At 42.6% G+C, this 48,694-nt stretch carries 42 protein-coding genes (1 of these 42 only partly in view); 27 read left to right on the top strand and 15 right to left on the bottom strand.

The window, feature by feature from the left end; all coding sequences use genetic code 11:
• The 3 genes from HKI82_RS06885 to HKI82_RS06875 form a co-directional block, all read right to left on the bottom strand.
• On the bottom strand, positions 1–370 hold a 370-nt coding region (locus tag HKI82_RS06885; protein ID WP_171137569.1), incomplete at its 3' end, for a transposase.
• 678 nt (positions 371–1,048) lie between these two features.
• Entirely contained in the window at positions 1,049–1,846 is a 798-nt protein-coding gene (locus tag HKI82_RS06880; protein ID WP_171137568.1) for a CPBP family intramembrane glutamic endopeptidase, read from the bottom strand.
• Positions 1,847–1,850: 4 nt separating this feature from the next.
• Complete coding sequence (locus HKI82_RS06875; protein WP_171137567.1) at positions 1,851–2,099, bottom strand: hypothetical protein; 249 nt, start codon at positions 2,097–2,099, stop codon at positions 1,851–1,853.
• Positions 2,100–2,319: 220 nt separating this feature from the next.
• Here HKI82_RS06875 and HKI82_RS06870 point away from each other — a divergent pair, with 220 nt between their 5' ends.
• Complete coding sequence (locus HKI82_RS06870; RefSeq protein ID WP_171137566.1) at positions 2,320–3,555, top strand: HlyD family secretion protein; 1,236 nt, start codon at positions 2,320–2,322, stop codon at positions 3,553–3,555.
• Between the two features lie 3 nt (positions 3,556–3,558).
• Positions 3,559–5,739: a peptidase domain-containing ABC transporter gene (locus HKI82_RS06865; RefSeq protein WP_171137565.1), complete on the top strand. Its 2,181-nt coding sequence runs from the start codon at positions 3,559–3,561 to the stop codon at positions 5,737–5,739.
• Between the two features lie 385 nt (positions 5,740–6,124).
• Here HKI82_RS06865 and HKI82_RS06860 read toward each other — a convergent pair whose 3' ends face one another.
• Together HKI82_RS06860 and HKI82_RS06855 are read right to left on the bottom strand one after the other, a co-directional pair.
• Entirely contained in the window at positions 6,125–7,465 is a 1,341-nt protein-coding gene (locus HKI82_RS06860; protein ID WP_171137564.1) for a sigma-54-dependent transcriptional regulator, read from the bottom strand.
• A 14-nt stretch (positions 7,466–7,479) separates the two neighbouring features.
• Entirely contained in the window at positions 7,480–9,273 is a 1,794-nt protein-coding gene (locus HKI82_RS06855; RefSeq protein ID WP_171137581.1) for a sensor histidine kinase, read from the bottom strand.
• A 524-nt stretch (positions 9,274–9,797) separates the two neighbouring features.
• Between HKI82_RS06855 and tig the strand changes: the two genes are divergently transcribed.
• From tig to pyrF, 13 genes are all read left to right on the top strand, one after another.
• Positions 9,798–11,102, top strand: coding sequence for a trigger factor (gene tig, locus HKI82_RS06850; protein ID WP_171137563.1), 1,305 nt, complete (start codon positions 9,798–9,800; stop codon positions 11,100–11,102).
• 107 nt (positions 11,103–11,209) lie between these two features.
• A complete protein-coding gene (gene clpP / locus HKI82_RS06845; RefSeq protein WP_102940688.1) occupies positions 11,210–11,836 on the top strand; it encodes an ATP-dependent Clp endopeptidase proteolytic subunit ClpP in 627 nt (208 codons plus the stop codon).
• Between the two features lie 83 nt (positions 11,837–11,919).
• Positions 11,920–13,200 carry an ATP-dependent protease ATP-binding subunit ClpX gene (gene clpX / locus HKI82_RS06840; protein WP_042486817.1) on the top strand — a complete coding sequence of 427 codons (1,281 nt, stop codon included), beginning with the start codon at positions 11,920–11,922 and terminating at the stop codon, positions 13,198–13,200.
• Between the two features lie 151 nt (positions 13,201–13,351).
• Complete coding sequence (gene lon, locus HKI82_RS06835; protein ID WP_102953872.1) at positions 13,352–15,706, top strand: endopeptidase La; 2,355 nt, start codon at positions 13,352–13,354, stop codon at positions 15,704–15,706.
• 192 nt (positions 15,707–15,898) lie between these two features.
• On the top strand, positions 15,899–16,171 hold the full coding sequence (locus HKI82_RS06830) for an HU family DNA-binding protein (RefSeq protein WP_042486811.1): 273 nt from the start codon (positions 15,899–15,901) through the stop codon (positions 16,169–16,171).
• Between the two features lie 154 nt (positions 16,172–16,325).
• Positions 16,326–18,185, top strand: coding sequence for a peptidylprolyl isomerase (ppiD, locus tag HKI82_RS06825; RefSeq protein WP_171137562.1), 1,860 nt, complete (start codon positions 16,326–16,328; stop codon positions 18,183–18,185).
• Positions 18,186–18,387: 202 nt separating this feature from the next.
• On the top strand, positions 18,388–18,645 hold the full coding sequence (locus HKI82_RS06820) for a ComEA family DNA-binding protein (protein WP_240956669.1): 258 nt from the start codon (positions 18,388–18,390) through the stop codon (positions 18,643–18,645).
• A gap of 242 nt (positions 18,646–18,887) precedes the next feature.
• Entirely contained in the window at positions 18,888–19,568 is a 681-nt protein-coding gene (cmk, locus tag HKI82_RS06815; protein ID WP_042486803.1) for a (d)CMP kinase, read from the top strand.
• Between the two features lie 105 nt (positions 19,569–19,673).
• Positions 19,674–21,344 (top strand): 30S ribosomal protein S1, encoded by a 1,671-nt coding sequence (rpsA, locus tag HKI82_RS06810; RefSeq protein ID WP_102940685.1) that lies wholly within the window; start codon positions 19,674–19,676, stop codon positions 21,342–21,344.
• Between the two features lie 308 nt (positions 21,345–21,652).
• Positions 21,653–21,931 (top strand): integration host factor subunit beta, encoded by a 279-nt coding sequence (ihfB, locus tag HKI82_RS06805; protein ID WP_042486798.1) that lies wholly within the window; start codon positions 21,653–21,655, stop codon positions 21,929–21,931.
• Positions 21,932–22,060: 129 nt separating this feature from the next.
• A complete protein-coding gene (locus HKI82_RS06800) occupies positions 22,061–22,348 on the top strand; it encodes a LapA family protein (protein WP_042486796.1) in 288 nt (95 codons plus the stop codon).
• A 12-nt stretch (positions 22,349–22,360) separates the two neighbouring features.
• Complete coding sequence (gene lapB / locus HKI82_RS06795; protein WP_171137560.1) at positions 22,361–23,530, top strand: lipopolysaccharide assembly protein LapB; 1,170 nt, start codon at positions 22,361–22,363, stop codon at positions 23,528–23,530.
• 103 nt (positions 23,531–23,633) lie between these two features.
• Positions 23,634–24,329: an orotidine-5'-phosphate decarboxylase gene (pyrF, locus tag HKI82_RS06790; protein ID WP_171137559.1), complete on the top strand. Its 696-nt coding sequence runs from the start codon at positions 23,634–23,636 to the stop codon at positions 24,327–24,329.
• A gap of 44 nt (positions 24,330–24,373) precedes the next feature.
• Here pyrF and miaE read toward each other — a convergent pair whose 3' ends face one another.
• Together miaE and HKI82_RS06780 are read right to left on the bottom strand one after the other, a co-directional pair.
• Positions 24,374–25,144 (bottom strand): tRNA isopentenyl-2-thiomethyl-A-37 hydroxylase MiaE, encoded by a 771-nt coding sequence (gene miaE, locus HKI82_RS06785; RefSeq protein WP_171137580.1) that lies wholly within the window; start codon positions 25,142–25,144, stop codon positions 24,374–24,376.
• 71 nt (positions 25,145–25,215) lie between these two features.
• A complete protein-coding gene (locus HKI82_RS06780) occupies positions 25,216–25,980 on the bottom strand; it encodes a DNA repair protein (protein WP_102940681.1) in 765 nt (254 codons plus the stop codon).
• Between the two features lie 310 nt (positions 25,981–26,290).
• On the opposite strand from HKI82_RS06780, the gene cysB reads away from it, so the two are divergent.
• Together cysB and HKI82_RS06770 are read left to right on the top strand one after the other, a co-directional pair.
• The gene (gene cysB / locus HKI82_RS06775) at positions 26,291–27,265 is read left to right on the top strand and encodes an HTH-type transcriptional regulator CysB (protein ID WP_102940680.1); all 975 of its coding nucleotides are present in this window, start codon (positions 26,291–26,293) and stop codon (positions 27,263–27,265) included.
• Between the two features lie 54 nt (positions 27,266–27,319).
• Positions 27,320–28,522, top strand: coding sequence for a methyltransferase (locus HKI82_RS06770; RefSeq protein WP_171137558.1), 1,203 nt, complete (start codon positions 27,320–27,322; stop codon positions 28,520–28,522).
• Positions 28,523–28,565: 43 nt separating this feature from the next.
• Here HKI82_RS06770 and ald read toward each other — a convergent pair whose 3' ends face one another.
• Positions 28,566–29,690, bottom strand: coding sequence for an alanine dehydrogenase (gene ald / locus HKI82_RS06765; RefSeq protein ID WP_171137557.1), 1,125 nt, complete (start codon positions 29,688–29,690; stop codon positions 28,566–28,568).
• A gap of 156 nt (positions 29,691–29,846) precedes the next feature.
• On the opposite strand from ald, the gene lrp reads away from it, so the two are divergent.
• Both lrp and HKI82_RS06755 read left to right on the top strand, forming a co-directional pair.
• Positions 29,847–30,341: a leucine-responsive transcriptional regulator Lrp gene (gene lrp, locus HKI82_RS06760; RefSeq protein ID WP_004726475.1), complete on the top strand. Its 495-nt coding sequence runs from the start codon at positions 29,847–29,849 to the stop codon at positions 30,339–30,341.
• A gap of 188 nt (positions 30,342–30,529) precedes the next feature.
• Entirely contained in the window at positions 30,530–33,433 is a 2,904-nt protein-coding gene (locus HKI82_RS06755; RefSeq protein WP_171137556.1) for a DNA translocase FtsK, read from the top strand.
• Between the two features lie 70 nt (positions 33,434–33,503).
• Here HKI82_RS06755 and dsbB read toward each other — a convergent pair whose 3' ends face one another.
• Together dsbB and nhaB are read right to left on the bottom strand one after the other, a co-directional pair.
• Positions 33,504–34,037, bottom strand: coding sequence for a disulfide bond formation protein DsbB (gene dsbB, locus HKI82_RS06750; RefSeq protein ID WP_102940676.1), 534 nt, complete (start codon positions 34,035–34,037; stop codon positions 33,504–33,506).
• An 84-nt stretch (positions 34,038–34,121) separates the two neighbouring features.
• Positions 34,122–35,714 (bottom strand): Na(+)/H(+) antiporter NhaB, encoded by a 1,593-nt coding sequence (gene nhaB / locus HKI82_RS06745; protein WP_102940675.1) that lies wholly within the window; start codon positions 35,712–35,714, stop codon positions 34,122–34,124.
• A gap of 642 nt (positions 35,715–36,356) precedes the next feature.
• Between nhaB and fadR the strand changes: the two genes are divergently transcribed.
• Positions 36,357–37,196: a fatty acid metabolism transcriptional regulator FadR gene (fadR, locus tag HKI82_RS06740; protein ID WP_102940674.1), complete on the top strand. Its 840-nt coding sequence runs from the start codon at positions 36,357–36,359 to the stop codon at positions 37,194–37,196.
• A 44-nt stretch (positions 37,197–37,240) separates the two neighbouring features.
• Here the strand turns inward: fadR and HKI82_RS06735 are convergent, their stop codons facing one another.
• Both HKI82_RS06735 and HKI82_RS06730 read right to left on the bottom strand, forming a co-directional pair.
• Positions 37,241–38,401: a DUF1887 family protein gene (locus HKI82_RS06735; protein WP_102940673.1), complete on the bottom strand. Its 1,161-nt coding sequence runs from the start codon at positions 38,399–38,401 to the stop codon at positions 37,241–37,243.
• 177 nt (positions 38,402–38,578) lie between these two features.
• A complete protein-coding gene (locus HKI82_RS06730) occupies positions 38,579–40,570 on the bottom strand; it encodes a methyl-accepting chemotaxis protein (RefSeq protein WP_102940672.1) in 1,992 nt (663 codons plus the stop codon).
• Between the two features lie 265 nt (positions 40,571–40,835).
• On the opposite strand from HKI82_RS06730, the gene hinT reads away from it, so the two are divergent.
• The 7 genes from hinT (at position 40,836) to HKI82_RS06695 (ending at position 46,805) form a co-directional block, all read left to right on the top strand.
• The gene (gene hinT / locus HKI82_RS06725) at positions 40,836–41,186 is read left to right on the top strand and encodes a purine nucleoside phosphoramidase (protein WP_042486751.1); all 351 of its coding nucleotides are present in this window, start codon (positions 40,836–40,838) and stop codon (positions 41,184–41,186) included.
• Positions 41,187–41,195: 9 nt separating this feature from the next.
• Positions 41,196–42,644: a COG3014 family protein gene (locus tag HKI82_RS06720; RefSeq protein ID WP_171137555.1), complete on the top strand. Its 1,449-nt coding sequence runs from the start codon at positions 41,196–41,198 to the stop codon at positions 42,642–42,644.
• Positions 42,644–43,033, top strand: a complete 390-nt coding sequence (locus HKI82_RS06715) for a YcfL family putative periplasmic lipoprotein (protein ID WP_171137554.1) — start codon at positions 42,644–42,646, stop codon at positions 43,031–43,033. The genes HKI82_RS06720 and HKI82_RS06715 overlap by 1 nt, the downstream gene beginning before the upstream one ends.
• Before the next feature lie 20 nt (positions 43,034–43,053).
• Positions 43,054–43,644 (top strand): penicillin-binding protein activator LpoB, encoded by a 591-nt coding sequence (lpoB, locus tag HKI82_RS06710; RefSeq protein ID WP_102962697.1) that lies wholly within the window; start codon positions 43,054–43,056, stop codon positions 43,642–43,644.
• 35 nt (positions 43,645–43,679) lie between these two features.
• Complete coding sequence (locus HKI82_RS06705) at positions 43,680–44,534, top strand: phosphotransferase (RefSeq protein WP_171137553.1); 855 nt, start codon at positions 43,680–43,682, stop codon at positions 44,532–44,534.
• A gap of 100 nt (positions 44,535–44,634) precedes the next feature.
• Positions 44,635–45,174 carry an alpha/beta hydrolase YcfP gene (gene ycfP, locus HKI82_RS06700; protein WP_102940667.1) on the top strand — a complete coding sequence of 180 codons (540 nt, stop codon included), beginning with the start codon at positions 44,635–44,637 and terminating at the stop codon, positions 45,172–45,174.
• 341 nt (positions 45,175–45,515) lie between these two features.
• Positions 45,516–46,805 carry an NAD(P)/FAD-dependent oxidoreductase gene (locus HKI82_RS06695; RefSeq protein ID WP_102940666.1) on the top strand — a complete coding sequence of 430 codons (1,290 nt, stop codon included), beginning with the start codon at positions 45,516–45,518 and terminating at the stop codon, positions 46,803–46,805.
• 105 nt (positions 46,806–46,910) lie between these two features.
• Here the strand turns inward: HKI82_RS06695 and HKI82_RS06690 are convergent, their stop codons facing one another.
• The 3 genes from HKI82_RS06690 to mfd all read right to left on the bottom strand — a co-directional run.
• Entirely contained in the window at positions 46,911–47,450 is a 540-nt protein-coding gene (locus HKI82_RS06690; RefSeq protein ID WP_171137552.1) for a GNAT family N-acetyltransferase, read from the bottom strand.
• A 68-nt stretch (positions 47,451–47,518) separates the two neighbouring features.
• Positions 47,519–48,292 (bottom strand): peptidoglycan binding protein CsiV, encoded by a 774-nt coding sequence (locus HKI82_RS06685; RefSeq protein WP_171137551.1) that lies wholly within the window; start codon positions 48,290–48,292, stop codon positions 47,519–47,521.
• 69 nt (positions 48,293–48,361) lie between these two features.
• Positions 48,362–48,694 carry the final stretch of a transcription-repair coupling factor gene (gene mfd, locus HKI82_RS06680; protein WP_171137550.1) on the bottom strand. It continues 3,129 nt past the right edge of the window, so 333 of the gene's 3,462 nt are visible here — the last part of the coding sequence; its start codon lies beyond the right edge, outside the window; it ends in the stop codon at positions 48,362–48,364.

The raw sequence follows: 48,694 nt of genomic DNA, 5'->3' as shown, positions 1-48,694 counted from the left end.
TCAGCCCTGTTGCATCAATGGCTAAATGCTGGATTGTTCCTTTAGTCTTTGTGTTGAATGCGACGTTAACCATTTTAGCTCGCTTGCTAATGCATGAATAATGATGGCATGACAACGGTAGTTGAGCGAGCTTAAAAATAGAGTTAATGAACCCTTGAAGACCTCTCAACGGTATTGAAAATACCCGCTTAACCATAAGAGCCGTCGTAATGGCTAAATCACTAAATAAACGAGGCCTTCCATTGCCTTGCTTGATTTGTTTCCATAACTGGATAGCTTCTTCATCAATCCAAAATGTCAGTGAACCGCGATTGATTAAAGCTTGGTTATAGTGTTTCCAATTGGTTGTTTTGTAGCGAGGCTTGGCCATTAGTCTAAGTATTTGGATGAACTTAGCTGATCAGATCGTAGATTGATGATTTAGTTCCATGATTTAGGAAACAAAGCCATGTAAATGCCCCAAAGCGTGCCAACCTAAGAGCTAGGACACATTTCTTTTGTCATTAATTGACCTATTTTAACTAATGATTAATTATGCAATTGGTTGACTTGTAGTTTTAGAGGCTAGAACATATCTGGCTTCAGTGTGTTAAATATTTGTAAGCAAAAATTGAAAGAATGTATTTCTTCCTCTTTGCATGATCCTTAATTGACAGCCTTATAATTAGTCATTGTACAATTGCCATAAAGCTAATAATTATCCATTATAAACTCCAAAATAATAAGCCTATGGATTTAAAGAGCTTATCCATGATGTTACATATACAACTCTCGACTCAAGAGATTCAATAAATATGAAATACATTTTTTCACTTTTAGTAACGAGTTTATTCACCGTTTTCAGTATCTACCTCTTTTGGAACTTTAAGCTTTTACCTGATAACATTACGCTAAATGACGGTTATGCCTATGCTGGTATTGCTTCAATCGTATTTGGTTGCCTTATTTTTAGTGGTAATAAATCCTCTACTAGTTCATCTGACCAAACTAATAGTTTGAGAGTAACTATCACTTTTATTACTGTTGGTGTATTTAACCTTGGGATCAGTTACTTAATCACGCTTCGATAAATGTACTTTGAAAAGATCACTAAAAAAAGAATCGCAATGGCTTGTGGAATACTCGGTAGATATGGTGAGGTATCCATAGAAGGTAGTGCATAGTTACCCTCAATCTCGAAATATAGAACATTAACGACTAGTAGAGTTAAATTGTGGATGCAATGCGTAACAATCGATACTCCTAAGCCAAATTTATAAAATACCCATCCTAATACGCAACTCATAACGAATACGTGCAGAATGTCTTGATGCAATAGAGCAAAGCAAAGAGATGAAATAAAAATAGAGATGATTAAGCCAAACTTAGTTAGGAACTGTTTTAACAGATATCCTCGAAAAATCACTTCTTCTAATGTAGGTAAAAGAACACAAAACAAAAAGGCTGCTTTTAATACACTTAACCAGTTTATCAATCCTCCGTTGTTTTCAAACATGGGCTCAAAATTGTTGATTTTCTTCAAGATATAATTTGGATCCAAAGTATAACCTAGAGCAATCGAAAAATAAGATACAGCTATAGAAAGAGCAAAAAATAAAGTTACTAAAGTAATCAACATTTTTAAAGAAGGAACTGCGGGATTATCATCATTTAAAAGTGCTCCGAACAATATTATAGCTAAAGCAACACGGCTTAACTCAACAGTAATTTGCCAATAAAGCGAAAGCACATTAAAGTCATACTGTCCAAGTATTTCACTAGAATCATAGATGCTAAAAAATAAGTGCCCAGCTAGGGGCGAGGCACTTACTGCTATATAAATAATAAATATAGCAATCTTAAACATGGTATTAACGACCGCCGATTCTATCACCTGAACGTTGATCGCCTGGTGAGTTCATATCACTTCGAGAACGTGAACGAGCCTTCGCAGCTCGATCTCCACTTCTATCACGGCGCTCTCTATATTTTTCATAGTTTCTCTTAGCCTGCGCCGAAGTAAACTCGTTACGATTTTCCACCATCCAGCTACTCCAACCGCCGAAAGCTGATGCTCCTCCTGTTACTTGTGAAAGAGCGTCATCTGATAATATCTTCATTAACAATTCCTAATTTAGTGAATGACAATAAATCAATATAAAACAACTAGTTGAACTGGCTTAATAGCACTACAACAAAAGTCAATTCAAATTAAAATGCCTAATTTTAAGAAATATGAGCAATTGATCGCAATGAGCGTTGTTTCATATCGAACTAAATGAATTGTTTGTATTATATTCAGCTGAATTTTAACAAGAACGCACATATAAGGAACTATATTTGTTTAGAAAAGAAGCGGTGAGAGCTAAACAATTTAGTCTTCCTGGCAAAGTAACTTTAACGCAGCCATTCTCTGTTTATTTCATATGTAGCTTAGTTTTTACCATATTTATACTGCTATTAATTTTCTCATTAAACACTCGTTACTCACGAAAAGAGACGGTTAAAGGGTACCTACTTCCGGAGCAAGGTGTAGTAAAAGTTTTCTCAGGAAGAAGTGGGATACTAGAAGAGTTGCTAGTCTCAGAAGGTGATCATGTCAAAGAAGGACAAGTACTCGCTAAAATTAGAAACAGTCAAAATCTAATCTCTGGTATTGAGCTATCTGAGGCATTACAAGCTGAACTGTCGAGCCAGATAACATCGCTTAATGAAGAGTTAAAGTTTTCTGATATTGTTTTTGATAAATCAAAACTCAGCATTGACCGAAAAATGAGGGAGCTTGGCCACAGCTTAAGTGCGATACAAAAAGCGATGGTAACAAGCAAGCTGCGCCTTAAATTAAAAGAAGAGCAATACGACAATAATCTTGCTTTGTATAAAAAAGGCTACCTTTCCATGGCTGCTCTTTCGTCTATACAAGAAGACTATTTGGAAGCTCAGGGTTCGGTAAACAAGTTAGAAACCGAAATGGCTTCAATTTCAGTGGACATCGCGAACTTAGAATCCCAAAGAATTTCTTTACCGGAAGAGCGATCGCTAAAACGTACCAGTATCCAAAGACAACTATCTGTCCTTAAAGCCGATATTGTTCGGCTAAACAATGAGTACGAATTTATTAAAAATGCGCCTGAGTCTGGCATTGTTACGGCTATACAGCCTTCTATTGGCAGTCAAGTTGACTCAGACAGCCCTATTCTAAGTATCATTCCCAAAAACTCACCACTAATCTTAGAGCTCTTTTTACCATCCAGATCTGCTGGTTTTATTCAGGTTGGCGATCAAGTAAAAATCAGATTTGATGCCTTCCCATATCAAAAATTTGGTTTAGTAGACGGTAAAATTAGCAATATTGATAAAGCACTTATTTTGCCCAGTGATAAGAAACTGCCGATCAACATAACCGAAGCGATGTATCGAGTCAGAGCAAGCATCAACCAACAAGAAATCCACGCATATGGTAAATCATTCCCTTTAAAAGTTGGGATGATAGCTGAGGCGGATATTGTTCTTGATAACCGCTCACTTCTCGAGTGGTTACTTGACCCCATTTATGCGATTAAGGGAAAAATCTGATTTATGGATACAACGAAAAGCGGCAATGCTGTTAATCCTTTGGACTTGTTGACATTTAGCGGGGCCAAAAGAGTTCCTCTTATCCTTCAATCTGAGGCATCCGAATGTGGTCTAGCTTGCCTAGCGATGGTCTCATCTTTTTATGGTCAAAAGGTAAACCTTTCATCACTACGTAAACATGTGGTTGTTGATTCTCAAGGAATGAACTTAAAACAATTAATGTCGGTTGCGGGTGTCATCAATCTATCATCTAGGGCATTGCAGTGTGATCTAGAAGAAATAAAGCTTCTGAAATTGCCGTGTATTCTCCATTGGAACCTTGATCATTTCGTTGTGTTAACGGGGGTGAGTAAAAAATGGTTATCAATAAATGACCCGGGGCGGGGAATAAGGAAAATTTCGTTACAAGAGTTTAGTGAATGCTTCACAGGAATAGCGTTAGAGTTAACGCCAGCGAGTAAATTCAAAAAACAAGATACCAGAGTAGCGATGAAAATAAGTCAGCTCTGGAGCAAAATGACCGGACTAAAGAGCTCCCTTATCTCCCTCTTTTTTGTGTCAATCGTCATACAGGCCTCTCAGTTGATATCACCATATTATCTGCAATGGGTGATTGATAACGTACTACTTAGTAACGATAAACCCCTCTTACAAGTAATGGCGCTCGGTTTTGGACTCTTAGCCCTTATTCAAGTGGTAGTTAAGTGCGTAAGAAGCTGGCTTATTATTAGGTTAAATTGCGCAATCAACATCCAGATGGGAGCGAACTTGTTTCATCATTTAGTCAGACTCCCATTAGACTATTTTGAAAAAAGGCATATAGGAGATGTCGTTTCTCGGTTTGGTTCACTAAACACTATTCGTGAGTTTCTTACGCAAGGAATCATTGAGTCATTAATTGATGGATTAATGGCGATTGTTGTGCTCATTATGATGTATGTGTATAGCCCAAGCCTTACTTTTCTGGTGATAGGTTTTGTTTTTGTATCGTTTGTCATTCAAATGGCTTTTTACTACCCGAACAGACGAGTTACAGAAGAGTCTATCGTCGCAGGCGCAAAGGAAGATTCTATATTTTTGGAGACCATAAGAGGCATTCAAACGATAAAGCTGTTTAGTCACGAAACTGCAAGGCAAAACACATGGCTTAATCGATATGCCGAGGTCATAAATACGGATATTCGCTTGGGTAAGTTAAGCATTGCGGAAGAAAGTCTTGAAAACTCACTTAACAGCTTAGAGCTAATATTAGTCATTTATTTTGGCGCATTGATAGTGATGGAAGAACAACTATCCGTAGGGATGTTGATAGCATTTCTGGCATATAGAAGCCAATTTACTTCCAGTATTTTTTCCCTGATTGATAAATTAATAACATTTAAATTAATCGGTTTACATTTAGATCGATTGTCAGACATCACTTTCGAGGAAACCGAAAATGATAATGGTTCAGTCATTCTTCCTCATTCTGTCCAAGGCCATATAAAAGTGAGTAACTTGTGGTTTCGATATTCTGACAATACAGACTGGATACTAAAGGATATTTCATTTGAGATTGCACCTGGTGAGAGCGCCGCTATCGTCGGACCTTCTGGTTGTGGCAAAACAACATTACTCAAGCTTATCCTTGGATTGTTAAAGCCAAATAGTGGCAGCATTTATATAGATAATGTAAATATCAATGAGGTGTCAGTAACAAGCTACAGAGGTGTACTGGGTAGTGTAATGCAAAATGACAGTTTGCTTTCAGGAACCTTAACCGAAAACATCACAATGTTTGATGTGGATAATTTTCAAGAAGAAAAAATGGTTAGATGTTGCAAGACAGCTTGTATTTGGGACGAAATAAATCAATTACCTATGGGATTTCATACTCAGGTTGGAGATATGGGAAGCAGCTTCTCGGGCGGCCAATTGCAACGAATTTTCTTAGCCAGAGCTCTCTACAAGGAACCAAAAATTTTATGCCTGGATGAGTCTACAAGCCATTTAGACTCAGACAATGAGAAAACGATAAACGTAAATATAAACCAACTCAAAATAACCAAGGTTGTGATAGCTCACCGTAAAGAAACGATTAGATCAGCTAACAGAATTATAAATATAACTCCAGATTCTATGGCGCAATGCGAAGAATACTTTAATCAACCAACGAACAGTGCTTACTTGGAATACGCCAAATGAATTTATGATGACTAAAGCTAAAGGTTATAAAGAACGGGCATCTACAGTAAAGGTGCTTTGTTCAAGATACTTTTTCTAATGTTATAGAGCTGCTTGTAACAATATACGTAAATCATTTTTGTCCAGAAACGAGTTATAGGCAGAGGTCACTGGATGAGTGATCACAAAGTTTACTTTTACCATGACCTTAAAATTTAGATTTTATTACCTTTAATTTGATCTAAGTTTATGACTCACAGAGCTCATTATCTATGAGTCAAAATGAGCAAAAAGTTAGATTATCGGCATGTAAGCCCAGTCGCTACAGGGTTTCCTAACTTTCTAGTCTAATTTTTAGTTACACGTATTTTTTTGTGTCTCTAAACCACTTTTATAAAAGTGGCTTTTACTCTTTGTAAGTGTCTTTATTTATCTGATATTTCTGCATTTTATCGTAAAGTGTTTTTCTTGGGATCTTCAGCAGTTCCATAGTGTCTTTGATACTGCCGGAGCACTCTATCAGTGTTTGTTCGATAAGAGACTTTTCATACTCAGCGACCTGATCGGCAAGACTGGTCAGCACTTTTGCATTTTTGCTTTGTTCACCCAGCTCAGAGAGTTTACCGAGCAAAACATAACGTTCCGCAGCGTTGCGTAGTTCTCTGACGTTACCCGGCCAGTCGTGGCTGAGCAGCGCTTGCAATGCACTCTGAGGCAGAGCGGTCGCCGCTTTACCATAACGTGCTGCTGCCACAAGCAGGAAGTGGTGAAACAGGGCAGGGATGTCTTCGCGACGCTCGCGAAGCGGCGGAATATCCAGCGTGACAATGTTGAGTCGGTAATAAAGATCCTGACGGAAGGTCCCTTCTTGAGCTGCTTTTTTTAGGTCCACTTTGGTAGCTGCAATCACTCGAATATCCAACGGAATCAATTCATTGGATCCGACTCTTTCAATCACGCGTTCTTGCAGTACGCGTAGCAATCGGATTTGAGCCTGCATCGGCATCGATTCAATTTCATCAAGAAACAGCGTACCACCTTGGGCATGTTCAAACTTACCAATGCGTTTTGCATCTGCACCGGTAAATGCGCCTTTTTCGTGTCCGTAGAGTTCACTTTCAATAAGGCTTTCCGGTACCGCTCCGCAGTTAACAGCAACAAAGTTTTTTTCACGTCTTGAGCTTTGTTCGTGAAGAGAGCGGGCGACAAGTTCTTTACCCGTGCCTGTTTCACCAAACAGCAGAATGTCAGCATTGGTGTCGGCAACGTGAGTAATGGTTTCTCTTAATGCGATGATACTGTTGGTTTCACCGATAATCCGAGGACCAAGTGTCTGACTGGCTTTTAGACTCCGTTTTAGCTGTTGGTTTTCTAGCGTTAGTTTTCTGCGCTCAATTGCGCGATTTACCGTCTCTATCAATCTTTCCGGAGCAAAAGGTTTTTCAATAAAATCGTACGCTCCGTCATGCATAGCCTGTACCGCCATAGAGATATCACCATGACCTGTAATGAGAATGACAGGGACATCGCTATCCTGATGGTGAATGGATGAAAGCAGATTTTGTCCGCTTAAGCCGGGCAAGCAGATATCCGTGACGACCACCATAGGCAGTTTGTCCTGCTTAATGGCTAATAATGCGTCTTCGGCACTTGAGAAAAAACGCGCATCGATGTCTGCCAGTTCAAAGCTTTGCTCAATGGCGATTCGAATGTCAGGTTCGTCATCAATAAAAAATACATCGCACATACAACTTCCTTAATTTACTGCTCTGAACTTTGTGGGGGGTTAATTAGTGTGATAGTGAACCTCGCTCCCCCTAGCGGTGATGAGTGGGCTGTCAGGTCTCCACCCATGCCATGCATGATTTGTTGCGAGATAGATAACCCTAATCCTAAACCATTTTTTTTGGTGGTGAAGAAGGGTTCAAACAGGTTTTTCATTTGCTTCAAGTTGAGCCCAGTACCTGTATCGTCAACATGAATGTAAACGTGGTTTTGATGCTCTTCTAGCGTCAGCACGACTTTCTTTATGTCTTGTTCATCAACCGCCTGTATTGCATTGGTCAGCAAGTTAATGATCACCTGTTCCAGTTGGATCGGGTTAATGCTGCATCGAATTGGAGACTCTGGCGCCTTTATCTCAAACTCTACGTAATGGGATTTAAACTGTGGCTGCATAAGCTCTTTTGCGTTGATGATCAGAGGAAGCAGTTGTGCTTCAACCTGATCGCCGGTTTCTGTTTTTCGTGCAAAAGATTTGAGCTGCTCACTTATCTTTGCCATACGCACCGTTAATGCCGATATACGCTCAAGATTTTCATCGGTGCGTTCAGGTTTAGCATTCGCTAGGAACCGTCTTCCGTTGTCGGCAAAGCTGCGAATCGCCGCGAGCGGATTGTTCAGCTCATGACTGATACTGGCAGACATCTGTCCAAGAACGGCCAGCTTTGCGGCTTGTATCAACTCATCCTGAGTCTGCCTTAATGCTTGTTCTGCTCTTATTCGTTCATCAATCTCTACATGAAGTTTTGCAGTACGTTCCATCACCAAAAACTCAAGTTTTTGTTTGGCTTCTGCCTGTAGTCGTTCTATCTGGCGCTGGCGTATTTGTCTGTGATGCAACAGCAGAAAAGCAAGATAAATGATGGCGAAAATCATAGTAAGGATGATTAAGAAACCAAAGGTATCCCAGAACACGTTTACTTTGGGTGATAAGACGTGAATGTTGAGCGCGAGGTTATCGAGCTTATTGGTTGAAACAATGTAGTCGTCTTTTATCCAACCTTGCTTAGGCTTTATCCACTCGGTTTCGGCAAGATTCACATCACCATAAAAACCCAAGGAGGGAATCGCACTGTCTAAGTATTGGCGAGTTTCCTGTATTTTTTGTCGCGACTGCTCACTCAGCTCGGAGACGCTGTGAAACAGCCAATCTGGTCTGCTGGACATGAAAACAATGTTGTTGTCATCAGTTGCAACAAAGTAGCTATTCTTGCTCTGCCAGTTGTCCTCGATGGACGAAAGATCCATTTTTACCACTACGACGCCAATCACTTCTGCCGCATAAATAACGGGATAGGCATAGTAGTAGCCTCGCTGACCAGAGGTGGAACCTAGGGCAAAGTACTGACTTTTCTGGCCGGAAATCGCGTCGTAGAAGTAGGGACGCCAAGCAAAGTTTCGGCCGATAAAGGAACGGTCTAGGTTCCAGTTGCTGGATGCGATGGTGTTGCCGATGCCATCCAGCAAATAAGTGTCAGCCGCTTGAATGACCTCGTTGACTTGCTCCAAATAGAGATTGGTTAAGTCAATTTGAGCACTGTTTTCTGGGTGGCTCAGTGCGTCAACCAGCTCTTTGTCTTTGGAGAGCAGGCGAGGTATGTGCGCGTATTTGTCGAGTTTGGCTGAGATGTGGCTTGAGAAGCGTTCAAGTTCTGACTGTTGTTCTATCAACAGAGATTGATAGCTATAGCGCCAAACGAGATGAGCAGTCATGGCGGCTATGACACCATAAATTATCAAAAACAATACTGAGAGTTGGCGCACAGACAGCATCCTTGTCATACCTTTCTTTCCTTGTTTACTTCGCCACTAATGATACTGGGAACTTCAAATTATCGGTTTAAAAACATCTCGAATATGGGAGACAAAACAAGAGCCAGATCTCTTTTTGATTATTTGAGGAAAAAAATCCCTCGATTCTCTTGAAAAAGCCTATATTGTCCCCATTTCAGTGCCATCGAGTGATTCATTGATTGATGGATTTTTTAGCACTCAAAGAGTTTTTTAGGACATTGGCTTTTTCTTGCTGGGGATTCGCTCGACAGCTAAAGCTGAGATCGGTAGTATATCGCGTCTAATTTTTTAGTCCTGAGGCTAATCAGAGATACCTTTATTCGGCGCAAATCGACAAAAGATGTCACTCATTAGTTCGGTATTTAGGTGAAATTCACTGAGAGTATCGATGCTCAATATTTACAGTTAAGTGTTCTACCGAGCACAAAATAAGGATGAAGCCAAACAGAGATGTTGGCTCATGATGCTCAGGAATACTGAGCCAGTTTTGAGGTTTATATACAATGCAAGTTACTGTTGAAACGCTAGAAGGCCTAGAGCGCCGTTTGAATATTACTGTTCCTGCTGCAAACATCGAAGATGCAGTGGCAGCTGAGCTACGCAACATCGCGAAAAATCGTCGTTTCGACGGTTTCCGTAAAGGTAAAGTACCGATGAAGATGGTTGCTCAAATGTACGGCAAAGCAGTACGTCAAGACATTCTTGGTGAAGTGATGCAACGCCATTTCATTGAAGCAATCGTAAAAGAGAAAATTAACCCAGCTGGCGCTCCAACTTTCGCACCAGTAGAAGTTAAAGAAGGTGCAGACTTAGTATTTACTGCAACTTTCGAAGTGTACCCAGAAGTTGAACTGAAAGGTCTAGAAAACATCACTGTAGAAAAACCTGCAGCAGAAGTTCAAGACTCTGACGTTGAAGAGATGCTAGAAACTCTACGTAAGCAGCAATCTACTTGGACTGAAGTAGAAGAAGCGGCTGAAAACGGTAAACGTGTTTCTATCGACTTCGTTGGTTCTATCGACGGTGTTGAGTTCGAAGGCGGTAAAGCTGAAAACTTCCCACTAGAAATGGGTGCAGGTCGTATGATTCCTGGTTTTGAAGACGGTATCGTTGGCAAAACTAAAGGTATGGAATTCGAAATCGACGTGAACTTCCCAGAAGAGTACCACGCTGAAAACCTAAAAGGTAAAGCAGCTAAGTTCGCTATCAAAGTGAACAAAGTTGAAGCTCGTCAACTACCAGAACTAAACGACGAGTTCGTAGCTAAGTTCGGCGTAACTGAAGGCGGTGTTGACGCACTTAAAGCTGAAGTTCGTAAGAACATGGAACGTGAACTTAAACAAGCAATCAAAGCGCGTATCAAAGATCAAGCGATTGAAGGCCTAGTGAAAGAAAACGCAATCGACGTTCCAGCTGCTCTAGTTGATCAAGAGATCGATGTGCTACGTCAACAAGCTGCACAACGTTTCGGTGGCAACATCGAAGCTGCTAACCAACTTCCACGTGAAATGTTTGAAGAGCAAGCAAAACGTCGCGTAGTTGTAGGTCTACTTCTAGGTGAAGTAATCAAGACTGAAGAGCTAAAAGCAGATGACGAGAAAGTGAAAGCGCTGATCGAAGAAATGGCGACTGCTTACGAAGATCCATCTGAAGTTATCTCTTACTACGAGCAAAACGAGCAAATGATGAACAACATGCGCAACGTAGCTCTAGAAGAACAAGCGATTGACGCGATCATTGCTAAAGCGAAAGTTACTGAGAAAGCAATTAGCTTTAACGAGCTAATGAACCCTCAAGTTGCTGCTTAATAAGCAATCTATAGCGTAGAAGGTTGACGAGACATCAACTATTCTGCTAACAATGGTCCGTATGATATACATCATCCGGGCCATTTATTTTTAGGGATATTAAGACTATGAGCTACCAAGAAAAAAACGCAATGTCGCCGATTATTGATGCGCTAGTACCCATGGTGGTTGAACAAACTTCCCGTGGCGAACGTTCATACGATATCTATTCACGTCTTTTAAAAGAGCGAGTTATTTTCTTAACGGGTCAGGTAGAAGACCACATGGCAAACCTTGTCGTGGCTCAGCTGCTTTTCTTAGAGTCGGAAAACCCGGACAAAGATATTTTCCTATACATCAACTCACCAGGTGGTAGCGTGACTGCGGGTATGTCTATTTACGACACTATGCAGTTTATTAAGCCAAACGTGAGCACGGTATGTATGGGACAAGCTTGTTCTATGGGCGCATTCTTACTAGCTGGTGGCGCACCTGGTAAACGTTATGTTCTACCAAACTCGCGCGTAATGATTCACCAACCGCTAGGTGGTTTCCAAGGCCAGGCTTCGGACATCCAAATTCACGCGCAAGAAATTCTATCGATCAAGAACAAATTGAACCGCTTGTTGGCAGAGCATACTGGTCAACCGCTTGAAATTATTGAGCGTGACACTGACCGTGACAACTTCATGTCGGCTGAACAAGCAGTAGAATACGGTTTGGTGGATTCAGTACTGACCCACCGCGGTGAGTAACAGTTCTGGTAATTGTTTAACGCAATTTAAATGAAATTGTTATACACTCAAACCATAAAGAGTAAAGGCTAAGAGGTTAGCGAATGACAGATAAAAGCAAAGAGGGTGGTAGTAGTAAACTGCTGTACTGCTCTTTCTGTGGCAAAAGCCAGCACGAAGTTCGCAAGCTGATTGCAGGTCCTTCTGTGTATATCTGTGACGAATGTGTTGATCTATGTAACGACATTATTCGCGAAGAGATTAAAGATGTATTACCTAAGAAAGAGTCGTCAGCATTGCCTGCGCCTCGTGAAATTCGTGCACATCTTGACGACTATGTAATTGGCCAAGAACACGCTAAAAAAGTGCTCGCTGTTGCGGTATATAACCACTATAAGCGTTTACGTAATGGTGATACGACAAGTGATGGTGTCGAGCTTGGCAAAAGTAATATTTTGCTTATCGGCCCTACAGGTAGCGGCAAAACTCTCCTTGCTGAGACACTGGCTCGCTTCCTAGATGTACCATTTACGATGGCAGATGCTACCACGCTAACTGAAGCGGGCTATGTTGGTGAAGATGTTGAAAACATCATTCAGAAACTGCTTCAGAAGTGTGATTACGATGTAGCAAAAGCGGAACGCGGTATCGTCTATATCGATGAAATTGACAAGATTTCTCGTAAGGCTGAAAACCCGTCAATCACACGAGACGTTTCTGGTGAAGGTGTTCAGCAAGCACTATTGAAACTGGTTGAAGGTACGGTTGCATCGGTTCCACCGCAAGGCGGCCGTAAACATCCTCAACAAGAGTTCTTGCAAGTAGATACTTCTAAGATCTTATTTATCTGTGGCGGCGCATTTGCTGGTCTAGATAAAGTGATCGAACAACGTGTTGCAACCGGCACTGGTATCGGTTTCGGTGCGGAAGTTCGTTCTAAAGATCAAAACAGAACAGTAGGTGAGTTGTTTACTCAGGTAGAGCCTGAAGATCTAGTGAAATATGGTCTGATTCCAGAATTCATTGGTCGTCTACCTGTGACTGCAACACTGACTGAACTGGATGAAGAAGCACTGATTCAGATTCTGTGTGAACCTAAGAACGCTTTGACCAAACAGTACGCAGCACTTTTCGAACTTGAAGATGTTGATCTTGAGTTCCGTGAAGATGCACTTCGTGCAATCGCAGCAAAAGCGATGGCTCGTAAGACTGGTGCTCGTGGCCTGCGCTCAATTCTTGAGAGCGTATTGCTTGAAACCATGTACGAGTTACCTTCAATGTCTGATGTTGAGAAAGTTGTGATTGATGAGTCAGTGATTAACGGCGAATCAGAACCACTAATGATTTTCTCAGGCAACGAGAGCCAAGCAGCTGGCGCTGAGTAAATTTGCCAAGTCTCTTGGGTTTAAAAGCCATTAAGAGTCAATAAATAATCAAAGGAGGTAATCATTACCTCCTTTTTTTTATTCTGTTATTGAATCCAGTTAGTTAGCCCCCATATACTCCGATATATATCAAAGCGGAAGAGAGAATAATATGAACTTGGAGCGTTCCGAGCGTATAGAGATCCCCGTATTACCTTTACGTGATGTGGTGGTGTATCCACATATGGTGATCCCTTTGTTTGTTGGTCGTGAGAAATCGATTCAGTGCCTAGAAGCGGCAATGGACAACAACAAACAAGTTCTTCTGGTTGCACAGAAGCAGGCCGAAACAGATGAACCTACTATTTCGGACTTATTCGAAGTGGGTACGGTTGCTACCATTCTGCAATTGCTGAAGTTGCCTGACGGCACAGTGAAAGTGTTGGTCGAAGGTCAACAGCGCGCCAAAATTAATGAGTTTCATGAAGGTGAGTTCTTCTCTGCAAGTGCTGAATTCCTGATCACTCCAGAGTTAGATGATAAAGAGCAGGAAGTGATAGTACGCAGTGCTATCAACCAGTTCGATAGCTTCATTAAACTGAACAAGAAGATTCCACCTGAAGTTCTGACTTCATTGAATGGCATCGAGGAAGCTGCACGCCTAGCGGATACCATCGCAGCGCACATGCCTCTCAAACTAGCGGATAAGCAAAAAGTTCTTGAAATTTTAGATGTGACTGAACGTCTAGAGTTTTTAATGGGACAGATGGAATCTGAAATCGATTTGCTACAAGTTGAAAAGCGCATCCGCACTCGCGTTAAGAAGCAAATGGAGAAATCTCAGCGTGAGTACTATCTGAATGAGCAAATGAAAGCGATTCAGAAAGAGCTGGGTGAAACTGAAGATGGTGTTGATGAGTTCGAAGTTCTAAAGCAGAAAATCGAAGACTCTAAAATGCCTGCGGAAGCGCGTGAAAAAACAGAACAAGAGTTGCAGAAGCTGAAAATGATGTCTCCGATGTCAGCAGAAGCAACAGTCGTTCGCAGCTATATCGATTGGATGATCAACGTTCCTTGGACCAAGCGTTCTAAAGTGAAACGTGATCTGGCAAAAGCTGAAGAGATTCTTAATGCTGACCATTATGGTCTTGAGCGCGTTAAAGAACGCATTCTTGAATACTTGGCGGTACAAAGTCGTATTAGCAAGTTAAAAGGTCCGATTCTTTGTTTAGTTGGTCCTCCGGGTGTGGGTAAAACATCACTTGGTCGTTCAATTGCCGCGGCAACAGGGCGTAAGTACACGCGTATGGCGCTCGGTGGCGTTCGTGACGAAGCTGAGATTCGCGGTCACCGTCGTACTTACATCGGTTCTCTGCCGGGTAAACTGATCCAAAAAATGTCGAAAGTTGGTGTGAAAAACCCGCTATTCCTACTTGATGAAATCGATAAGATGGCATCGGATATGCGCGGCGACCCAGCTTCTGCACTATTGGAAGTGTTAGATCCAGAGCAAAACAACTCGTTCAATGACCACTATCTCGAAGTGGACTATGACTTGTCTGACGTAATGTTTGTTGCGACATCTAACTCGATGAATATTCCGGGCCCACTGTTGGACCGTATGGAAGTTATTCGTCTATCAGGCTATACCGAAGATGAAAAACTGAACATTGCTAAGCGTCACTTAGTTGAGAAGCAAATCGAGCGTAATGGTCTGAAACCTTCTGAAATTACCATTGAAGATTCAGCGATTATGGGTGTGATTCGTTACTACACACGTGAAGCGGGTGTTCGTAGTTTAGAACGTGAGATCTCTAAGATCTGTCGTAAAGCAGTGAAAAACATCTTATTAAACAAAGATGTAAAACATGTCACTGTGAACCAAGATAATCTTAAAGAATACCTTGGTGTACAACGTTTTGACTTTGGTAAAGCAGACGAACACAACCGTATTGGTCAAGTAACGGGTCTTGCTTGGACAGAAGTCGGCGGTGATTTGCTAACGATTGAAGCTCAGTCTATGCCTGGTAAAGGGAAGCTTACTCAGACTGGCTCATTGGGCGAAGTGATGCAAGAGTCTATTCAGGCAGCAATGACAGTTGTGCGTTCTCGCGCAGAAAAACTGGGCATTAACCCAGATTTCTACGAAAAACGCGATATTCACGTGCATGTACCTGAAGGTGCGACACCGAAAGATGGCCCAAGTGCTGGTACGGCAATGTGTACAGCATTAGTGTCTTGCTTAACAGGTAACCCTGTGAAAGCAGATGTTGCAATGACGGGTGAAATTACCCTTCGTGGTGAAGTTTTGCCAATCGGTGGTTTGAAAGAAAAACTACTGGCTGCTCATCGTGGTGGTATCAAAACGGCGCTAATTCCGAAGGACAATGAACGTGATTTGGAAGAGATTCCTGACAACGTAATCGCTGATCTTAAAGTCATTCCTGTACGTTGGATTGACGAAGTTTTGAAGGTTGCACTGGAAAATGACCCTACTGGTGTGGCATTTGAAGCCGAAAAAGAGTGATGTGCAGCAAAAATAAGTAAAAGATTACGCTGATAGGCTCAAAAAGGGCTTGTCAGCGTTTTTTTTGGAGGCTACCGTTATTCACTATAGCTTTCAGCCCAGTTGTAACAAGGCTTTAGGTTATCTTTAAACATCAATGGAACGAATAGGCGCCGAACAAAATAATAAATTGGCGACCAAAGGGGAATCACAGTGAATAAAACACAATTAGTAGAAAAAATCGCAGCTAACGCTGATCTATCAAAAGCTTCAGCAGGTCGTGCTCTAGACGCATTTATCGAAGCAGTAAGCGATACTCTTCAGTCTGGCGACCAAGTAGCTCTAGTTGGCTTTGGTACTTTCCAAGTTCGTACTCGTGCAGCACGCACTGGTCGTAACCCAAAAACTGGTGAAGAAATCCAAATCGCAGAAGCTAAAGTTCCTGCATTCAAAGCTGGTAAAGCACTGAAAGACGCTTGTAACTAATTTCTTAGAATGACTTTTTGCTGCTTGCAGCAAAATTTATTCGAACCTTTTTTAATTATGCGCATCCTACTGATGCGCATTTCTTTTTCTGATATTATCGCGCTATTCATTTTTGGCTGAAGTCTAAACTTCAAATCCGGAGAGCAGTAAAACTATGATGGATCGATTACGCGAGGGTGTTAACAGCATCGCGGTAAAAATTATCCTAGGACTAATCATCCTTTCTTTTATCTTCGCAGGGGTAGGTAGCTACCTAGTCAGTGGCGGTAATAACGCGGCGGCTAAAGTTGGCAGCATTGAGATTGACCGCGGTCAGTTTGAGCAAGCTTATCAAAACGAAAGAAACCGTATGCAATCTCAAATGGGTGACTATTTTGCTAACTTACTAGCAGATCCAGCGTACGTTGCTTCTTTCCGTAAATCTGTTTTAGATCGCATGATCAATGATGTCCTCATCGAGCAGCATGCGAATTCACTAGGTCTAAGAATCAGCGACGAACAAGTTCGTAAACTGATTTTGGACATGCCTCAGTTCCAATCTGAAGGTAAGTTCGACCAAGAAATCTACCAAGCAGCACTGCGTCGTGCAGGCTTTAACGCTGAGTCTTTTGCTGAGTATCTGCGTCGTGATCTACTGCGTAGTCAGCTAACGTCAGCGCTACAAGGTAGTGAGTTTACTCTACAGGGTGAGATTGACGCTCAAAGCGCGTTAATTGCACAAACCCGAGATATTCGTACCGTTACATTGTCTTTGAAAGATTTTGCCAACAATGTGGTGGTAAGCGACGAAGACGTACAGAAGTTCTATTCTGAGAATCCAGAGCGTTACACTCGTCCAGAACAAGTAAAAGTCTCTTATATTGAGCTATCAGCCGAGAAGTTGGCTGAGCAAGTGACTATCAGCGATGAGCAAGTGAAAGAGTACTATCAAGAGCATCTAGACAAGTATTCTACCGCTGAGCAACGCGAAGTTAGCCATATCTTAGTACAAGGCGATGACGAAGCTAAAGCTCAAGCGATTCTTGATGAGCTGAACGCAGGTGCAGATTTTGCAAAACTTGCGGAAGAAAAATCTGAAGATATTGGTAGCTCAGAAAATGGCGGTTCTTTAGGTTGGATTGAACACGATACAATGGATCCTGCATTTGAAGCGGCAGCGTTTGGCTTGGCTTCAGTCGGCGATGTATCTGGTCTTGTTAAGTCTGATTTCGGTTACCACATTATCAAATTAGATGGCATCAAAGCTTCAATTGCTAAACCGCTGGAAGAAGTGGCGGCAGAAATTAAGACTGAGTTGTCTTCTCAAAAAGCGGTAGACACTTTCTATGAGCTACAAACTGAGCTTGAGAAAGTCGCGTTTGAATATCCTGATTCGCTTGATGAAGCAGCTAAAGCGATTTCGGCTCAAGTAGCTAAGACAGACTTTATTTCACAATCAGATATGCCATCAGCTCTGCAAAATGCATCAGTTCAACAAGCGATTCAGTCTCCTGAAGTGAAAGAAGACGGCTTGAACTCTTCTGTCATTGAAGTGGCACCAGAACATGTCGTTGTTGTCCGTGTTGATGAGACACGCCCTGAAATGGTACTGCCTCTAGAAGAAGTCAAAGATCAGGTTGTTGCACAACTGTCTAAAGTAAAAGGTGAGCAACAAGCACTAGAGCTTGCGGATAAGTTGATTGCTGGTCTTGAGCAAGGTGATAAGACTCTGCTTGAAGAGAACAAACTGGCATTCGGTGAGTTAGAAACAGTAGACCGTGGCTCTCAACTTGCTCAAACGGTTTACTCTATGCCTAAACCGCAAGCAGACCAGGTCGTGTACGCTCAAGCGAAAGATCTGGATGGTAATATCGTTCTGATTGAACTAAGCAAGGTTGAAGCGAAGATTGAACCTCAATATCAAAATCAAATTGGTGCGCAGCTTTCTCGTATTGCAGTGCAACAAGATATTGCGGGTGTTCTGTCTGTGCTAAGAGCGAATACGGATATCGAATACTTCGCTGTGAGCCAATAAGCTCAAAAAATGTAATTGATATGTTTAACGAAAGGGGCTGCTATTGCAGCTCCTTTTATTTTGTTCAAACCTAAATCTGTCTCTCGTTGCAGCTTGTTTAAGATGGCTTCGTTTAATTAACAGAGAGAGCAGAAATATGGTGAAAAAAAGCAGCTTAATAAATCAATGGCTACTGGCATGTCTATTAGCATTAGCGCTACCTATGACGAGTGTGTCCGCAGCTGATAGCAGTACCAATCAGACAGTGAAAACAGATGGTATTGTGATAACGGTGAATGTGAATACCGCTTCAGCCGAAGAAATATCCACTTTACTAAAAGGTGTTGGACTTAAAAAAGCGCAAGCGATTGTTGAATATCGTGGCCAGCATGGGCCATTCGCATCTAAAGATGATCTTACTAAGGTAAAAGGTATTGGTGCCTCAACAGTAAAGAAAAACGAAGACCGAATTCTTCTGTAATGTTGTAGGGCCCAATATTTAACTATTTTGGTTGAAACACAGGCTCGGGCCATTACTCGAGTCTGTAAATTGGTTGCATAACCACCTATCGACTACGCGTTTGCTCATTAAAACGCGATATATGGAAATCCTTCCTAGCACCTTTGCTCTATTCCCACTATAATTTTTCGCCGATGAAACGTGGATACCGTTTATCTACGGAAATAAAAGTTATCTTCGAATAACAATTAGTGGAGTAAAACATGCCCTCACACACTCCGGTGATCACTGTCGACGGCCCAAGTGGCGCAGGCAAAGGCACCCTTTGTATGCTATTGGCAAACAAACTCGGTTTTCATCTTTTAGACTCAGGTGCGATTTATCGAGTATTAGCACTTGCAGCTATCCATCATGGTGTGGATCTTGAGTCCGAAGACGCGTTAGTGCCTCTGGCTATGCATTTAGATGTTCAGTTCATCGCTGAAGGTGACTTAGTTAAAGTTATCCTTGAGGGCGAAGATGTTTCCAAAGAGCTGCGCAAAGAAGAGACTGGCATGGCGGCTTCTAAAGTCGCGGCTCAACCTCGCGTTCGTGAGGCTTTGCTGCGCAGACAACGCGCATTTGCTGAAGGAAATGGCTTAGTAGCTGACGGTCGTGATATGGGAACGGTGGTATTCCCTAACGCTGAAGCTAAAATTTTCTTAGATGCCAGCGCTGAAGAAAGAGCTCGTAGACGATTCAAGCAGTTGCAACTGAAGGGGCTTGATGTTAAATTTGACGCCCTTTTAAGCGAAATCCAAGAGCGTGACGATCGAGATCGTAACCGCCCAGTGGCTCCATTACGCCCTGCAGAGGATGCGCTTGTGCTTGATTCAACCGAAATGTCTATCGACGAAGTTGTCGAAAAAGCACTACAATATATCGAATCGAAGTTGGCGGAATAAACCACGTCAGCTAAGAGCGTTGGTCGCAAGGATGATGACTGGCGAATTTAATAACCCCCATGCGGTAGGATGCCCGTGGACGTTTAATTATTGAAGATTAAATAAATGACTGAATCTTTTGCTCAACTCTTTGAAGAGTTCCTAAATGAAACTGAGTTCCAACAAGGTAGTATCGTTAAAGGTACTGTAGTAGCTATCGAGAACGGTTACGTTCTTGTAGATGCTGGCCTTAAGTCTGAGTCTGCTATCCCTGCTGAACAGTTCAAGAACGCTGCTGGCGAACTTGAAGTTGAAGTTGGTTCTGAAGTAGATGTTGCTCTAGACGCTGTTGAAGACGGTTTCGGTGAAACTCAACTTTCTCGTGAGAAAGCTAAGCGTCACGAATCATGGATCGTTCTTGAGAAAGCATACGAAGAAGCTGAAACTGTTGTTGGTATCATCAACGGTAAAGTTAAAGGCGGTTTCACTGTTGAACTAAACGGTATCCGTGCATTCCTTCCAGGCTCTCTAGTAGACGTACGTCCAATCCGTGACACTGCTCACCTAGAAAACAAAGAGCTAGAGTTCAAAGTTATCAAGCTAGACCAGAAACGTAACAACGTAGTTGTTTCTCGTCGTGCTGTTATCGAATCAGAAAGCAGCGTTGAGCGTGACGAACTTCTTGAAACTCTACAAGAAGGTACTGAAGTTAAAGGTATCGTTAAGAACCTTACTGACTACGGTGCATTCGTTGACCTTGGTGGTGTTGACGGTCTTCTACATATCACTGATATGGCATGGAAACGCGTTAAGCACCCATCAGAAATCGTTAACGTTGGTGACGAAATCCTAGTTAAAGTTCTTAAGTTCGACCGTGACCGTACTCGCGTATCACTAGGTCTTAAGCAACTAGGCGAAGATCCATGGGTAGCAATCGCTAAGCGTTACCCAGAAGGTCACAAACTATCTGGTCGCGTAACTAACCTAACTGACTACGGCTGCTTCGTTGAAATCGAAGAAGGCGTTGAAGGTCTAGTTCACGTTTCAGAAATGGATTGGACTAACAAGAACATCCACCCATCTAAAGTTGTTAATGTTGGCGACGAAGTTGAGGTTATGGTTCTTGATATCGACGAAGAGCGTCGTCGTATCTCTCTAGGTCTGAAACAGTGTAAAGCTAACCCATGGCAGTCATTCGCTGAAGCGCAAGCTAAAGGCGACAAAGTTACTGGTAAGATCAAGTCAATCACTGACTTCGGTATCTTCATCGGTCTTGACGGCGGCATCGACGGTCTAGTTCACCTATCTGACATCTCTTGGAACGTTCCTGGAGAAGAAGCTGTACGTGAGTACAAGAAAGGCGACGAGATCTCTGCAGTTGTTCTAGCAGTAGACGCAGAGCGTGAGCGTATCTCTCTAGGCGTTAAGCAAATGGAAAACGACCCATTCAATGCTTATGTAGCTGACAACAAGAAAGGTGCTCTAGTTAACGGTACTGTTACTGCAGTTGACGCTAAAGGCGCAACTATCGAGCTAGAAGAAGGCGTAGAAGGTTACATCCGCGCTTCTGAAGTAGCTCGTGACCGCGTTGAAGATGCAACTCTTATCCTAAGCGTTGGTGACAGCGTTGAAGCGAAATTTACTGGTGTAGACCGTAAGAACCGCGTAATCAACCTATCTATCAAAGCTAAAGATGAAGCTGAAGAGCAAGAAGCAATGGCTTCTATCAACCAAGAAGATGGTGCTTCTTTCGGTAACGCAATGGCAGACGCTTTCAAAGCAGCTAAAGGCGAATAATAGCTATAGCTATCGCTAAATAAGAAGGAGCCGAAAGGCTCCTTTTTTTTGCCTTGTTGTTTTCTAAGTTTAAATTTATAGAATGTTTAACCCGCTGAACCTTATGCAGTTAGTGCTCCTTTTCATTAAAAGAGAGTGTTTGAGCGGCATCTCCAACCTAGATGGGCTAATGTTTTAGTAAATAAACAGAAATTCTTTAGAAAACTATTAGGTGTTTTGCTGGATCATTTTCTACAATACAAAGTAAGTGTTTGTTGGAATTGATATTACTCACTATAATGAGTAATAAAAAATCTGTGAGGGAAGTTATGACTAAGTCTGAATTGATCGAAAGGCTCTGTGCTGAGCAAACACATCTGTCGGCAAAAGAAATCGAAGATGCGGTAAAAGATATTCTTGAGCATATGGCCAACACTCTAGAGAGTGGAGATCGCATCGAAATTCGTGGTTTCGGTAGTTTCTCTCTTCACTATCGCGAGCCACGCGTTGGCCGTAACCCTAAGACAGGTGAAAAAGTGGAACTTGAAGGCAAATATGTGCCTCATTTCAAACCTGGTAAGGAATTACGCGAGAGAGTGAACGGTTAAATTCTCTAGCTTGACGAAATTGGCGGCATACTGATGAGGTGTGCCGCTTTTTTATGATATATAGACATGGTTTGTCAGGGCATTTTCCTGCATAATCAGTAAAGCCGATTTATTGATAGGTGATGGACTATGAAAATTATAAAAATCGTTGTGGTACTCGCTCTCTTCTTGATTGCACTGGCTTTGGGTTCCCAAAACCAAGAAGTCGTGACTTTCAATTATTTACTCGCACAAGGTGAGTTTCACCTATCCACTCTCCTCGGTTCTGTATTTGTCACTGGCTTTGTCCTTGCTTGGATTATTTTTGGCAGCTTACATCTTAAATCTCAATTGAAAGTACGTAAGTTAAACAAACAACTTAAAAAAGCGACGCCAGCAGTTAAAGACTCATCTGAAAACAGAGTTAATATTGGATAAGGCTGTTTTTAGATGTTAGAAATTCTCTTCTTGTTACTACCAATCGCTGCCGCTTATGGTTGGTATATGGGTAATCGTAGTGCCCATCATGACAAGCAGAAGCATTCTCACCAAATCTCACGTCAATATGTTACGGGTTTAAACTTGCTATTGTCTGATCAGTCAGACAAGGCTGTTGATCACTTTATTGAGCTTCTTCAAGTAGATAACGAAACCATAGACACTCACCTTGCTTTGGGTAATTTGTTTCGTTCTCGTGGTGAAGTTGATCGCGCCATTCGCATTCACCAGAACTTAATCTCCCGCTCTGGATTAACCATAGAGCAAAAGAATCTGGCTCTTCAGCAGCTCGCAAAAGATTACATGGTGTCCGGTTTCCTAGACCGTGCAGAGAAAATTTTCGAACAACTTATCGATGAACCTGAACATCGCGAATCTGCATTGCAGCAATTGACATCCATTTATCAACAAACACGCGAATGGCACAAAGCCATCGAATGTGCGTCAGCGTTGGTCAAAATGGGACGTAAACGCATGAAAAGCAGCATTGCTCATTTCTTGTGTGAATTGGCGATGCAGGAAAAAGCAAATGGCAGTGACAGCAAAAGTATTCAACTTTTTAAACGTGCACTGGCAGAAGACCCCAAATGTGTTAGAGCAAGTATTGCTCTGGGTAAGTCTTATTTGGAAGGTGAAGATTATAAGCAGACCATTCACTACATGACGATGGTGTTGGACCAAGATATCGACTTCATCGGTGAAGTATTACCTACACTGGCTGAGTGTTATTACCATCTTGGTCAAGAGCATGAACTGGTTGAATTCCTTCGTAAGTGTATTGAAAACAAAGCGGGTGTATCTGCCGAGTTGATGCTGGCTCAGTTGGTTGCTCAGCATGAGGGCGTAGCAACAGCACAAGAACTATTAACACGACAGTTAGTCAAGAATCCAACAATGAAGGGCTTCTATCGTCTGATCGATTATCATATTGCTGAGGCAGAAGAAGGGCGAGCAAAAGCCAGTTTGTCTACGCTTAAGAAGCTTGTTGGTGAACAATTAAAAGTTAAGCCACATTATCGATGCCGGAAGTGCGGTTTTTCAACCCACTCTTTATATTGGCACTGTCCTTCTTGTAAAGGGTGGGGGTCAGTCAAACCCATTCGCGGTTTGGACGGAGAATAGTAATAGGTCAAAAGGCCACAATTATTGGTTTGTTTTAAGCCAATAAGACTTGCAGCTCTAATGGCTGCATTTTTTTAAGCTCAATCAATACTTAGGAGTAGAAATGAACGACCAGAAAGTGATCGTTGCACTGGATTATGATAATCAAGCGGATGCGCTTGCATTTGTTAGTAGAATCGACCCAACAAGCTGTCGCTTAAAAGTGGGCAAAGAGATGTTTACGCTTTTTGGCCCAGATTTCGTTCGTGAACTACATAAACGTGGCTTCTCTGTATTCTTAGATCTTAAGTTTCATGACATCCCAAATACCTGTTCTAAAGCTGTAAAAGCTGCTGCTGAACTTGGAGTGTGGATGGTCAACGTCCACGCCAGTGGTGGTGAGCGCATGATGGCCGCTTCTCGAGAAATCTTAGAACCGTATGGTAAAGATCGTCCATTGTTGATCGGTGTAACGGTATTAACGAGCATGGAGCAAAGTGACCTTGCTGGCATAGGCTTAGATGTTAAGCCTCAGGAGCAAGTAATGCGTTTAGCGAGCTTAACGAAAAATGCTGGCTTAGATGGCGTAGTGTGTTCTGCGCAAGAATCTCAAATGCTCAAACAAAGCTTAGGTAAGGAGTTTAAATTGGTGACTCCTGGTATTCGTCCAGCTGGTGCTGATGTTGGTGACCAACGCCGTATTATGACGCCATATGAAGCCGTTCAAGCAGGTTCTGACTACCTAGTCATTGGCAGACCAATTACTCAGGCTACAGACCCAGCCGCAGTACTTGCAGAAATTAACGCATCATTAGCGTAAGTAATTGCACTACAAAAAAAGCCAGCGACACTCGCTGGCTTTCTCTATACTGGGGAACCGGAATGGAATCGAAACTCGGTGTCACTGGAAGAGATAAGCTTGGCTTCTACGTCGCCAAAATACCTGACTCTGTTTGTAATATCCTGTGTAGATATTTTCTCTGCAAGTGCTAAGTAATCCTGATAGTGACGGGCTTCGGAGCGCAAGAGTGAAATATAGAACTTCTGAATCGATTCTTCTAAATAAGGCGCAAGCTTAGCAAAGCGTTCACATGAACGGGCTTCGATATATGCACCTATAATTAGTTTATCGATAAGAGCTTCTGGTTCATAAGTTCGAACGTGTTTAATCATCCCTTTTGCGTAACGACTCGCTGTAATCGGACGATATTCTAAGCCCTGCTGTTCAATGATTTCTAAAACCTGATAAAAGTGGTGCAGCTCTTCTTTGATAAGCAGCACCATTTTGTCGATCATATCTTGTCCATAGGCGCAGCCTTGTTTGGCTTCAATGGATTTAGACAGCTGACTTTTTCCGCGCAACGTATCAAGGTTACCTACGCCTTTGTAGGCAAATAGCTCATATGGCTCCACAAGCTGGGTTATCTGCTTTTTACCTTCTTCTGTAAGCACATATCGTTTTAATAGAAACACAGCACTCTGAGCCGCTTTCAGCTCACATAAGAGATGGTCGCGTAGGATTCTAGATAAGTTCGCAGGTCTTTTGGCTTCTTCAATCCAAGCATCAGGAGTCGGACATTGTAGAAACTGATGGATTGGGGCGAGCAGAGTATTAAAGGTTTGGTCTTGGTTCATCATTCTTATAATAAAAAAGGTTGCCGAGGCAACCTTTCATCAAACTGAGTGTTACATTGGTAACGAGTATATTACCACTTTTTCTTTTCACCAAAGAGCGCTTCCATATCACTGTTACGTTCTTTTTCTTCGATCTCTTGAAGTTCAGTTGCACTCTTGGATTGACGTCTATGCTCGAGATCATCGTACATCTGTTGCAGTTTATCTCGTGCTTGGTTTGAGTAGTTGTCGTTCTTTGTGCTAAGAACATCCAAGCCTTTACGTAGCAACTGGATCGCAGTGCCCGGCTGGCCTCGAATAATTGAATCATTTGCCCGTTTAATAACGTTTTCAATGTTGATGCGAACTTGAATGTTTTCAAGACGAGCGTTTTCAGTGACATAAGCTTGGGTTTCAAAGCGACCTTTATTATGTTCGCTCTTAATGGTATCGCGTAAGCGCTTTACCAGTTTAAGCATCACAATCGCTTGCTTATCACTACTAGGAACTTTAAAGGTTGTGCTATCGCCACCCGGATGATGCTCTTTCAAATGTTTAATTTGCGCATTCATATGTTCAATACGTTGTGCCAATTGTTTATTTTTTGGCTCAAGTTCAAGCATATTCTGCAAGCAATCCAAAATTCGAATATTTAGGCAAAGCAGTAATTCTTTACTAAAAGGCAGGTGATGAGCATTACCGATCAAATCTTCGGTAGCATCAATAATGGCCAAGTATTTTGAGGATTCTTGCTTTCTTGCCGCTTCAACTTTGACTTTATACTGCAACATAATGTTGTAGCCCAAAACCAAAACTAGCAATATTGCAACCAGCGCAATGATTAAACCTATATTCATAAATTCCGTGTCTTCATTTTTCAATGACTAGTGAATAGGATACAACAACATAACTTATCACTACACCTAGAAATTTACTAATTTCATTGTGTTTTTTTTGAAGCAAAAAAACGCTCCTATCGATTTTGTTTGAAGGTTCGCACAAAGTTTTGCTGCTAATAGTTAAGAATAGAGTCAATTTCTGATTCTAGGCATTGTTTTATCAAATTTATCCGTTTGCTGAGCTGTGAGACCTTGCAAATTCTACTACTATGGGTATATAACTAATAATTATAAAGCATACTCATTTAGGCAAGGAATTAGGGCAGTTATGAAGTTGCAACAATTAAAGTACATCGTTGAGGTGGTCAACCATAATTTGAATGTTTCTGCCACTGCCGAGAGTTTGTATACATCTCAGCCTGGGATCAGTAAACAAGTTCGTTTATTGGAAGACGAGCTGGGTATTCAAATATTTGAGCGAAGTGGTAAGCATCTTACTCAGGTGACACAAGCTGGTGAAGATATTGTACGTATCGCCACAGAGATACTATCTCGTGTCGAAAGTATTAAAGCCGTAGCAGGTGAACATACTCATCCAGAAATGGGTACGCTAAATATCTCAACGACTCACACTCAAGCACGCTATGCTCTGCCGGAAGTGATTAAAGGATTTACCGCCCGCTATCCTAAGGTATCTCTTCATATGCACCAAGGGACGCCAAGTCAAATGTCTGAAGCAATTGCCAAGGGTGTAGCGAATTTTGCTATTGCAACTGAGGCATTGCATCTATACCAAGACGCAGTGATGCTGCCTTGTTATCACTGGAACCGTTCGATTGTTGTTCCTAAAGATCATCCACTAACGAAGAAAGATCGCATCTCAATTGAAGATTTGGCGGCTTTTCCGTTAGTGACTTATGTGTTTGGTTTTACTGGGCGTTCGGAACTGGATACAGCGTTTAATAGGGTAGGGTTGACACCTAAGGTTGTCTTTACTGCTACCGATGCGGATGTGATAAAAACCTATGTTCGTATGGGGATCGGTGTCGGCGTGATTGCCAGCATGGCAATTGATAAAGAGCAAGACAAAGACCTTGTCGCAATTGATGCGAGCCATATCTTCGGCGCGAGTACAACCAGTATCGGTTTCCGCAGAGGCACCTTCTTGCGCTCTTATATGTTTGATTTTATGGAGCGTTTTGCGCCTCATTTGACCCGTCCGGTTGTTGAACAAGCTATCTCTCTGAAATCCAATATGGAGATTGAAGAGATGTTTAAAGATATTGAGCTTCCGGTACGTTAAGGCTTTTACTTCATTTATCTCTCCCTCTAAACTACAGCCTGTTTAGGGGGAGTCATGCAGTCCAAATTTCAAACAATCGATACTTTTTTAGTCACACACCAGTCTCTTTGGCGTTTTGAAGCATTTCTGCAATGCTTTGACGGTGTTTCTTTGTGGCAACAGCAATACCCTCGGTTGCATCAATGGCTCGAGAATCTGAGCATTGAAGAGATCGAACAATTGAAGAATGACACTGATGAGTTGATTAATCAGTTGTCTCACCTGATTCCTGAACTCGGTCTTATTCCTCAACTGATCAGTTTGCCCTCTACTCAGTATTCATTGTTGGAACGAAACCTAGCTCTTGAAGCGGGAATTCCCGGCAGAAAGCTTTCTCAGATTAAAGCGCTAGGACAAAGCGTCCTGAAACAACATCATGGTCACGAATGGTTAGAATGGTGCTCTGGAAAGGGGTATCTCGGTCGAATTTTGGCTTTTAACTCAAAGCAACCCGTTGTGAGCTTTGAATATCAGCAAGCGCTTTGTGAATCTGGACAAAGTGAAGCGGCACATCTCGATTTGCCAATGACTTTCGTTCAAGGCGACGCATTTGAATCCGAAAGTGCGCAAGTTTTTCACTCTGATCAACATGCGGTTGCGCTGCATGCTTGTGGCGATTTGCATGTTCGATTGATGCATAACGCAGCGGCTGCCAAGACAAAAGCGCTTAGCTTTTCGCCATGCTGTTACCATTTAACACACCATGATACTTATCAAGCTCAATCTTCTTTGGGACAAAACTCCGAACTCCGATTAACCAAGCAGGAACTGCGAATCCCACTTCAGGAAACCGTAACTGGTGGAGAGCGGGTTAAACGTCATAGGCAGCAAGAAATGAGTTTCAGGCTGGGGTTAAATGCTCTACTGAGAGAAGAGTTAGGGTTTAGCGAATATATGCCCGTGCCTAGCATCAAGAAGTCCATGTTGAGTGAAGGCTTTGAAGCGTTCTGTTTATGGGCAGCCGAGCAAAAAGGCATCCTTCTTCCAAAAGTGAATTTCGCGCACTATGAAAAAGTGGGAACACAGTATTTTTGGCAAATGGAACGGCTTAGTTTAGTTCAGCAAAGTTTTCGCCGCTTATTGGAAATTTGGCTAGTTTTAGATAAAGCGATGTTTTTGCAAGAGAAAGGCTATCACGTCGAGTTGAGCGAGTTTTGCAACAGAAAGGACACGCCGAGAAATATCCTTATTCATGCAGTAAGAAATGAGAATTCATAGTGTCTAGGACACCGAGCCTAAACTCGGCATCCTTTCGTTGGATTTAATTGAACATCTCTATTGCTTGTCTAGGATCGACGTAGTCAAGCTGGAAGGCATCGGCGACTGCTTTACAAGTTACTTTACCGTGGATAACGTTTAATCCATTGAGCAATCCAGAATCTTCAAGTAGTGCTCTTTGATACCCTTTGTTTGCGAGTTTAAGGATATAAGGTAGCGTTGCATTATTGAGTGCATAGGTAGAGGTTCTCGCGACCGCTCCCGGCATGTTTGCTACGCAATAGTGGACCACATCATCGATAATGTATGTTGGTTCTGCGTGCGTAGTGGCATGAGACGTTTCGAAGCAACCACCTTGGTCAATGGCAACATCGACGATGGCTGAACCCGCCTTCATCTGGCTAATGTGCTGCTTAGTCACCAGTTTTGGCGCTGCTGCGCCGGGAATTAAAACTGCGCCTATCACTAAGTCAGCATTTAGAACATTTTGTTCTACTGTATCTTTGGTTGAGAATAAGACTTTCGCGCTGCCCTGAAATTCTTCATCAAGCTTGCGTAATGTATCGATATTTTTGTCGATGATGGTTACGTCAGCTCTTAAGCCAACCGCCATTCTGGCAGCGTTTGCACCGACTACACCACCGCCTAAAATGACGACTTTCGCTGGTGCAACACCCGGTACACCACTGAGTAATAAACCACATCCACCACGTGATTTTTCCAAAGCCTGTGCACCCGCTTGAATAGACATTCTGCCTGCGACCTCAGACATTGGTGCTAATAGTGGTAAGCGACCCATATTATCTGTTACAGTCTCATATGCTATACAGACAGCTTTGCTCTTGATTAGCTCTTCAGTTTGTGGAAAATCTGGAGCTAGGTGTAAATAAGTAAATAATATTTGCCCTTCTTTGAGCAATGCTCGTTCTACAGCTTGAGGTTCTTTAACCTTTACAATCATCTCTGCTTTCGCAAATATGTCGGCAGCGGTAGGAAGAATGGATGCGCCCGACGCGATGTAATCGTTGTCGGAAATACCAATGCCATGTCCGGCATTTGTTTCTATCAATACTTGGTGGCCGTGAGAGACTAGCTCTCTCACACTTGATGGGATCATACCAACACGGTATTCGTGGTTTTTGATTTCTTTAGGTACACCAATGATCATCCTGACTCCTTAGTCTTACTTGGTTGTATTGACTGTGTCTTGAGTTTTATGGCGAGTTTATTGCTAGTATATGCGCTATTGTTTAAGATTTGAAACTGCATATTAAAAAGTTGTAGTATATTTTTTGCAAGGAAGTAATTAAGGTGGAATATAAAAATGGCAGACAACTATAAAAGGCCGTCCAAGGATCTTGATCGTATCGACCGCAACATCTTGAATGAGTTGCAGAAAGACGGTCGTATTTCGAACGTTGAATTGTCTAAGCGAGTAGGTCTATCTCCAACGCCGTGCTTGGAGCGTGTACGTCGCTTAGAACGTCAGGGATACATTACTGGCTATACAGCGTTATTAAACCCTCAGTATCTTGATGCATCACTATTGGTTTTTGTAGAAATTACACTAAACCGTGGTGCGCCAGATGTGTTTGAACAGTTTAATACTGCCGTACAAAAACTTGATGATATTCAAGAATGTCATTTAGTTTCAGGTGATTTCGACTATTTGTTGAAAACTCGTGTATCAGACATGGGTGCTTACCGTAAGTTACTGGGGGATACCTTGTTGCGTTTACCTGGTGTAAACGACACTCGTACCTACGTAGTAATGGAAGAAGTTAAACAAACCAATCAGTTAGTTATCAAAACTCGTTAATCGTGCTAAAGCTCAGAATAGTGGTATTTCTTTCCGCATTCTGACTTTAGTTAATTGGGTTTTTGACCTTGATATGGTTAAATCTTCGAACAAACCGAGCGGCTTTTGCCGCTCGGACTGTTTTCACCTATCCAATATGAGTATAGTGTTACTCACGTTGGCCATAATAATCATATTCAAGTTGGTTTATGTTCAAAGAGAACAAAAATAAAGTCGAAACAATAATCAAAACGAGTGAAGAGTTTGACTCTGGACGTTTGGATGGTATTCAAAGACTTAAAGAGTGCGGGCTGATACTGGCTGTTCTGGCTTCTATTTTATTAGCAGTAGCACTGTTCACATTTAGTCCTGCCGATCCCTCATGGTCTCAAACTGCATGGGGTTCTGATATTCAAAACGGTGGCGGAATTGTCGGCGCTTGGGTCGCTGACACGTTATTTTTTGTCTTCGGTTCACTTGCTTATCCTTTACCCATTATTTTAACTGCTGGTGCGTGGGTGGTGTTTCGTAAACGCCGTGAAGATGAAAGCATTGATTTAATGCTTTGGGGAACGCGCGTACTCGGGCTAGTGGTCCTTTTATTAACCAGCTGTGGCTTGGCAGACATCAATTTTGACGACATCTGGTACTTTTCGTCTGGTGGCGTTGTCGGTGACGTCCTTACTAGCTTAGCTTTGCCTACGTTAAACGTTTTAGGCACAACGTTGGCCCTACTATTCTTTTGGGGGGCAGGTTTTACGCTATTAACAGGCATTTCATGGCTAAGTATCGTGGAAAGACTAGGTGATTCTAGTATCGCGGGTCTTCATTGGGTACTAAACCGCATGCGTGGTGAAAAAGACGAGATCGTTGAACCACAACTAACACCGCCATCGCTCATAGATCCTATTCAAACTAAAGCGTTAGAGTCAGCAGACGAAACACTTGATTCTGTTGAAAGCATTTCAGCTATTCCGCTGGAAACAGAAAACGAGCCTCAACCAGCAGCGCGTCGCTTCAATATCCATATGCCGAAAGAAGAGCCTGTTATCAGCTCTAAAGTTGAAGCGAAGGTTGAAACGGATGAATCGTTTTCCGCGCCACTTTCACCAGCACCTAACTATGATTATGACGAGGATGAGGAGCTTCCTCCTCGCAGCAAGCAGCTCTCAGCAACAATCGAAGAACTCGATATGGTTGCCCGTGAATCGGATGACTTTGCTCAAGATGACGTGACTTCCAGCGCCGAGCCAGCACACGATGGTTTCATGGATCAGATTGATGTTGTTGACGAACCACCAGTAGATGCACGCCAACTAGAGAATGTGGTGAACAACGTAGAGTTAGAAGATGACTCTCACATAGAACCTACAATTTCTAATTTCGATGTTCTCGATGATGATGACGAGGACGACTGGCAACCTCAGTCTGCTCAGTCTGAATATGACATTGATGATTATGATTATGAAGATGAAGACAGCGATGAGGCAGACAGCGATGAGGCAGAACAAGATAAAGATCTGACGGCTTTCCAGAGTTTAGTGTCAGAAGCTCAGGCAAATATGGCAGGGCAACAAAACCCATTCCTGATGCAAAAAGACGTGAATTTGCCAAAACCTGCAGAGCCAATGCCGACACTGGAACTGCTGTATCATCCAGAGAAACGTGAAAACTTCATTGATAGAGCAGCTTTGGAAGAGATCGCTCGCTTGGTCGAAGCTAAATTAGCGGACTATAAGATACAAGCGGAAGTGGTCGATATCTTCCCTGGGCCAGTTATCACGCGTTTTGAACTAGATTTGGCTCCGGGTGTTAAGGTTAGCCGAATTTCGAGCTTGTCGATGGATTTAGCGCGCTCTCTGTCTGCGATGGCAGTGCGTGTGGTTGAAGTTATACCGGGCAAACCATATGTCGGCCTAGAACTGCCGAATATGAGCCGCCAAACCGTGTATTTGTCTGATGTTATAAGCAGCCCTCAGTTTAAAGAGTCGAAATCTCCGACCACCATCGTACTTGGGCAGGACATCGCAGGCGAAGCTGTGGTAGCTGACCTTGCTAAAATGCCTCATGTGCTTGTTGCGGGTACAACAGGTTCAGGTAAATCGGTGGGCGTGAACGTCATGATTCTGAGTATGTTGTATAAATCGACTCCGGAAGATGTTCGTTTCATCATGATTGACCCGAAAATGTTGGAGCTTTCAATTTACGAAGGTATCCCACACTTGCTGGCTGAAGTTGTGACAGACATGAAAGACGCATCAAACGCCTTGCGCTGGTGTGTTGGCGAAATGGAACGTCGATACAAGCTTATGTCTGTATTAGGTGTTCGAAACATTAAAGGTTTCAATGACAAACTGAAAATGGCCGCTGAAGCTGGTCACCCGATTCACGATCCATTGTGGAAAGAAGGTGACAGCATGGATGCGGAAGCGCCACTGCTTGAGAAGTTACCTTATATTGTTGTTGTGGTGGATGAGTTCGCTGACTTGATGATGGTGGTGGGTAAGAAAGTTGAAGAGCTGATTGCTCGTCTTGCTCAGAAAGCACGTGCAGCAGGTATTCACCTGATATTGGCGACTCAGCGTCCTTCTGTTGATGTTATTACAGGCTTAATCAAAGCGAACATTCCTACTCGTGTGGCGTTTACAGTTTCGACCAAGACTGACTCTCGAACCATCCTAGATCAAGGTGGTGCAGAATCGTTACTTGGTATGGGTGATATGCTTTATCTTCCACCGGGCTCTAGCCATACAATACGTGTGCATGGTGCATTCGCATCCGATGATGATGTGCATGCTGTGGTGAACAACTGGAAAGCACGCGGTAAACCAAACTACATCAGTGACATTATCAGTGGCGATCAAAGCCCAGAGATGATGCTACCAGGTGAAAGAATGGAAAGTGATGAGGAGGTTGACCCTCTGTTTGATCAGGTAGTAGAACACGTTGTAGAAACGCGTCGAGGTTCTGTATCTGGCGTTCAGCGTCGCTTTAAAATTGGTTATAACCGAGCAGCGCGTATTGTTGAACAGCTGGAAGCTCAGGGTATCGTAAGTGCTCCGGGTCATAATGGTAACCGTGAGGTTCTCTCTCCAGCACCAATCAGAGATTAACAATCAGCAAGTTACGAGTATAAAAAAGGCGCCAATCGGCGCCTTTTTAGTGACTTCAGTTTATGATTCTTCAGCTAAAGAATCGTCTTTTCTCTTTAAAAAACTGAGAAACAACGATAACTGCAAGAACAAAGAGGTTAGCGGCAAAAATCACGACTAGCCATTGAGGCATTGATAAGTCGAAGAACTGCCAAACGATTTTGCTACAGTCGCCATACGCTTCGAACATCCATGGGAACCATTGGTTTAGTGGTGCCCAACTTGGGAATTGAACGAACACATCGCAGGTGGCAAATGGAGACGGGTGAAACTGATATTGAACGTGCTGAAGAGATAGCATTAAACCTTGGTAGGCGCTGTAACCCCAACCTGCAAATCCTAACCAACGAAATAGTGGGTTCTTAGGCGCAATTAATCCCACAATTGCAGCACCACCGATTCCCAACATCGCTACGCGCTCATAAATACACATCACGCAAGGTGCTAGTACTAGCACATGTTGGAAGAAAAGCGCACACGCTTCAAAAAACAACACGAATCCCAATAGCAACATCCATGAGATTCGGCTTTTAGAAAAAGTGTGCAATTTAGAAAAGAAATTCACAGTTGATCCTTACTGTTTTAATAAAAAAAGCTCTGAGTTATCAGAGCTTTTTATCTTGAAATAGTTTCCTATTCAATACAAATTTTAATGACCTTCAGGAACCAGGCTACCAACAGCATTCACAGGATGATGAGAAAGCCAGCCTAGATCGTAGAACATATGCGTCATTGGTTCGGTCAGGAAGATGATACCAGCTAGGCCAACCAACGTCAGTACTAAGGTATATGGCAGTGCCATAACCACCATTCTGCCGTAAGAAAGACGAATTAACGGAGCCAGTGCCGAAGTCAGCAAGAACAGAAATGCAGCCTGACCGTTTGGTGTAGCCACTGACGGCAAGTTAGTACCAGTGTTGATAGCCACAGCAAGCAAATCAAATTGATCACGGGTAATAATTCCCTGAACCATGGCTTCTTTAACTTCATTGATGTACACAGTACCAACAAACACATTGTCAGAAACCATGGATAGCAAACCATTTGCTACGTAGAACAGAGCTAACTGTGTACCGCTGTCTTCGATGTGAAGTACAGCATCGATGATCGGTTTGAACAGGTGTTGGTCAATGATTACTGCAACAATCGAGAAGAAAACAGCGAGCAGGGCAGTGAAGGGTAGTGCTTCTTCAAACGCTTTACCCATCGAATGTTCTTCAATAACACCAGTAAATGCGGTAGCAAGAATAATGACAGAAAGTCCAATAAGACCTACGGCTGCAAGGTGTAGAGCCAAGCCTACAATCAACCAAACGGCGATAACGCCTTGTACCCAAAGTTTAGCAACATCTTGATTGGTACGTGTCTTGCGCTCTTCTGTGTCGAAATCGATAAGGATTTGGCGAACGTTAGCGGGCAAATCGCTGCCGTAGCCGAACACTTTAAATTTCTCAACTAATACACAGGTCAGAATACCGCAGAAAAATACTGGTACGGTGACAGGAGACATGCGAATTAAGAATTCACCAAAGAACCAGCCAGCCTGATCAGCAATGATAAGGTTTTGAGGTTCGCCAACCATGGTCATTACGCCACCTAAAGCAGTACCTACACCTGCGTGCATTAGTAGTGAACGCAAAAAGCCACGGTAGTTCTCTAAGTCGTCTCGTGTCAGTTCAGAAATATGTTCATCATGGGTATGGTCGTGTGATGAATTGAACGACTGTCCAGAAGCCACTTTATGGTAAATGGAGTAGAAACCAACAGCGACACTGATAATCACGGCGATAACCGTCAGAGCATCCAAGAAAGCAGACAAAAATGCCGCAGTTACACAAAACGCAACGGAAAGGGCAACTTTAGAACGGATGCCAAGCAGTATTTTTGTGAATATGAATAGCAGCAGATTCTTCATGAAGTAAATACCTGCAACCATAAATACCAGTAGAAGCAGTACTTCAATATTGGCGACTAATTCATGTTTTACTTGGGCTGGGCTAGTCATCCCAATCGCAATTGCTTCTATTGCCAATAAACCGCCAGGTTGCAGCGGGTAGCATTTAAGTGCCATTGCCAAAGTGAAAATGAATTCAATGACAAGTAGCCAGCCGGCAATAAACGGATTAATAAAAAAGAAAACGATTGGATTAATAATAAGAAAGGCAATTATGGCAACTTTGTACCAATCAGGTGCTTTTCCTAGGAAATTCTTGATAAAAGCGTTTCCAAGGGACATCGGCATGGTAATTACTCTCACTGTTATAAAAAAATTAACAAGGATATGTGCCAGCTTTGATTTGAACCTCAATAGGTTTGGAATCAAAGTCTTTCAACAGTGACTTAGAGAGGCAATAAAGAAAAATCGCCTATTTAGAACCTTGCCAAGTCACTCCCTGATCAAAACAAGCACTCTAGACTTCGACCGCAACTCTACCTGCATAAGTTATTTAGTCAACAATCTGCTTGAAGGTGTTGAAGCTAGGATTATTTATTTTTTAGCGTGATATTGTGGCTTCATTTATAACCTGAAGCTAATTAAAAAATTATTTTCAAGCCTATAGGATTAATAAATGTGCGTAAATACTACAAAGCTCACGTAAATCACTCTATTTATGTAAGTTTATTTTGCTATTTGTTCAATTGTTAATGTGATTAAACTCTCTTTTTTTATGTGGTTTTTGTGTATTAAAAGTTACCGCTTGAAATATTTTGAAACATATTTTAAGCGCTCAAATAAGGTGATGGATTGATTCGCCAGCGAAATCCTTTTTTCATTCGTTAGCTTTGTGACAAGTTTAGGGTTGCTTTGTTTCCGCTTGGTGATAACTAGTGGTATGATGAGTCACATTTGAATCTAATAAATAGAAAACTGGATAAGTACTTAATGGTTATTAAGGCAAAAAGCCCAGCAGGTTTCGCAGAAAAATACATCATCGAAAGCATTTGGAACGGTCGTTTCCCTCCTGGCTCCATTCTTCCTGCAGAACGTGAACTCTCAGAACTTATAGGTGTTACTCGAACAACGTTACGTGAAGTTCTTCAGCGTTTGGCGCGTGATGGTTGGCTGACTATTCAGCATGGTAAACCAACAAAAGTGAATCAGTTCATGGAAACATCTGGTTTACATATTTTAGATACCTTAATGACGCTAGATGCAGACAATGCAACCAGCATTGTTGAAGATCTACTAGCGGCTCGTACCAACATCAGTCCTATCTTTATGCGTTATGCATTTAAGGTAAATAAAGAAAGTTCAGAACGTACAATTACCAATGTGATTGAGTCGTGTGAATCGCTTCTGGCAGCAGAGTCATGGGATGCATTTATGGCATCTTCGCCATTTGCAGAGAAGTTACAGCAGCATGTTAAAGATGACGGTGAGAAAGACGAAGAAAAGCGTCAGTCAGTGTTGATTGCTAAGACTTTTAACTATTACGACTATATGTTGTTTCAGCGTTTAGCATTCCATTCTGGCAACCAAATCTACGGTTTGATTTTTAACGGTGTCAGAAAGCTTTACGACCGTGTGGGAAGTTATTATTTCTCGAACCCAGAAGCACGCGAACGTTCTCTGGTGTTTTATCGTGAACTATTGACGATTTGCCGTTCTGGCGATCGAGAGCAGCTACCGGGTGTGATTCGTCACTATGGGATTGATAGTGCTCAGATCTGGAACAAGATGAAAGACACATTGCCATCGAACTTCACTGAAGACGATTCCTAATAGAGAAGCCCGCTGAAAAGCGGGCTTTTTTAATCGTTAGATTTCTATATGTTTTCTCGGCCACCGGCTTGTTTAAACCAAGCAGTAAGATGGGTTTTGAGATCTTTCAACTCGTCAGGGCCGATTAAGGCGAGTCCAAGATCTTCTGCTCGAGTTATATCGTTGTGACGCAGAGGTCTGAAGCTCACTAACATCGCTCTTGCTTGTAAACCACCAAGTAAGTCTCTTAGAGATTCGAGTTTGTACAAGGTGTCATCGCCATCATCGCGCATACCTTTGGTTTTGCACTCAATGATATACAGCTTGTTGTTAACCACCGTTGCGATGTCCAGTTCGTTACGCACTTCTTTTTCGCCCAACTGACGGTAAACCTGAACGTTTAAAGAACGGTCTTGAATGGTTGGTAAGTCATCTTGAATTTGCTTAACTGTGCTGTGCACAAGGGTCTCTAACCATTCGCCATTCGAAAATCGACGAGCGTCTTCGTTTGCAAACGTAAGTACACCATTTTCATAAGTGGCGATCTCTGTTTCAACCAAGTCGTTCAGCAACATGTTCAACTCACGATAGCCTTGCTGCTTTTCAGAAAGCTCTACATCTAATCGCTGCTCTTTGCGACATGTCGTTGCTAGATAGTTCAGTGTTGCTAAGCCAGGACCAAGTTCTAAAGCGTTACCTGCCCAACGTTCACCCAAGTTATACAGCTTTTCATCCAGCTGAGGTGGGATGTTATGTTCACTGAATTCACCACGAGCACCGAATATGGTCAGGTAATCAGAGATGGTGATGTGGTCTTGCACCTGAGTATCTGTATTACCATCCGGATAGAGCCAGCACAAACAGTCGCTGTTAGGTTCTACAACAAAAATAGGCCAGTGGTAGGTACGAAATACTTCGTAAACACATAGAAGTCTGTGTCTTAGGCCGCAACTTGCATTGAGTTTGATAGGCAGATTGCGTTGTTTTAAGTCATCAGCAAGAACATTGATCGCTTTCTTTATCTCGGCAACGTTCGATCCTGCCGGAATTTCGAAAAACTCAGAGGTGATATCGCGCTGGCTTAGTACTTTGTTTAAGCGAAGATACATTGCTTCTTGAGAGCTATCCCCAACAAAAACAATATGACGACTTGCAGTTCTGTTATCTAAAAGTGGAGTGACCAGACGAACGGGGTCCTGGTCAATAATGCCAACATGAACAGCCATAGTTTTTCCTCATGTTTGGCTTGCAAAAAGAGTTAAGTTTGAAAGGTTTGCTGCAAGCCATAGCTATCATATAACGGTGCTAGGCTGAAAAAACAAGGGTGACCTTATAGAAAAGGTCACCCTTACGGTAGTTTTTACTCAATGATTACAATCTAGAACTTAAAGTGAACAGTTAAATCACAGTTTAAATCTGTGTACCAATGCACTTTGTTGTGACGCAAGTTGCGTCAAGTTGGTACTGTTATCGGCAATTTCGGCCATCGCTCGGTAGCTCTCATCTGAGATAAGATTGATGTCCTCGATACTGCGAGCAATACTTGCAGTTGTTTCGTTTTGCTCAGCAGCCGCTTGAGAAATATGCGTACTCATCTGGCTGATTTCGATGATGAGTGCTTGTATTTCTTCCATTGCACTATTGGCATTTGACGCTTGCTCAACCGATTGCTCCATATCTTTCATACAGCTTTCAATCACTTTACTTGCAGAAGTAGAGCTCGATTGAAGGTTACTGATCATATTCTCGATTTCAGCAGTCGATTCAGTTGTACGTTGTGCCAGAACACGTACCTCGTCAGCAACCACCGCAAAGCCGCGGCCTTGTTCACCCGCACGCGCAGCTTCAATTGCAGCATTTAGTGCAAGTAGGTTGGTTTGTTCTGCTATGTTGCGAATTACATCCAGTATGCTGCCAATCTGGCTGCTCATTCGACGTAGATCGTTAGTCGCTTCCACTGACTCATTCAAACGAGTTTCAAGTTGGTTAATAGTTGAAATGTTTTGGCTCATGATCACGCGGCCAGACTCAGAAGCCGTTTCAACTTGTTGAACCATTTGCAGCGAGCTTTGAGCGCTGCTTGCCACTTCTCCTACTGAATGTGCCATCTCCGTCATTGCAGTAGCAACGCTAGCGGTTTGTTCACGTTGACTGTTTAGCTGAGATTGTGCGCCTTGAGAGGTTGCTTGGTTATTGTTGGCCGTCGACGTTAAGGCGTCTGAAGCTTGGTTGAGCTTTTTCAGAATGTCATGCAGGCTATCGGCTAGGGTGTTGATATGACCACTCACACGGCTGAATTCGTTGTTGTAACGAATATCAATACGCTGAGTCATGTCGCCATCAGTTAAGCTTTCCAATGTGGTGAGAATAAGTTTTAGAGGTTCACGAACGCTTTGAGCCAAGTGGTAACCGATAGCGATAGCGACAACAAGTACGGCAATACCAATACCAATCGCTTTGTAGATACCTTGTTGATACACATCACCAGCTTCAACCAATGAGCTGTTTAGGTCGTTGGTTGCCGTTTCGTTAAATGAATCCAAAATGGTCATTGCGTTATCAATTTCTGCCGCAAGGTTACCAATGTTTTCATAGAGGGCTGCACGCGCTTTTAGATATTCATTGTGTTGGTCAAGTACGCCGCCTTTTTGGCCGATGTCTTGAGTAAACTGTTCGACTTTCTTTTCAAAAGCACTTTTTAGAGCTGGAAGTTGAGTCACCAGACCACGATATGCGTAGTTAAGATGAGTCACCGCTTTTTTGTTCAGTGCTACCGCTTTTTCAACAAAAGCAACATCACTACTAGCCAGTGCATCTGAAGTAATCACTTCTGCATCGCGTAGTTTAATGAAGTAACTTTTTGCCATTACTTTGACAGAAATATTGTTTTCGCCATCAACCGCTTCTTTCATGCCTGAGCTAAGTTCTGCCTGCAAGCGTTGGAATTCACGAGTCGATTTTTGTACCTTAGCCTGCGCATCAAACATCGCCTGATAATTATTCATCGCTTTATCAGCTTCGGTGAAATAACGGTCTTCTAACTGTTTTAGAGCATCAACACGCTCAATCAGGTCAGGGTGAGAAGAACTTGCGTTCTGCAATTGATTCAACGTCTCGCTGAACTTGCCTTTAGCGGCAACAAAAGAACTGCGAATTTCGTCCATTCGATCAAGATTCTGAGTGGTCAGAAAGTCTTTAAATGATTTGTCAGCAGACAATAACTGAACGCTAGTTTGATTGGATAAAGAAACAAGCGGCAGAGCTGTTTTCGATACACTTTCAAAATTAGAATGAATTTGATTCATACCGCTCATCATGATGGCAACTGTTACAGCGAACATGACGATAATTAATGCAAAACCAGCATACATCCGTCTTATTACGGAACCTTGCATACTTCTACCCCCAATAAATACATTCTCAAAAATAAAAAATATTAAAAATTGCTCTATGGCAAATGGCTCAACGACTAGACAAGCAATCGCTATTCTATGAGTGATTAATAGTCGATTTTTAGAGGAAAGTTACAAAATTGTAATTTAGCTGGCGTGAAAATTGAATTCTGTTAACTGGATAATGTTTTGTATTGAGGTTTGTAGCACCTTGACGCATACTCAAATGCAAAATGACTTACACAAAATGCCTATTACGGAGCACTTTATGGCTGAGGAAACCATTTTCAGTAAAATTATTCGCAAAGAGATCTCAGCAGATATCCTCTATCAGGATGATTTAGTTACTGCATTTCGAGATATCAATCCTCGCGCTCCAAGCCACATTTTAATCATTCCTAATAAGTTAATTCCTACCGTGAATGATGTGGAAGAGAGTGACGAGCTTGCATTGGGTCGTATGTTTACTGTGGCTAAGAAATTGGCGAAAGAAGAGGGAATTGCAGAAGACGGCTATCGTCTACTAGTCAACTGCAACTCACACGGCGGCCAAGAAGTTTACCATATCCACATGCATCTTGTCGGTGGTCGCCCTCTAGGTCCACTATTGATGAGTTAAATATGAATAATGCCCTGTTCACCAACGGGGCATTATTGTTTCCATCCCAATTTTGCGGAGTGTGTGGTGAAGGCCAAAAAGCGACACATTACGGTTCCCATAGCCTGTTTGCTGTTAAGTGCGTGTGCCAATATGACGGCAGGTAACCTGTTCAGTCATTACAGCGCCCAGAACCAAGACCTATATCAGACGGTCAAGCAGGGGCAATACTCTGAAGCTACTGATTTATTTGAAGATTATGTTGCGGGCGATATTCTGGACAATCTGGAAAAAGGCCGCGTTTATTTTTTGAATCAGCAGTATGCCGAAAGTAAAGCGACACTAGAGCTTTCAGATCAAGCGATAAAACAGCAGCAGAGCAAGGCGATCATTTCAGTTTCAGGCACTGCGACCAGCGTAGGTTCGCTCGCGGTCAACGACAACTTAAATGATTATCAGCCTGCGGATTATGAGTTAGGTTTCCTGCATCTCTACCTTGGCCTGAACTACGTGAAAGCCAATGATCTCGATGGTGCCTTAGTCGAAATGCGCCGAGCGAATCAGGTTCAGGAACAGGCTCGCGCGAATCGTGAAGCTGAACTTGAACGTGCTCAAAGTGAGCTGCGTGAAAACGGCGTCAGTGCCAATTTGGGCAGTGTTCTTTCTCGATATCCTGATGCAGGCAAAACATTGCAGGCTGTGCAAAATGGTTATCTACTCTATCTTTCTGCACTCCTTTACGAAGCTTCAAACGATCTTAACAGTGCTTATGTCGATTTCAGACGAGCATTAGCGGTTGCCCCTGAAAATAAAGCCGTCATCGACGGAACTTTACGCGTCGCGAAACGTCTTGGTATGAAAGAAGACTTAACTTTATTGGAAAAACAGTACGGTTCGGCACAAACTCTGCAAGAAGGCCAAGGGCGAGTTATTATTTTAGATGAACAAGGTGTTGTAAAGGCGATGGAAAGCTGGCGATTATCTTTACCTCTTTATGACAGCAGAGGTAATAGTGCGCTGTATTCTTTAGCTTTACCGTACTATAACAACAGCGTAGTGCAGCAGAAATTTCATATGCAGTTGAATGGTAAAGAGTTAGCCTCTTCTGCATTAACTAACGTAGATTTAATGGCACAGCGGAATTTGTCTGAAAAGATGCCGGCAATCGTTATTCGCCAAGCTTTACGGGTGGTGGCAAAAGAACAGTTGCGTAAAGAAACCACCAACGGTAATGATGTCGGTAACTTAGTGTTGAATGTGTGGAACACATTGACAGAACAACCAGATACACGCAGTTGGATTACGTTACCAGCGACGGTTCACGGTATCACTGAAGTCGTGTCATCAGGTGAACAGACCTTGAATGCGGCTGGTAAGTCATACAGCTTCAATGTTCCTGACCAAGGAACCACTCTTGTTTGGGTGTCTCAACAAGGGTCGAACGCAACTATGTGGCACAAGCAACTAGGGAAATTGTGATGAAAAAATGGCTTGTAGCTTTACTGTCGACGTTGGCGATAGTGGGCTGTAGTAAAAACACAGCAGGATTAAGTGTTGAAGGTGAATCGCAAAGAGTATTGTTTGCTGACAACGTACTAGGTAATCGACTTGTTATTGATGATATATCAACGATAGAAGTTGATGGACACGCGCGAGGCGTGGTTCGTTTAGTCAGTAACTACAAAGGCGACCAGCATATTCAGTACCGATTCTACTGGTATGACGATAACGGTTTGGAAGTGAATACTCGTCTTGCGCCTTGGAAGCAAGCGATCGTTCGCGGCATGGAAAGTATCTCTATCTCAGAAGTGTCGGTAAATCCAAATGGAAAACAATTTCGTGTTCAGATCCGTGAATCTGACGACTAGGCAATTTTAGAGGAAGCCAAATGAAAAAGAGTGTTATTGCGTTGCTTGGATTAGCTGTGATTCTTGGTGGATGTTCAAACAAAGTCAGTTACGGTGATGCGCAAGCCGTAGAAACGGTTAACGTTGATTTTGGTTCAACGGATCTGCAAAAGATTGCTGGTGAGATGGTAGATAGCATGATGATGTCCGGCTCTGTGGCTGCGATTACTCGTGACTCTCGTCCAATCGTTTTTGTCGAACGCATCAAGAATAAAACCAGTGAGCATATTGATACTGAATCGATCACTGATACCATCAGCACCAAAATGCTGAATTCAGGTAAGTTCCGGTTTGTTGATATGGACCGTGTAGAGTCCGTTCGCGAACAGCTTAACTTCCAGAATAACGATGAACTAGTAAACCAAAGCACTGCGATTCAGTTCGGTAAAATGGTCGGTGCTCAGTACATGCTGTATGGAAATCTATCCAGCATTGTGAAGAATGCGGGAAGCGATAAAGATGTTTACTACAAGATGACAATGCGCTTAATGGATCTGCAAACTGGCCTGATTGAATGGGCTGATGAAACGGAAATCCGTAAGCAAGAGTCTAAAAGTTTACTTGGTCTTTAATCCCATCTAGTGTGGAAAATTGAATGAGGTGAGCAATGGCTAGAATGTCTTGGCATGAAGCGTGTCAGTTAGACCCCACGTTGCAGTCTGTTGCTCACTTTTTTTCTTTTCCGCCTGAATACGCACAAACCCTAACGGGTGGATTAACCAATCGCTGTTGGAAAGTGGTTTGTCAGAAAGGTAAAGCCTACGTCTGGCGGCCTAATACTCCTATCACCAAAGCCTTTTCTATTTCTCGTTTTCAGGAATACCAGATTCTTAAGGCGATAGAATCGACACATATTGGCCCAGCGCCAATATTCATTAGTGATCAAGGGTTGTTAGTTGAATGGGTGGAAGGGGAATCACTGCACAACGGGGTGAATTTCGACTCGTTACTCAAAATACAATCAAGAATCCACTCTATTGATACGACCAAAATTCCGGTTGTACCTTTCTCATTTTTAGCTCGAGTTGACCATTATTGGTTTCAAATTAAAGAGAGCTTAAAAACTCCTGAATTTGAAAAGCTTTATCGAGACTGGCGAAACCCACCAAGCTTGCCCAATGTCGGCTATTCGTTGTGCCATTTTGATTTGGCCGGATATAACATGGTGAAAACCGAGCATGGACTAAAGGTTATCGACTGGGAATACGCTGCTATTGCTGATCCAAGACTCGACCTTGCTTTGAGTATTGATGTCGCTGGCGAGAACCCTGTGGAAGCCATTGCTCGCTACTGTCAGCTGAGAGAAATAGAAGATATCGATATTTGGATTGAAGGGGCAAAAGCATGGCTACCGAGAACAGCCATGATGGCAATGCTCTGGTATTTGCTTGCTTTCCAGCTTTGGGGAGATGAGCACTATTACCATCAGGCGCTTCAAATAAAAGAAACATTTTGCAGTTAGGATCACTGTTTGTTGTTTATGTCTCATTTGTTTTCGTACGATTTACTTTAAAACCTTATCGTTCGTGGTAGATTAAAACCTCAAGGAGCGGGGGAGTATTATGATTATTTATTTGCACGGTTTCGACTCAACCAGTCCAGGGAACCACGAAAAAGTTCTGCAACTGCAATTCATTGACGACGATGTTCGTTTTATCAGCTACAGCACGCGACACCCTAAACATGATATGCAGCACTTACTGAAAGAAGTCCATAAAGTGATTGAGCATTCTAATGATCCAAACCCAATCATTTGTGGCGTGGGGTTAGGGGGATATTGGTCTGAACGTATCGGCTTTTTGTGCGGTATCAAACAGGTGATTTTTAACCCGAATCTCAACCCAGAAACCAACATGACTGGCAAAATTGACCGTCCTGAAGAGTATGAGGACATCGCGACCAAATGTGTTGAACAGTATCGCGTGAAGAACAAAGGTCGCTGCTTGGTGATACTGTCACGTAACGATGAGATGCTAGATAATCAACTTACGGCGAAAGCATTAGAAGATTATTACGACATCATATGGGATGAAACCCAGTCGCATAAGTTCAAGAAAATTTCTCAACATCTTCAAGCGATAAAAGCCTTCAAGATGGCTTGATTTGATTGGTTCTGAATATGAATAACGGCCGTACAGTGGGCCGTTTTTTATTATGTAACATACGGTTTATTTCCCTACATTTTGAGTGAATATAAGGTTGCGTGAAGGATTTAGCGCTATATAATGTGAGCCTCGAAATAAATTTGATGTATATCAAAAAAACGATAAAGAGCAAGAGATAAAACTTGCCTAGAATTTAGATTGAAATCCATTTCTGTCCCAAACACTTAACATTAATAATTAGCCTCAAATCGTTGAGCTTAGTACGAACTTAAGAATTTCTTCAGTGTGAATTTTTCATGCTGAACTTTGATTTTTCATTATTTTTGAGGAATGTTGTTGTGACACGCATTATTGTAGTTGGTGGAGGCGCTGGTGGTCTTGAGCTTGCAACTAAGCTTGGACGTACCTTGGGCCGTAAAAACCGAGCTGATATCACTCTGGTAGACAGAAAATCCAGTCACCTGTGGAAGCCGCTATTACATGAAGTTGCTACAGGCTCACTGGATGAAGGTGTTGATGCACTGAGTTACCGTGCGCACGCAAAGAACCACAGCTTTGATTTCCAGCTAGGAAGTCTTGAATCCATTGATCGTGATAGTAAGAAAATCGTACTAAGCGAATTATGTGACGATAATGGTGAACTGTTGATGCCAAAACGTGAACTGTCGTATGACATTCTGGTCATGGCGATCGGTTCAACCTCAAACGATTTCAATACCCCTGGTGTTCGTGAGAACTGTATTTTCCTTGATAGCCCAGAACAAGCTCATCGTTTCCGTACTGAAATGAACAACGAGTTCTTGAAGCTGCATGCGAAAAATGGTCACGGTACGGTAGATATCGCGATTGTTGGCGCAGGTGCGACTGGCGTTGAGCTGTCAGCAGAACTGCACAATGCGGTGAAAGAACTTCGTACTTACGGATTCGGCGATCTCGACTCAAGCAAACTGAATGTAAACCTGATTGAAGCGGGTGAGCGTATTCTTCCTGCTTTGCCTCCTCGTATCTCGTCTGCGGCGCACAGTGAGCTGACTAAGCTTGGTGTTAACGTACGCACCGCGACGATGGTTACGCAGGCAGAAAAAGACGGTTTAACTACCAAAGATGGCGAAAAAATTACTGCGCAAATCATGGTTTGGGCCGCGGGTATTAAAGCGCCAGATTTCATGAAAGATATCGCTGGCCTTGAGACTAACCGTATTAACCAGCTAGTGGTGAAAAACACGCTGCAAACCACTCGTGACGACAATATCTTCGCTATTGGTGACCTTGCACAATGCACACAGGCTGACGGTTCATTTGTACCACCTCGTGCTCAAGCCGCTCACCAAATGGCTTCACAAGCGTTTAAGAACATTGTGGCAATGATTAATGGTCGTGAGCTAAAACCTTATGTGTACAAAGACCACGGTTCTTTAGTTTCGCTAAGCCGTTTTTCTACCGTGGGTAGCTTAATGGGCAACTTAACCAAAGGCTCTATGATGGTTGAAGGTCGTATCGCACGCGTTGTGTACATTTCGCTGTACCGTATGCATCAGATGGCGCTACACGGCATTTTCAAAACCGGTTTGATGATGTTAGTGGGCCGCATTAACCGAGTATTGCGTCCTAACTTAAAACTGCACTAATCGACTTTGATTCCAATTTAAAAATCCCACTATCTAGTGGGATTTTTTATATCTGTCATTTTGATTATTGGTTCTATCGGTTTTGTCCGTTTGCTTAACCAGTATTCAGTCAGGAATTAAAGAGAACACAATCCCGTCTTTGGGCTGGTCATTAAACATGAATCGATTGCGGGCAATATGCTCTTTCAATGCGCCACACGCCAATGCCAGCTTTTGGCTCGGTAAGTTTTCAGGGTCACACACAATCTCTATTCTGGTGAGTTTTAGCTGGCTAAAACAGAATTCAATTAATGCATCGACGGCTTCTTTTCCATAACCTTTGTGCTGATGATTATCGGCGATCCAATAACCTAAACTCGCCATATTAAATACGCGATAGAATTCGTTGATCGCGACCATTCCGACTAATGTCTGCGTCTGTTTGTCAAACACACCAAAGCCGTAAGCATCAGCCTTAACCCAATTTAAACGGTTCGCCAAGATGAACTGTTCGGCATCTTTCGCGGAAAATTGATCGTGACACCAGTCAACCCACTGATGAAGAGAAGGGGAGTGACGAATGCAGCCGGATAAGGCTTCGGCTTCCTCTAACTTAAGCAACCTTAGCTGGAGTCGCTGAGTCACAATCTGAAAGTCTGGCAGCATGGTGTAATCTCAATTGTTGCTTTGGTTTTATGAATACAAAAAAGCGCCCATAGGGCGCTTCAATATATTTACTGCTCTGCTACTTTTCGCACCTGGATAATCATGCCCATCAAAGGGTGGTCCAAATAGTGTGTTTCGCTACTACGCATACGTCTTTTCTGGTCGATGCGATAACTTTTCAAGAAGCTTTCTACTTTTCTGGTTGGAGATACAGGCGCTAAGTTACCCGCTTGAACCGTGCCGTCGGCTTGTTCGTCAGTAGGTGTCAGCTCTAGCGGTGTATCCTGTATCAACACTTCACGAACACTCGGCTCTTTTAAGTCCATCATTACTTCAGCGTAGAGATAATGCTGAACGTAAATCTGTAAGGTACCGTCTAGCTGATAAAATGGTTTAGCAATACTTTGTTCTGTTACACCATCAATCGATGTTGGTGTGGTTGCGCTATTAATGGCGCTGCCATCAGGACGATATTGACGTGAATAGTCTTTACCTGCCTGAATATGGAATACAGGTGCAGAACTTCTTCCTTCATCACCCTGACGCCATGCAGTATGTAGCAAGACGTCAAAGCCAGCGTGCTTTTTCAACTCTTGGACTTGGTCATTAAGTTGATAATCTGAATAGGCAAGCATTTTAACGCCTTTCGATTGACGATAGGCAGCATCAGAAAAGCTGCCAGCTCGAGCCATGTTAATTTCAGGCAGGTTATCTGGCCAAGATTCGCTGATTTTTTCTGCATCTACTGCTCTTTTGAAGATGATGACTTCAATATCAAACTGTCTCTGAGCCAAGCTAGGCATAGAAACCAGTAAAAGCAGTAATGGGATCAGTTTTTTCATTATGACTCCGTCATTCGGTGCTTAGCACCTTACATCATTTTTTAAGGCTTCACTTTTTCAGAGAGGCCTTTACGCTGTTGGAAGTAGATTTTGCTGGAATTCGCCCAGCATGTCTGCAACAAACTGAATTCGTTCTCTTCTGTCGACTAATGGTAACGCATACTTAAATTTGGTTGGACCATCCATCGCAAATTTTTTCGGTTGAGACTGCAACAGTTTAACCAAAAACATAGGGTTAATGTCAGCATTTGGATAGAACTCGATATAGCCGCCTTTCTCATGGGCTTCAATTTTACGAATTTTAAGTTGTGCTGCATCAAGCTTAAGTTGTGCAAGAGCAAGCAGATTCAAAGCCGCATCTGGCAGTTTGCCGAAGCGGTCAATCAATTCTACTTTCAGTTC

Source organism: Vibrio plantisponsor (assembly GCF_013041605.1).
Taxonomy (GTDB): domain Bacteria; phylum Pseudomonadota; class Gammaproteobacteria; order Enterobacterales; family Vibrionaceae; genus Vibrio; species Vibrio plantisponsor.
The sequence above is the reverse complement of the archived record's forward strand: the minus strand, read 5'-3'. Positions and strand labels throughout refer to the sequence as shown.

Coding starts and splice junctions, on each gene's coding strand:
- HKI82_RS06875 (WP_171137567.1), bottom strand. CDS start 2,099: ATGAAGATATTATCAGATGACGCTCTTTCACAAGTAACAGGAGGAGCA.
- rpsA (WP_102940685.1), top strand. CDS start 19,674: ATGACTGAATCTTTTGCTCAACTCTTTGAAGAGTTCCTAAATGAAACT.
- HKI82_RS06715 (WP_171137554.1), top strand. CDS start 42,644: ATGAAAAAATGGCTTGTAGCTTTACTGTCGACGTTGGCGATAGTGGGC.
- HKI82_RS06865 (WP_171137565.1), top strand. CDS start 3,559: ATGGATACAACGAAAAGCGGCAATGCTGTTAATCCTTTGGACTTGTTG.
- HKI82_RS06685 (WP_171137551.1), bottom strand. CDS start 48,292: ATGAAAAAACTGATCCCATTACTGCTTTTACTGGTTTCTATGCCTAGC.
- tig (WP_171137563.1), top strand. CDS start 9,798: ATGCAAGTTACTGTTGAAACGCTAGAAGGCCTAGAGCGCCGTTTGAAT.
- HKI82_RS06800 (WP_042486796.1), top strand. CDS start 22,061: ATGAAAATTATAAAAATCGTTGTGGTACTCGCTCTCTTCTTGATTGCA.
- HKI82_RS06755 (WP_171137556.1), top strand. CDS start 30,530: ATGTTCAAAGAGAACAAAAATAAAGTCGAAACAATAATCAAAACGAGT.
- ihfB (WP_042486798.1), top strand. CDS start 21,653: ATGACTAAGTCTGAATTGATCGAAAGGCTCTGTGCTGAGCAAACACAT.
- HKI82_RS06690 (WP_171137552.1), bottom strand. CDS start 47,450: ATGCTGCCAGACTTTCAGATTGTGACTCAGCGACTCCAGCTAAGGTTG.
- lapB (WP_171137560.1), top strand. CDS start 22,361: ATGTTAGAAATTCTCTTCTTGTTACTACCAATCGCTGCCGCTTATGGT.
- HKI82_RS06880 (WP_171137568.1), bottom strand. CDS start 1,846: ATGTTTAAGATTGCTATATTTATTATTTATATAGCAGTAAGTGCCTCG.
- ycfP (WP_102940667.1), top strand. CDS start 44,635: ATGATTATTTATTTGCACGGTTTCGACTCAACCAGTCCAGGGAACCAC.
- cmk (WP_042486803.1), top strand. CDS start 18,888: ATGCCCTCACACACTCCGGTGATCACTGTCGACGGCCCAAGTGGCGCA.
- HKI82_RS06720 (WP_171137555.1), top strand. CDS start 41,196: ATGCCCTGTTCACCAACGGGGCATTATTGTTTCCATCCCAATTTTGCG.
- fadR (WP_102940674.1), top strand. CDS start 36,357: ATGGTTATTAAGGCAAAAAGCCCAGCAGGTTTCGCAGAAAAATACATC.
- miaE (WP_171137580.1), bottom strand. CDS start 25,144: ATGAACCAAGACCAAACCTTTAATACTCTGCTCGCCCCAATCCATCAG.
- lpoB (WP_102962697.1), top strand. CDS start 43,054: ATGAAAAAGAGTGTTATTGCGTTGCTTGGATTAGCTGTGATTCTTGGT.
- HKI82_RS06860 (WP_171137564.1), bottom strand. CDS start 7,465: ATGTGCGATGTATTTTTTATTGATGACGAACCTGACATTCGAATCGCC.
- HKI82_RS06855 (WP_171137581.1), bottom strand. CDS start 9,273: ATGCTGTCTGTGCGCCAACTCTCAGTATTGTTTTTGATAATTTATGGT.
- ppiD (WP_171137562.1), top strand. CDS start 16,326: ATGATGGATCGATTACGCGAGGGTGTTAACAGCATCGCGGTAAAAATT.
- hinT (WP_042486751.1), top strand. CDS start 40,836: ATGGCTGAGGAAACCATTTTCAGTAAAATTATTCGCAAAGAGATCTCA.
- pyrF (WP_171137559.1), top strand. CDS start 23,634: ATGAACGACCAGAAAGTGATCGTTGCACTGGATTATGATAATCAAGCG.
- lon (WP_102953872.1), top strand. CDS start 13,352: ATGAACTTGGAGCGTTCCGAGCGTATAGAGATCCCCGTATTACCTTTA.
- clpX (WP_042486817.1), top strand. CDS start 11,920: ATGACAGATAAAAGCAAAGAGGGTGGTAGTAGTAAACTGCTGTACTGC.
- HKI82_RS06730 (WP_102940672.1), bottom strand. CDS start 40,570: ATGCAAGGTTCCGTAATAAGACGGATGTATGCTGGTTTTGCATTAATT.
- HKI82_RS06820 (WP_240956669.1), top strand. CDS start 18,388: ATGACGAGTGTGTCCGCAGCTGATAGCAGTACCAATCAGACAGTGAAA.
- nhaB (WP_102940675.1), bottom strand. CDS start 35,714: ATGCCGATGTCCCTTGGAAACGCTTTTATCAAGAATTTCCTAGGAAAA.
- HKI82_RS06735 (WP_102940673.1), bottom strand. CDS start 38,401: ATGGCTGTTCATGTTGGCATTATTGACCAGGACCCCGTTCGTCTGGTC.
- clpP (WP_102940688.1), top strand. CDS start 11,210: ATGAGCTACCAAGAAAAAAACGCAATGTCGCCGATTATTGATGCGCTA.
- cysB (WP_102940680.1), top strand. CDS start 26,291: ATGAAGTTGCAACAATTAAAGTACATCGTTGAGGTGGTCAACCATAAT.
- ald (WP_171137557.1), bottom strand. CDS start 29,690: ATGATCATTGGTGTACCTAAAGAAATCAAAAACCACGAATACCGTGTT.
- HKI82_RS06780 (WP_102940681.1), bottom strand. CDS start 25,980: ATGAATATAGGTTTAATCATTGCGCTGGTTGCAATATTGCTAGTTTTG.
- lrp (WP_004726475.1), top strand. CDS start 29,847: ATGGCAGACAACTATAAAAGGCCGTCCAAGGATCTTGATCGTATCGAC.
- HKI82_RS06705 (WP_171137553.1), top strand. CDS start 43,680: ATGGCTAGAATGTCTTGGCATGAAGCGTGTCAGTTAGACCCCACGTTG.
- HKI82_RS06770 (WP_171137558.1), top strand. CDS start 27,320: ATGCAGTCCAAATTTCAAACAATCGATACTTTTTTAGTCACACACCAG.